The sequence below is a fragment of the uncultured Haliea sp. genome (assembly GCF_963973825.1).
Taxonomy (GTDB): domain Bacteria; phylum Pseudomonadota; class Gammaproteobacteria; order Pseudomonadales; family Halieaceae; genus Haliea.
On record NZ_CAXBAE010000003.1, the window covers coordinates 56,936 to 113,215 of the forward strand.

General features: G+C 64.6%; 57 protein-coding genes and 1 other RNA gene (2 of these 58 only partly in view). 31 read left to right on the forward strand and 27 right to left on the reverse strand.

What is annotated here, in order from left to right:
• Both ptsP and AACZ17_RS04990 read right to left on the reverse strand, forming a co-directional pair.
• Positions 1-285 carry the 5' portion of a phosphoenolpyruvate--protein phosphotransferase gene (gene ptsP / locus AACZ17_RS04985; protein WP_290741471.1) on the reverse strand. It extends 1,986 nt beyond the left edge of the window, so only the first 285 of its 2,271 coding nucleotides appear in the window; it begins with the start codon at positions 283-285; its stop codon lies beyond the left edge, outside the window.
• 11 nt (positions 286-296) lie between these two features.
• Positions 297-791: an RNA pyrophosphohydrolase gene (locus tag AACZ17_RS04990; RefSeq protein ID WP_290740415.1), complete on the reverse strand. Its 495-nt coding sequence runs from the start codon at positions 789-791 to the stop codon at positions 297-299.
• 110 nt (positions 792-901) lie between these two features.
• Between AACZ17_RS04990 and AACZ17_RS04995 the strand changes: the two genes are divergently transcribed.
• A complete protein-coding gene (locus tag AACZ17_RS04995; RefSeq protein ID WP_290740418.1) occupies positions 902-1,558 on the forward strand; it encodes an HAD family hydrolase in 657 nt (218 codons plus the stop codon).
• Here AACZ17_RS04995 and AACZ17_RS05000 read toward each other — a convergent pair.
• From AACZ17_RS05000 to AACZ17_RS05025, 6 genes are all read right to left on the reverse strand, one after another.
• Complete coding sequence (locus tag AACZ17_RS05000) at positions 1,539-2,738, reverse strand: class I SAM-dependent rRNA methyltransferase (protein ID WP_290740421.1); 1,200 nt, start codon at positions 2,736-2,738, stop codon at positions 1,539-1,541. The two genes, AACZ17_RS04995 and AACZ17_RS05000, sit on opposite strands and share 20 nt — an antisense overlap.
• The gene (gene gcvH / locus AACZ17_RS05005) at positions 2,735-3,124 is read right to left on the reverse strand and encodes a glycine cleavage system protein GcvH (protein ID WP_290740425.1); all 390 of its coding nucleotides are present in this window, start codon (positions 3,122-3,124) and stop codon (positions 2,735-2,737) included. The genes AACZ17_RS05000 and gcvH overlap by 4 nt, the downstream gene beginning before the upstream one ends.
• Before the next feature lie 111 nt (positions 3,125-3,235).
• Complete coding sequence (locus AACZ17_RS05010; protein ID WP_290740428.1) at positions 3,236-4,471, reverse strand: UbiH/UbiF/VisC/COQ6 family ubiquinone biosynthesis hydroxylase; 1,236 nt, start codon at positions 4,469-4,471, stop codon at positions 3,236-3,238.
• Complete coding sequence (gene ubiH / locus AACZ17_RS05015; protein ID WP_290740430.1) at positions 4,464-5,705, reverse strand: 2-octaprenyl-6-methoxyphenyl hydroxylase; 1,242 nt, start codon at positions 5,703-5,705, stop codon at positions 4,464-4,466. The genes AACZ17_RS05010 and ubiH overlap by 8 nt, the downstream gene beginning before the upstream one ends.
• Positions 5,702-7,024 carry a Xaa-Pro aminopeptidase gene (gene pepP, locus AACZ17_RS05020; protein ID WP_290740433.1) on the reverse strand — a complete coding sequence of 441 codons (1,323 nt, stop codon included), beginning with the start codon at positions 7,022-7,024 and terminating at the stop codon, positions 5,702-5,704. Before pepP ends, ubiH begins: the two co-directional genes overlap by 4 nt.
• Before the next feature lie 39 nt (positions 7,025-7,063).
• Positions 7,064-7,675: a UPF0149 family protein gene (locus AACZ17_RS05025; protein ID WP_290740435.1), complete on the reverse strand. Its 612-nt coding sequence runs from the start codon at positions 7,673-7,675 to the stop codon at positions 7,064-7,066.
• A gap of 171 nt (positions 7,676-7,846) precedes the next feature.
• On the opposite strand from AACZ17_RS05025, the gene AACZ17_RS05030 reads away from it, so the two are divergent.
• From AACZ17_RS05030 to AACZ17_RS05045, 4 genes are all read left to right on the forward strand, one after another.
• Positions 7,847-8,056 (forward strand): TIGR02449 family protein, encoded by a 210-nt coding sequence (locus tag AACZ17_RS05030; RefSeq protein ID WP_290740438.1) that lies wholly within the window; start codon positions 7,847-7,849, stop codon positions 8,054-8,056.
• Positions 8,053-8,379 carry a cell division protein ZapA gene (locus AACZ17_RS05035; RefSeq protein ID WP_290740441.1) on the forward strand — a complete coding sequence of 109 codons (327 nt, stop codon included), beginning with the start codon at positions 8,053-8,055 and terminating at the stop codon, positions 8,377-8,379. Before AACZ17_RS05030 ends, AACZ17_RS05035 begins: the two co-directional genes overlap by 4 nt.
• A 41-nt stretch (positions 8,380-8,420) precedes the next feature.
• Positions 8,421-8,600: non-coding RNA, 6S RNA (gene ssrS / locus AACZ17_RS05040), on the forward strand.
• An 8-nt stretch (positions 8,601-8,608) separates the two neighbouring features.
• Entirely contained in the window at positions 8,609-9,208 is a 600-nt protein-coding gene (locus AACZ17_RS05045) for a 5-formyltetrahydrofolate cyclo-ligase (RefSeq protein WP_290740443.1), read from the forward strand.
• Here the strand turns inward: AACZ17_RS05045 and AACZ17_RS05050 are convergent.
• Entirely contained in the window at positions 9,198-9,341 is a 144-nt protein-coding gene (locus tag AACZ17_RS05050) for a hypothetical protein (protein WP_290740446.1), read from the reverse strand. The two genes, AACZ17_RS05045 and AACZ17_RS05050, sit on opposite strands and share 11 nt — an antisense overlap.
• 251 nt (positions 9,342-9,592) lie before the next feature.
• A complete protein-coding gene (gene ilvA / locus AACZ17_RS05055) occupies positions 9,593-11,128 on the reverse strand; it encodes a threonine ammonia-lyase, biosynthetic (protein WP_290740449.1) in 1,536 nt (511 codons plus the stop codon).
• A 157-nt stretch (positions 11,129-11,285) separates the two neighbouring features.
• Here ilvA and rpiA point away from each other — a divergent pair, with 157 nt between their 5' ends.
• On the forward strand, positions 11,286-11,960 hold the full coding sequence (rpiA, locus tag AACZ17_RS05060) for a ribose-5-phosphate isomerase RpiA (protein ID WP_290740452.1): 675 nt from the start codon (positions 11,286-11,288) through the stop codon (positions 11,958-11,960).
• 13 nt (positions 11,961-11,973) lie between these two features.
• Here the strand turns inward: rpiA and AACZ17_RS05065 are convergent, their stop codons facing one another.
• Positions 11,974-13,389 carry an FAD-binding oxidoreductase gene (locus tag AACZ17_RS05065; protein WP_339637943.1) on the reverse strand — a complete coding sequence of 472 codons (1,416 nt, stop codon included), beginning with the start codon at positions 13,387-13,389 and terminating at the stop codon, positions 11,974-11,976.
• Between the two features lie 97 nt (positions 13,390-13,486).
• Here AACZ17_RS05065 and serA point away from each other — a divergent pair, with 97 nt between their 5' ends.
• From serA to AACZ17_RS05100, 7 genes are all read left to right on the forward strand, one after another.
• Positions 13,487-14,716, forward strand: coding sequence for a phosphoglycerate dehydrogenase (gene serA / locus AACZ17_RS05070; protein WP_290740458.1), 1,230 nt, complete (start codon positions 13,487-13,489; stop codon positions 14,714-14,716).
• A 132-nt stretch (positions 14,717-14,848) separates the two neighbouring features.
• Positions 14,849-15,316: an RNA polymerase sigma factor gene (locus tag AACZ17_RS05075; protein ID WP_290741473.1), complete on the forward strand. Its 468-nt coding sequence runs from the start codon at positions 14,849-14,851 to the stop codon at positions 15,314-15,316.
• Between the two features lie 140 nt (positions 15,317-15,456).
• Positions 15,457-16,422, forward strand: a complete 966-nt coding sequence (locus AACZ17_RS05080; protein WP_290740461.1) for a FecR family protein — start codon at positions 15,457-15,459, stop codon at positions 16,420-16,422.
• A 94-nt stretch (positions 16,423-16,516) separates the two neighbouring features.
• Positions 16,517-19,489: a TonB-dependent receptor gene (locus tag AACZ17_RS05085; RefSeq protein WP_290740463.1), complete on the forward strand. Its 2,973-nt coding sequence runs from the start codon at positions 16,517-16,519 to the stop codon at positions 19,487-19,489.
• Between the two features lie 14 nt (positions 19,490-19,503).
• Positions 19,504-19,974 carry a hypothetical protein gene (locus AACZ17_RS05090; protein ID WP_290740465.1) on the forward strand — a complete coding sequence of 157 codons (471 nt, stop codon included), beginning with the start codon at positions 19,504-19,506 and terminating at the stop codon, positions 19,972-19,974.
• Between the two features lie 250 nt (positions 19,975-20,224).
• Positions 20,225-23,071: a TonB-dependent receptor gene (locus tag AACZ17_RS05095; RefSeq protein ID WP_290740468.1), complete on the forward strand. Its 2,847-nt coding sequence runs from the start codon at positions 20,225-20,227 to the stop codon at positions 23,069-23,071.
• Between the two features lie 162 nt (positions 23,072-23,233).
• Entirely contained in the window at positions 23,234-23,518 is a 285-nt protein-coding gene (locus AACZ17_RS05100; RefSeq protein WP_290740471.1) for a hypothetical protein, read from the forward strand.
• A gap of 52 nt (positions 23,519-23,570) precedes the next feature.
• On the opposite strand, the gene AACZ17_RS05105 is transcribed toward AACZ17_RS05100, so the two are convergent.
• The 3 genes from AACZ17_RS05105 to AACZ17_RS05115 all read right to left on the reverse strand — a co-directional run bounded on the left by AACZ17_RS05105 (position 23,571) and on the right by AACZ17_RS05115 (position 26,973).
• Positions 23,571-24,536, reverse strand: coding sequence for a class I SAM-dependent methyltransferase (locus AACZ17_RS05105; protein WP_290740474.1), 966 nt, complete (start codon positions 24,534-24,536; stop codon positions 23,571-23,573).
• Positions 24,533-25,687 carry an aspartyl/asparaginyl beta-hydroxylase domain-containing protein gene (locus tag AACZ17_RS05110; protein WP_290740478.1) on the reverse strand — a complete coding sequence of 385 codons (1,155 nt, stop codon included), beginning with the start codon at positions 25,685-25,687 and terminating at the stop codon, positions 24,533-24,535. Before AACZ17_RS05110 ends, AACZ17_RS05105 begins: the two co-directional genes overlap by 4 nt.
• Before the next feature lie 143 nt (positions 25,688-25,830).
• A complete protein-coding gene (locus tag AACZ17_RS05115; RefSeq protein WP_290740481.1) occupies positions 25,831-26,973 on the reverse strand; it encodes a tetratricopeptide repeat protein in 1,143 nt (380 codons plus the stop codon).
• Positions 26,974-27,088: 115 nt separating this feature from the next.
• Here AACZ17_RS05115 and AACZ17_RS05120 point away from each other — a divergent pair, with 115 nt between their 5' ends.
• Complete coding sequence (locus tag AACZ17_RS05120; protein ID WP_290740483.1) at positions 27,089-27,685, forward strand: YhgN family NAAT transporter; 597 nt, start codon at positions 27,089-27,091, stop codon at positions 27,683-27,685.
• A gap of 357 nt (positions 27,686-28,042) precedes the next feature.
• On the opposite strand, the gene AACZ17_RS05125 is transcribed toward AACZ17_RS05120, so the two are convergent.
• From AACZ17_RS05125 to tkt, 5 genes are read right to left on the reverse strand one after another with little or no spacing between them, the layout of a single operon-like run.
• Complete coding sequence (locus tag AACZ17_RS05125; RefSeq protein ID WP_290740487.1) at positions 28,043-28,990, reverse strand: alpha/beta hydrolase; 948 nt, start codon at positions 28,988-28,990, stop codon at positions 28,043-28,045.
• Entirely contained in the window at positions 28,991-30,055 is a 1,065-nt protein-coding gene (fba, locus tag AACZ17_RS05130; protein WP_290740490.1) for a class II fructose-bisphosphate aldolase, read from the reverse strand.
• Positions 30,056-30,092: 37 nt separating this feature from the next.
• Complete coding sequence (locus AACZ17_RS05135) at positions 30,093-31,253, reverse strand: phosphoglycerate kinase (protein ID WP_290740493.1); 1,161 nt, start codon at positions 31,251-31,253, stop codon at positions 30,093-30,095.
• Complete coding sequence (locus tag AACZ17_RS05140) at positions 31,250-32,290, reverse strand: glyceraldehyde 3-phosphate dehydrogenase NAD-binding domain-containing protein (RefSeq protein ID WP_290740496.1); 1,041 nt, start codon at positions 32,288-32,290, stop codon at positions 31,250-31,252. Before AACZ17_RS05140 ends, AACZ17_RS05135 begins: the two co-directional genes overlap by 4 nt.
• Positions 32,291-32,294: 4 nt before the next feature.
• Positions 32,295-34,298 carry a transketolase gene (gene tkt, locus AACZ17_RS05145; RefSeq protein ID WP_290740499.1) on the reverse strand — a complete coding sequence of 668 codons (2,004 nt, stop codon included), beginning with the start codon at positions 34,296-34,298 and terminating at the stop codon, positions 32,295-32,297.
• Between the two features lie 184 nt (positions 34,299-34,482).
• On the opposite strand from tkt, the gene AACZ17_RS05150 reads away from it, so the two are divergent.
• From AACZ17_RS05150 to ruvX, 9 genes are all read left to right on the forward strand, one after another.
• On the forward strand, positions 34,483-35,499 hold the full coding sequence (locus AACZ17_RS05150) for a metalloregulator ArsR/SmtB family transcription factor (protein WP_339637848.1): 1,017 nt from the start codon (positions 34,483-34,485) through the stop codon (positions 35,497-35,499).
• Positions 35,496-36,650 carry a methionine adenosyltransferase gene (gene metK / locus AACZ17_RS05155; RefSeq protein ID WP_290740505.1) on the forward strand — a complete coding sequence of 385 codons (1,155 nt, stop codon included), beginning with the start codon at positions 35,496-35,498 and terminating at the stop codon, positions 36,648-36,650. The genes AACZ17_RS05150 and metK overlap by 4 nt, the downstream gene beginning before the upstream one ends.
• A gap of 517 nt (positions 36,651-37,167) precedes the next feature.
• Positions 37,168-38,559, forward strand: coding sequence for an adenosylhomocysteinase (ahcY, locus tag AACZ17_RS05160; RefSeq protein WP_290740508.1), 1,392 nt, complete (start codon positions 37,168-37,170; stop codon positions 38,557-38,559).
• 7 nt (positions 38,560-38,566) lie between these two features.
• Positions 38,567-39,394: a methylenetetrahydrofolate reductase [NAD(P)H] gene (gene metF, locus AACZ17_RS05165; protein WP_290740510.1), complete on the forward strand. Its 828-nt coding sequence runs from the start codon at positions 38,567-38,569 to the stop codon at positions 39,392-39,394.
• A 9-nt stretch (positions 39,395-39,403) separates the two neighbouring features.
• Positions 39,404-40,141 (forward strand): 16S rRNA (uracil(1498)-N(3))-methyltransferase, encoded by a 738-nt coding sequence (locus tag AACZ17_RS05170; protein ID WP_290740513.1) that lies wholly within the window; start codon positions 39,404-39,406, stop codon positions 40,139-40,141.
• Positions 40,142-40,219: 78 nt separating this feature from the next.
• A complete protein-coding gene (gshB, locus tag AACZ17_RS05175) occupies positions 40,220-41,173 on the forward strand; it encodes a glutathione synthase (protein WP_290740516.1) in 954 nt (317 codons plus the stop codon).
• Positions 41,174-41,185: 12 nt separating this feature from the next.
• Positions 41,186-42,031, forward strand: a complete 846-nt coding sequence (locus AACZ17_RS05180) for an energy transducer TonB (protein WP_290740519.1) — start codon at positions 41,186-41,188, stop codon at positions 42,029-42,031.
• A 52-nt stretch (positions 42,032-42,083) separates the two neighbouring features.
• A complete protein-coding gene (locus tag AACZ17_RS05185) occupies positions 42,084-42,668 on the forward strand; it encodes a YqgE/AlgH family protein (RefSeq protein WP_290740522.1) in 585 nt (194 codons plus the stop codon).
• Entirely contained in the window at positions 42,661-43,110 is a 450-nt protein-coding gene (ruvX, locus tag AACZ17_RS05190) for a Holliday junction resolvase RuvX (RefSeq protein WP_290740525.1), read from the forward strand. Before AACZ17_RS05185 ends, ruvX begins: the two co-directional genes overlap by 8 nt.
• 15 nt (positions 43,111-43,125) lie before the next feature.
• On the opposite strand, the gene AACZ17_RS05195 is transcribed toward ruvX, so the two are convergent.
• Together AACZ17_RS05195 and AACZ17_RS05200 are read right to left on the reverse strand one after the other, a co-directional pair.
• The gene (locus AACZ17_RS05195; protein WP_290740528.1) at positions 43,126-44,265 is read right to left on the reverse strand and encodes a PilT/PilU family type 4a pilus ATPase; all 1,140 of its coding nucleotides are present in this window, start codon (positions 44,263-44,265) and stop codon (positions 43,126-43,128) included.
• A 24-nt stretch (positions 44,266-44,289) separates the two neighbouring features.
• Entirely contained in the window at positions 44,290-45,324 is a 1,035-nt protein-coding gene (locus AACZ17_RS05200; protein ID WP_290740531.1) for a type IV pilus twitching motility protein PilT, read from the reverse strand.
• A 122-nt stretch (positions 45,325-45,446) separates the two neighbouring features.
• Here AACZ17_RS05200 and AACZ17_RS05205 point away from each other — a divergent pair, with 122 nt between their 5' ends.
• Genes AACZ17_RS05205 through hemW form a run of 8 tightly spaced genes read left to right on the forward strand, consistent with a single transcriptional unit; the run spans position 45,447 to position 51,572 of the window.
• A complete protein-coding gene (locus AACZ17_RS05205) occupies positions 45,447-46,151 on the forward strand; it encodes a YggS family pyridoxal phosphate-dependent enzyme (RefSeq protein WP_290740534.1) in 705 nt (234 codons plus the stop codon).
• A 59-nt stretch (positions 46,152-46,210) separates the two neighbouring features.
• A complete protein-coding gene (proC, locus tag AACZ17_RS05210) occupies positions 46,211-47,044 on the forward strand; it encodes a pyrroline-5-carboxylate reductase (RefSeq protein ID WP_290740537.1) in 834 nt (277 codons plus the stop codon).
• A complete protein-coding gene (locus AACZ17_RS05215; protein WP_290740539.1) occupies positions 47,041-47,628 on the forward strand; it encodes a YggT family protein in 588 nt (195 codons plus the stop codon). The genes proC and AACZ17_RS05215 overlap by 4 nt, the downstream gene beginning before the upstream one ends.
• A gap of 10 nt (positions 47,629-47,638) precedes the next feature.
• Complete coding sequence (locus tag AACZ17_RS05220; protein ID WP_290740542.1) at positions 47,639-48,775, forward strand: homoserine O-acetyltransferase; 1,137 nt, start codon at positions 47,639-47,641, stop codon at positions 48,773-48,775.
• Positions 48,775-49,365: a methionine biosynthesis protein MetW gene (gene metW, locus AACZ17_RS05225; RefSeq protein ID WP_290740545.1), complete on the forward strand. Its 591-nt coding sequence runs from the start codon at positions 48,775-48,777 to the stop codon at positions 49,363-49,365. Before AACZ17_RS05220 ends, metW begins: the two co-directional genes overlap by 1 nt.
• A gap of 10 nt (positions 49,366-49,375) precedes the next feature.
• Positions 49,376-49,807, forward strand: coding sequence for a DUF4426 domain-containing protein (locus tag AACZ17_RS05230; RefSeq protein ID WP_290740548.1), 432 nt, complete (start codon positions 49,376-49,378; stop codon positions 49,805-49,807).
• Positions 49,807-50,430: an RdgB/HAM1 family non-canonical purine NTP pyrophosphatase gene (gene rdgB, locus AACZ17_RS05235; RefSeq protein WP_290740550.1), complete on the forward strand. Its 624-nt coding sequence runs from the start codon at positions 49,807-49,809 to the stop codon at positions 50,428-50,430. The genes AACZ17_RS05230 and rdgB overlap by 1 nt, the downstream gene beginning before the upstream one ends.
• Entirely contained in the window at positions 50,430-51,572 is a 1,143-nt protein-coding gene (gene hemW, locus AACZ17_RS05240; protein ID WP_290740553.1) for a radical SAM family heme chaperone HemW, read from the forward strand. The genes rdgB and hemW overlap by 1 nt, the downstream gene beginning before the upstream one ends.
• 22 nt (positions 51,573-51,594) lie before the next feature.
• Here the strand turns inward: hemW and trmB are convergent, their stop codons facing one another.
• The 6 genes from trmB to ftsY form a co-directional block, all read right to left on the reverse strand.
• Positions 51,595-52,284 carry a tRNA (guanosine(46)-N7)-methyltransferase TrmB gene (trmB, locus tag AACZ17_RS05245; protein ID WP_290740556.1) on the reverse strand — a complete coding sequence of 230 codons (690 nt, stop codon included), beginning with the start codon at positions 52,282-52,284 and terminating at the stop codon, positions 51,595-51,597.
• A complete protein-coding gene (locus AACZ17_RS05250; RefSeq protein WP_290740559.1) occupies positions 52,284-52,661 on the reverse strand; it encodes a DUF423 domain-containing protein in 378 nt (125 codons plus the stop codon). The genes trmB and AACZ17_RS05250 overlap by 1 nt, the downstream gene beginning before the upstream one ends.
• A gap of 52 nt (positions 52,662-52,713) precedes the next feature.
• A complete protein-coding gene (gene rpoH, locus AACZ17_RS05255; protein WP_290740562.1) occupies positions 52,714-53,568 on the reverse strand; it encodes an RNA polymerase sigma factor RpoH in 855 nt (284 codons plus the stop codon).
• 93 nt (positions 53,569-53,661) lie between these two features.
• Positions 53,662-54,636: a permease-like cell division protein FtsX gene (gene ftsX, locus AACZ17_RS05260; RefSeq protein ID WP_290740565.1), complete on the reverse strand. Its 975-nt coding sequence runs from the start codon at positions 54,634-54,636 to the stop codon at positions 53,662-53,664.
• On the reverse strand, positions 54,633-55,295 hold the full coding sequence (gene ftsE / locus AACZ17_RS05265) for a cell division ATP-binding protein FtsE (protein WP_290740569.1): 663 nt from the start codon (positions 55,293-55,295) through the stop codon (positions 54,633-54,635). The genes ftsX and ftsE overlap by 4 nt, the downstream gene beginning before the upstream one ends.
• Positions 55,292-56,280: the 3' portion of a signal recognition particle-docking protein FtsY gene (ftsY, locus tag AACZ17_RS05270; RefSeq protein WP_290740572.1), read on the reverse strand. It continues 223 nt past the right edge of the window; the window shows 989 of its 1,212 coding nt (coding positions 224-1,212); its start codon lies off the right edge, out of view; its stop codon occupies positions 55,292-55,294. The genes ftsE and ftsY overlap by 4 nt, the downstream gene beginning before the upstream one ends.

Here is a 56,280-nt window from a genome sequence, read left to right on the forward strand (position 1 = left end):
GCTGGGGTGGCTCTCTGCGTCCTCGAGGTTGACCGGTTCTTCCCGCTGGGCGACGAGGCCGACCAGGCCCTCACCCGGCGCCAGGCTGGCCTCGCCCACCTGCAGTGGGTTCAAGCCTTCCGTGGCGCGAAAGACGAAACGCCCGCTGGCCTCATCGCGCATGTAGACGCTGCAGACCTCGGTCCCCATGGCATCGCGGACCCGCTTGACGATGATCTGCAACGCATCATTGAGCCCCTCGGCGGCGTTCACCTCCTGCACAATGTTGCGGAGCGTCTCAAGCATCATGGCTGCCATCAGCTGTGCGCATCCGTGAGACGTGCGAGCGGCGGCGCCAGTTCCTTCAGTGCGCGGCGATAGACTTCACGCTTGAACGACACCACCTGGTTCAGGGGGTACCAGTAACTCACCCATTGCCAGTGGTCGAACTCGGGTTTCTGGTTCGCCGTGAGGCACACGGCCTCGTCGGCAGCACGCAGGTGCAGCAAAAACCATTTCTGTTTCTGGCCAATGCACACCGGGTTCTGATCCTTGCGCACAAAGCGCCGCGGCAGGCGGTAGCGCAGCCAGCCCCGGGTGGCTGCGACGACATTGACTGCTTCGGGGCCGAGGCCGACTTCTTCGTGCAACTCGCGGTACAGAGCTTCTTCAGGCGTTTCGCCGGGATTGATACCCCCCTGGGGAAACTGCCAGGCATCGCGGCCGCCAATACGGCGCGCCCACAGAAGCTGGCCCGCGTCATTGGCCAGTATGATCCCGACGTTGGGCCTGAATCCCTCTGAATCGATCACCGGATACCATCCTTATTATGCGACCGACTATTGTTCCATACTTTCCGGTGTCTGAGAAATTTACTCTGCCGGCACAGCACGCTATTCTCGCGCCCTGCCTGGAGCGCGCCATGACACTTGCCATTTTCGACCTCGACAACACCCTCATCAAGGGTGACAGCGACCACCTCTGGGGTCAGTTCGTCTGTGAACAGGGCCTGGTGGACAGCAGCCGGTTCGCCGAGGACAACGAGCGCTTCTACCGCGATTACCAGGCCGGCACGCTGGATATCGAGGCCTACCTGCGCTTCGCGCTGGGTCCGCTACGCGGGCGCTCGCCCGAGGAACTGGCGCCGCTGCACCGGCAATTCATGCGCGAAAAGATCGAACCCATCATGCTGCCCCGCGCACGCGCCCTGATCGCCAACCACCGCGAACAGGGGCACCACCTGCTGGTGATTACCGCGACCAACCATTTCATCACGCGCCCCATCGTGGACGCCCTGGGAATCAGCGATCTACTGGCCTGTGAAGCCGAACTGGTAGAGGGCCGCTACACCGGCGAGCCCACGGGTATTCCGTCCTATCACCAGGGCAAGGTGCTGCGGCTGCAGGCCTGGCTGGAAAGCCGGCAGCTGGACCTCGCTGGCAGCTGGTTCTACAGCGACTCGCACAACGACCTGCCGCTGCTGGAGTGCGTCGATTTCGCGGTCGCCGTGGACCCCGACGCAACCCTCAGGGCCCACGCGATAGCCGCCGGCTGGCCGGTTATATCCCTGCGGGACTGAGCCGCCGGCAGAACACCGATTTCAGGTACTCGGTTTCGGGGATCAGCGGGTGCACGGGATGATCCGGCCCCTGACCACCCTGTTCCAGCACGCGCACGTCACACTCACTGCGCCGCGCAGCACCCTGTATGGCCAGCAGCAGGTCTGCCCGTGACAGGTGCATGGAGCAGGAAGCGGACACCAGCACGCCACCGGGGCCGAGCAGGCCCAGGCCGAGCTCGTTGATCCGCTGGTACGCCTTGATACCTTTCTTGAGATCCCTGCGCCGCTGGATAAACGCCGGCGGATCGACAATCACCAGGTCGAACTGCCGACCCTCGTCGCGCAGGGCCTGCAGCACATCCGCAGCCTGACCCTGGCGCACCGCCACCCTGCTTTCCAGGCCGTTGAGCCGGGCATTCGCCTCCACGCCGGCCAGGGCCGCCGCCGAACTGTCGACACAAAGCACGGCGCTGGCGCCGCAGGCCGCTGCCTGAATCCCCCAGCCGCCTATGTAGCTGTAGACGTCCAGCACCCGCTGACCGGGTGCATAGTCCCGCAGCCGGGCCCGGGCCATGCGGTGATCGTAGAACCAGCCGGTCTTCTGCCCCTGCAACACCGGTGCCGCAAACGCCACACCGTTTTCCTGCAGGGGCAGCACCTCGGGCACCTCGCCGAATACCACCTCCACCCGGTCTGCAAGGCCCTGCTCGCGGCGGCTGCGACTGTCTGCCCGCAGCAGGATGCCGGCGGGCTGCAGCACACTGGCCAGCGCCTCGATGACTGCGGCCTCATGCTGCTCTATGCCTGCATTGTGGAACTGCATGACCAGGTACTCGCCGAAGCGGTCGACCACAAGGCCGGGGATACCGTCACTGTCGCCGTAGATCAGGCGGTAGCACTGCCCGGGCAGCAACGCCTCACGGCTGGCCAGTGCCCGCGCAACCAGGGCGGAGAGCCACTGGCTGGACAGCGCCTGCTCCCGGCCGTGGGCGTAGAGCCGGGCGCATATCAGGGATTGCGGCTCCATGTAGGCAGAGCCGAGCAGGGCGCCGTTGGCCCGGCGCACCTGCACCAGGTCACCCGCGGCAAAGGACTGCAACGGGCTGCGCTGTACATCGACTTCGTTGGAAAATACCCAGAGGTGCCCCGCGGCCAGGCGCCGGTCGGCCCCGGCGCGCAGGAACAGGTCGGTGTTCACTCGTCGGCGCAGTGGTTGGCGTAGTCCTCGGCGCTCAGCAGTTTCTCGAGCTCACTGGTGTCATCGGGCTGCAGGCGGAAAAACCAGCCGTCGTTGTACGGGTCGGAGTTGACCGTTTCGGGCTCGTCTTCCAGTGCCTCGTTCACCGCGATGACTTCACCGCTGATGGGCGCGTAGATATCCGATGCCGCCTTGACCGACTCCACGACGCCGGCCTCATCACCGGCCGCCAGTCGATCACCCACACCGGGCACTTCAACAAACACCACATCGCCCAGAGCCTCCTGTGCGTGGTCGGTGATACCGATCGTTACGGTGCCGTCCTCTTCCAGACGCGCCCATTCATGGCTGCTCGCGTACTTCAATTCACTCGGGGTCATGCTCATGGTGCGTCCTCTCGTACGGTGATCGGCGTCGGCCGACAGGGGAAACGCGCATTCTACCGGGAGACCTCTGAAAAACAATCTGTCCCCGCATCGGGTGCCGCCGACAGTGAGCTACTCGAGGGTGCCTGATTCCGTCAGACCCATGGCCTGGCGCATCAGCTGGTGCTTCAGCGGTCCGGCGCGGTCGACACCGCGCATGCCGGCATTGCGCAGCCAGCGCAGGGGCAGCGCCGGCTGCTCGAACAGGCGTTTGAAGCCCTCCATCGCCGCCATCATCGCCAGGTTCTCGCCCTTGCGCCGACGCTGGTAGCGGCGCAATACCGCAATACTGCCCGGCTGCTCGCCGCGCTCCCGTGCACGCAAGACTTCTTCCGCCAGTGCCGCCACATCCTGCAGACCGAGGTTGATACCCTGTCCCGCCAGCGGGTGAATGGTGTGCGCGGCATCGGCCACCAGGGCGGCGCCGGGCTGCACATAGTCCACCGCGTGGCGCTGGCGCAGGGGGAACGCGAAGCGCCGCGAACAGCCCAGCACCCGGCCGAGACGCCCCTCGAAGGCGCGCTCCAGCGCCGCGCAGAACTCCCCCGCCTGCAACGCCTGGATACCGTCCACACGGGAGGAGTCCAGCGACCAGACAATCGAGCAGTACTGTGCGTCGGGAGCAGATGGCAACGGCAGGAACGCCAGCGGACCGCTGGGCAGGAAGCGCTGCCAGGCGGTGGTCTGGTGCGGTCGTTCGACCTGCACCGTCGCGACCACGGCGTGGTGGCCGTAGCCCCACTCCCGCGTACGGAAGGCGAGCAGATCCCGCAGGCGCGACTGCGCCCCATCCGCGGCCACCACGAGCTCAGGGCGCAACTGCGCCCCCGACGCCAGAGTCAGGACCAGGGCGCCATCGGCGGCACGCTCGCAGCCGGCGAGAGATTCGGGGGCCAGGAGACGGACATCGGGGCAGGCCGCCAACCTGCCCAGCAGCGCGCCCACCAGGGCGCGGTTCTCCACGATGTAACCGAGGGCTGCAGCACCGACATCCGCGCTGTCGAAATCGATGGAGCCGGTGCCCTCGGCGTCCCAGACCGTCATGTGGTCGTAGGCACAGAGCCGGTAATCAGCCACCGCCTGCCATGCCCCGAGCTCGTTGAGCAGGCGACGGGAGCGGGGGCTCAGCGCAACCACGCGAGGATCGAAGCTCTCCAGTGCCAGGGCATCCGGCAATACCGCGCGCTCATCGCCCTGGGCCTCAATCACCACGATCTGCAACCCGCGACCAGAGAGCGCCGCAGCCAGCGCCGAACCGGCGATGCCGGCGCCAACAATGGCCACATCGCAGGACGGCAGCTCAGTCATGCGCGGCCTCCAGCGCCTGCAGGCCGGCGGCCTGCGCCACAAAAGCGCGCTTCAGTGGTGCCACCCAGTCCAGTCCGGACAGGGCCAGGTCGCGGGCCAGGGCCAGCATCGGGTCGTTGTGCATGAACAGCGCCGGCAAGCGGTCGCTGAACTCGATCGTGCGTCGCTGATCGGCCTGCTGCCGTGCACGGTACTGCTGCAGCACAGTCAGATCACCGGGGCTCTGGCCGCGCGCCACAGCCGCCGACAGCACATCACAGAGCGCCCAGATATCGCGCAGGGCCAGGTTGAATCCCTGCCCCGCCACCGGATGCAGGGCGTGGGCGGCGTTGCCCATGACCGCGATACCGGCACGCACCTGCTCGTCGCAATGGCGCAGGGTCAGCGGGTAGGCGTGGCGCGCCCCCACCTGCTGCAGGCGCCCCAGCCGGTAGCCAAACCGCTGCTGCAGGGCGGCGAGAAACACATCCTGGGGACACTCCAGCAGCTGGGCCGCGCGCTCCGGTGGCAGGGTCCAGACCAGCGCGCTGCGGTGCCGGGCACCCGCCGCGGGCAGCAGTGGAAGCAGGGCCAGCGGCCCTTCATCGGTAAAGCGCTCGAAGGCGCACCCGGCGTGGGGCTCCGCGGTCGCAACATTGCAGATCAGGGCATGCTGGCGGTAGGGCTTCTCCCATGCCGCGACCCCCAGGCCTTCCCGCAGGCCCGAATCGGCACCGTCCGCAACCACCAGCAGCGCAGTGGTCAGCGTGGGGGGGGCCTCCCCGTCCAGCGACAGCACCACGCCCTCAGGCGTCGGCCTGGCTGCGGTCACACGCGCCGGGTTCAGCAGCTCCACGCGCTGCTCGCTGCGCAGCGCATGCAACAGGGCCTGCCCCAGCCATGCGTTCTCGACCACATGTCCCAGGGCGCCCCAGCCATAATCCGCCCCGCGCAGAATGCTGCTGCCGAAATGGCCCCGGCTGGAAACATGAATGGTGTCTATCGGGCACAGCCAGCGCTGCAACAGGGGCCACAGCCCCAGAGACCGGTAAATGCGTTCGGAACTGTAGCTCAGCGCCGTGGAGCGCGCGTCAAAGGCGGGGTGATAGTCGGGCGCTGCGGCAGCCGGCGGTGGCAGCGTAAAGCCCTCGACCAGCGTGATGCGCACCTGCTCGGGCAGTTTTCGGGCGAGGGCCAACGCCAGGCTGATGCCCACCATGCCACCGCCGGCAATGACGATATCCCGCGCGCTCATCCCCGCCCCGCCGCCATCAGTTCCTCAATCGCGTCCGGCTCTCGTGGCACCAGCGCGGTGAGCAGCTCGCAGCCGTCCTCCGTGACCACGACATCGTCTTCGATGCGCACACCGATCCCGCGCCAGCGCGGTGCCACGTCGGTGTTGTCCGGCGCAATATAGATACCGGGCTCAACCGTCAGCACCATCCCGGGTTCCAGCTGCCGCCAGGTCCCGGCCACGCGATAATCTCCCACATCGTGCACATCCAGCCCGAGCCAGTGACCCGCCCGGTGCATGTAGAAGGGGCGGTAGGCCCCCGCGGCCACCAGGTCGGCGACGTCGCCGGCGAGCAGCCCCAGGTCGCGCAGGCCGCGGGTAATCACCTCCACCGTGGCCTCGTGCGGCGCGTTCCAGTGGTTGCCGGGGCGCACTGCGGCGATGGCGGCCTGCTGCGCTTCCAGCACGATGTTGTAGATCGCCCGCTGCTGCCGCGAAAAACGGCCGTCCACCGGGAATGTGCGCGTGACATCGGCGGCGTAGCCCTGGTACTCACAGCCCGCGTCGATCAGCACCAGCTCCCCTTTGCGCATCGCGCGCGCATTCTGGGTGTAATGCAGAATGCAGCTGTTCGGCCCGCTACCGACAATGGACGGATAGGCCGGAAAGCGGGCGCCGCCCTGGGCGAACTCATGCAGCAATTCGGCCTCCAGCTGGTATTCGTACACGCCGGGTGCCGCACTGCACATGGCGCGGCGGTGGGCCCTGGCGGTGATCTCCCCCGCCTGGGCCATCAGGCGCAGCTCAGCGGCACTCTTTTTCAGGCGCAGGTCGTGCAGCATGTGGTCGAGGTCGGTGAATTCACCCGGTGGCACCGAGCCGCTGGCCTCCTTGCTGCGGATCAGGTTGACCCAGGCCATGATACGGCGGTCGAAATCCGCGCTGCGCCCCATGGAGTAGTACACGCGCTCGCGGCCCTCAATTAACCCGGGCAGGATGTCATCGATATCGCCAATGGGAAAGGCATCGTCGGCGGCGTAGTCACTGCAGGCGCCCTCAGGGCCCGCGCGATAGCCGTGCCAGAGCTCCAGCGTCGGGTCCCGCTCGCGGCAGAACAACACATATTCACCATGTCCGCGGCCCGGAATCAGCACCAGCACCGCCTCCGGTTCCGGGAACCCGCACAGGTAGTGGAAGTCGCTGTCCTGACGGAAGGGATACTCGGTATCGCGGCTGCGCAACTGCTCGCGTGCGGCGGGTATGATCGCGATACTGTTCGGCTCCATCAGGGCCATCAGCCGCTGGCGCCGCCGGGCGAATTCCTGACGACTGATTTTCACACCGTGACCCCCTCACTGCTGCGCTGCGCAGCGCTCCACTCAATGCAGCGCATCGGGCTTGCCCCTGAGCGCGCGCTCGCGATCCTCCTGGCGGGCGCGCGTGTCGAGAAACACGTTCACCGCCGCCACCCGCAGGTATTCGACCAGCGCGAAATAGGCGTTCTCCGCGTCCTCATCGTCTTCATCTTGATCCTCGGCACTGGCCTGGGCCATGGCGGCGAAGTCGCGCAGTATTTCCGTGCTGTCACCGGGCAGTGTTTCACCCCCGGTGCCGCTGGCGGCCACCGTCCGGGCGAAACCGGTAAGAAAGCCCCGGCACCAGTCAGCCAGGGATTCTGTGCGCACCGCCAGATCGTGGCTCTCATCCGCCAACAGCGGCGTAAAATCGAACAGGTCCTCTCCCAGCGCCTCGCTGCACTGGGCATACAGCTGCATGACCTCATCCGCCAGGGCGCCGTGCAAATCGAGGTCCAGGGCCTGGTTCAATGCGTTGAGCCCCGCACCCGGTTCCGCGCTGTGGCCCGCGGCGAGCAGCCCGACCAGACAGCCGTGCACCTCCGCAGGTGACAGGGACACGCCCTGCTCCAGTAGCTGGTCGGCGACGTCGTCGAAGTCAAACAGCCCGGTATCACCGGGTAGCCTGTCGAACATCCAAGTTACTCCCTGTTGCGCCCGTTTTTGGCGTAAACCGCCACCGCAGTTCCACCGGATACTACGAAAAGGTCGGCAGGCCATTGAAATTTAAAAACTTTTGCTGCGTTGACCTGTCACACAGCCGGCTCTATAGTAAGCGCTATATCCAGACAGCCCAAGTAGCACGTCATGGCAGATACCCAGCTCCAGACCCTGGAGACCAGAATCGATGAACTGATCGCCCTGTGCCGGGATCTTAACCGGGAAAACCAGCGCCTGAAACGCGAGAATGACAGCTGGCGCCTGGAGCGTGAGGACCTCATCAGCAAAAACAACCTGGCGCGCAACAAAGTCGAAGCAATGATCGCCCGCCTGCGGTCCATGGAGCAACGCCAGTGAGTACGGTCAACACCGTTTCGGTGCACATTCTGGACAAGGAATACCAGGTCGCCTGCCCAGAAGACCAGCAGGCCGAGCTCATCATCTCAGCCCGCTACCTCGACAAGCAGATGCGCGCGATACGTGACACCGGCAAGGTCATCGGCCTGGAGCGCATCGCGGTCATGGCGGCACTCAACATCAGCCACGAACTGCTCAAGGCCTCGGGGCAGGGCACGGTGCCTGCGGTGGCGGATGAAGCGGTCGACACGACGGCCGTCGCCAGCCTGCAGCGCAAGGTGGATGAAGCACTCTACCAGCTGCGGCAGCTGGAAATCGGCTGATCGCAGCCAGCCCGGCCTCCAGATCGTGTATACTGGCCGCTGGATCCCTGGCATGGGCGCCAGGCAGACAGTCCTCGAGCCGATAAGTCTATACCCGGAGGTTCCTCGTTGCTGTTGGTGTGCATGTCCGGCGCTGTCCGGAAAGCCTGATACAGTACAGGGCCCTCCTCCTTGAACCGTCGGGTTCAGGGCAACTCTGTCAACGTCATGCCGGGAATCCACCTCTCTCATGCCATCTGAACCGGACGCACGCGACGCCCTGCGGCGCCAGCTCCGCGAACGACGCAAGGCGCTTCCGGCCGCACAGCAGGCCGCGGCCGCGCGCGCTGTTGCCGGGCACATCCGCACGCTGCCCGGCTGGGACACGGCCCGACACATCGGCCTGTACTGGCCCAACGATGGCGAACTCGATACGCAGCCCCTGGCGCAGGCCTGCCGGGCACAGGGCAAGCAAACCTACCTCCCGGTCCTGGCGCAAGAGCGCAGGCTGGTCTTTCGCGAGTGGCTGGACGATCAGGCAATGCAGCCCAACCGGTTCGGCATCCCCGAACCCGACAGCAGCGGTCGCAGCTGCACCGCGGGGGAACTGGACCTGCTGATCATGCCGCTGGTGGGCTGGCAGCGCGACGGCTACCGTCTGGGCATGGGTGGCGGCTTTTATGATCGGACCCTGGCGGACGCCCGGGGTGTACTGCGTGTCGGCCTGGCCTATGTGTGCCAGGAGATTAACGGTTTGGACAGCGCGAGCTGGGATATTCCCATGCAGTGGGTCTTGACTGAGTCGGGCCTAACAGCCTGCTTCGCGCAGGAGAGGATGCCTACTCGATGATGACCCCGGCCTGCAGCTCGGAGGCGGGTGCCGCAACGGAGTCGCTCGCGGACAGCGGCAATAACATGGTCACCAACACGCCAATGCCGAAGGCGGCAGCAATCAACAGGAAGAAGTCTGGCTTATTCTTCACAACGACACTCTTTGTACACGGTTCTCGCAATCCACGACGGCCAGGGGCTTCGCACTCTGCAAGCCGCCGCACCGCACCCCCGGATGACGCTGCATTACTGCCGGCGCCCTCCCTTTTCCCAAGGCTCTTTTCGGCCCTGCACTGATTCTTTTTGGCAATTTTTCACACTATTATTCAAGTCTAGCTCAGCGTTTATCGAAAGAAAACCCCGAAACTATTGAAATCTCAACATTTTCCTGATCAATGGCGCCTCACTGCCCCATCTGGGGCTGGCCGAGGTACAACTGATAGGCGCGATTGTCGGATTCATCCCACCACGGGTAGCCCACAGCATCGAGTACGTCGCGAAACGCCCTGCGCTCCGCGCGCGGCACCTGCACACCAAGCAGGATGCGGCCATAGGCGGCGCCGTGGTTGCGGTAGTGGAACAGGGAGATGTTCCAGCGCTGCCCGAGGCCCGACAGGAACTTGAGCAGCGCACCCGGCCGCTCGGGGAATTCCACGCGGAACACCACCTCATCCGTCAGGTCAGCGGGCGCCCTGCCGCCCACCATGTGCCTGATATGCAACTTGGCCATCTCGTTGTTGGTCATGTCCTCTGTGGCGTAACCCTGCTCGCCGAGGTCCTGCAGCAGGTCGCTCAGGTCGCTGCCGCCGGGAATGACAGAGAGGCCCAGGAACACCAGCGCAGACCCGGCATCGGAATAGCGGTAATTGAACTCGGTGATGTTGCGCCGGCCGAGGGCACTGCAGAAGGTGCGGAAACTGCCGGGGCGCTCGGGTATCGTCACGCTGATCACCGCTTCGCGGTGCTCGCCCACCTCGGTGCGCTCGGAAATATAGCGCAGCCGGTCAAAGTTGGTGTTCGCCCCGCTGACAATCGCCAGCAGGTCCTGGTCGCGCACGCCCGTTGTTTCGACATATTTCTTCAGGCCAGCCAGCGCCAGCGCGCCCGCAGGCTCGGCAATGCCGCGGGTATCCTCGAAGATATCCTTGATAGCGGCGCAGATCTCGTCCGTGGCGGCGGTGATCACCTCGTCGACCGTGCTGCGGATAACGCGGAAGGTCTCCTTGCCGATCTGCGCCACGGCACAGCCGTCCGCGAACAGGCCGACTTCCGGCAGTACGGCGCGGCGGCCCTTGCGCAGCGCCAGTTGCAGGCAGGCGGCGTCCTCCGGCTCCACGCCGATCAACCGCGTTTCCGGCCAGACGTACTTGATGTAGGCGGCGACGCCAGCAAGCAGGCCACCGCCACCCACCGGCACGAAGATCGCGTCCAGCGGCCGCTGCAGCTGGCGCACAATTTCCATGCCGACCGTGCCCTGCCCGGCGATCACATCCGGGTCGTCGAAGGGGTGCACGTACACCATGGATTTTTCCGCCACCAGCTTCTGCGCGTACACCGATGCCTCGTCGAAGGTATCTCCGTGCAGGACCACCCTCGCGCCCCGGTTGCGCACCGCATCGACCTTGATCTGCGGCGTGGTGCGCGGCATCACGATAGTGGCCTTGACGCCCATGTGCTGTGCCGCCATGGCCAGGCCCTGGGCATGGTTGCCGGCGGAGGCCGCCACCACGCCGCAGGCGCGCTGCTCGGCGGACAGCTTCTGCATCTTGTTGTAGGCGCCACGCAGCTTGAAGGAAAACACGGGCTGCAAGTCCTCGCGCTTGAACAGCACGCGGTTGCCGAGGCGACGCGACATCAACATGGCTTCATCGACCGGAGTCTCGCGCGCGACGTCGTACACGCGAGCATCGAGAATGCGCTTGATATACGAGGAGGGCATATGCGTGATCCAGTAAAAAGCCAGCCCGCCATGGTAATGGAGCTGACGCGGATTTTCAGCACTGATTGCAGGCGCGGTGCGGGTTTTTTCGATATCCGCCGGACACACCCCGTTATGCTTTATACTTTCCCTTTTCGCATGAAGCGGGCAGGCGAACATGACACAGGACGCGCTCAAGCAGGCGGTCGCACAGGCTGCGCTGGATTACATCAAACCCCGACTGGAGCGCGACACCGTGCTCGGCATCGGCACAGGCTCCACCGCCAACCTGTTCATCGACCTGCTCGCCACCCTGCGGGGCGACTTCAATACCACCGTCGCCAGCTCCGAGGCCTCGGCGGCACGGCTGCGCCAACACGGCATCCAGGTGAGCGACCTGAACAGCGTCAACCAGGTCGACTTCTATATCGACGGTGCAGACGAAGCCAACGCGGCGCTGCAACTGATCAAGGGCGGCGGTGCGGCGCTGACCCGTGAGAAAATTGTCGCGGCCGTGGCGCGCACCTTTATCTGCATCGCGGACGAAAGCAAGCGCGTGCACACCCTGGGTCAGTTCCCGCTGCCCGTGGAGGTTATCCCCATGGCCCGCAGCCACGTCGCGAGGGAGCTGGTGAAGCTGGGCGGCGACCCGGTCTACCGGGAGGGTGTAGTCACGGACAACGGCAACGTCATCCTCGACGTCCACAATTTTTCCATCCCGCAACCGCTGGCCATGGAGGCGAAAATCAACAATATCACCGGCGTGGTCACCAACGGCCTGTTCGCCCTGCGGCCGGCAGATGTTCTGCTGCTGGGCACCGCGAAGGGTGTGGAAACCCTGCGCGCCAGCTGAGCCCCCTGCCTGCCTACAGGTCGAAGATCTTGCCCGGGTTCATAATGCCCCGGGGGTCGAAGACCTGTTTGATCTGTTTCATGATGGCGATTTCCGCCTGCGAACGGCTGTAGTGCAGGTAATCCTTCTTCAACAGGCCAACACCGTGCTCTGCTGACACACTGCCTTCGTGGCGCTGCACAATCTCAAACACCCAGCGGCTCACCTCTCCGCAGCGCTGCTGAAACTCGGCCATGGGCAAGCTATCCGGCTTGAGCACGTTCAGGTGCACGTTGCCATCGCCGATGTGCCCGAACCAGACGATCTCGAAGTCGGGATAGGCCCGGTTGACCACGGCTTCCACCTCTGCAAGGAAGTCGGGGACGCGCACGATCGTGGTGGCGATATCGTTTTTGTAGGGCGTCCAGCGGGAGATGGTTTCCGAGATATCCTCCCGCAGCCGCCACAGAGCCTGCGCCTGGGCCACGCTCTGGCTGACCACACCATCCACCACCCAACCCTTATCCACACAGTGCTCAAACAGCGCCATGGCCTGATCGAGTTCTGCCTCGGTGTGCTGTTCGAACTCCAACAGGGCATAAAACCCGCTGACGGTCTCGAATGGCCGCTGCAGACCCTGGTGCGCGACGACCTTCTGCAGCGCCAGTTCGGAGAAGAATTCGAAGGCCTGCAGATCCATGGCACCCTGCCAGGTTTCCAGTACCTGCATCACGGCGGCCATATCCGGCACCCCGAGCACCATCACCGTCAGGTTCTGCGGGGGCCGCGCCAGCTGCATGGTCGCCTCTACAACGATACCCAGGGTGCCCTCGGCCCCGATGATCAGCTGGCGCAGGTCGTAGCCGGCATTGTTCTTGACCAGGCCGCGATTCAGGTCCAGCAGTTCGCCACGACCGGTCACCACCTTCAGGCCCGCCACCCAGTCCCGCGTCATGCCGTGGCGTATGACCTTGATACCACCGGCATTGGTGGAAATGTTACCGCCGATCTGGCTGGATCCGCTGGAGGCAAAATCCACCGGGTAGAACAGCCCCTGCTCCGCAGCGAAAGCCTGCAGCTGGGCCGTCACCACACCGGCCCCGCAGCGCACCGTGCGGTCAACCGGGTTGAATTCGTCGATCCGGTTCAGGCGGTCGAGCGCGATGACCACCTCCCCCTGGCAGGCCACGGCCCCGGCACTGAGCCCGGTGCGACCACCGGAAGGCACCAGCGCCAGCTGCCGGGCCAGCGCGACCTCGACCAGGGCCTGCACCTCCTCAATGCTGCCGGGCAGCACGACGGCGGACGGCGCGGGGGTGTGCACCCGCGTCCAGTCGCGACCGTAGCGCTCGAGGGAGTCTGCGTCCGTCAGGACACGGGACTCGCCAACACAGGCTTGCAACGCCTGCAACACTTCCGGGCTGATGGTGGACACAGGGATACTCCGCAGTCGAGTTAGTCGAGGGACGCAAACAGGGCGCAGTATGGTAGCATACGCGCCCGCTTATTCCCGCCCACTACACACCGTTCAGGGAGCACCACCGCGTATGGCGCCAAAGTCGCTTGAAAAGAGCAAAATCCGCTTCCTGTTACTGGAGGGCGTCCATCCATCCGCCGTCGACACCCTGCGCAATGCCGGCTATGACAACATAGAACTGCACCAGAAGGCGCTGGCGCCCGCCGACCTGAAGAAAGCCATCGCCGACGCACACTTCGTTGGCATCCGCTCGCGCACGCAACTCACCGAAGACGTGCTGGATGCAGCGCGCAAACTGGTCGCCATCGGCTGCTTCTGCATCGGCACCAACCAGGTCGATCTTCCGGCCGCCACGCGCCGCGGTATCGCCGTGTTCAATGCCCCCTTCAGCAACACCCGCAGCGTGGCAGAGCTGGTGATCGCCGAGGCTATTCTGCTGTTGCGCGGGGTGGCGGCCCGCAATGCGGCTGCACACCGCGGCGAATGGCAGAAAAGCGCCACCAACGCCTATGAAATCCGCGGCAAGCGCCTGGGCATCGTGGGCTACGGCAACATCGGCATGCAGCTCGGCGTGATCGCGGAGGGCCTGGGCATGCAGGTGCAGTTCTGTGACGTTGTGAGCAAGCTGCCCCTGGGAAACGCCCGCCAGTTGCCCTCCCTGGAGCAACTGCTGGCGCAATCGGATGTGGTCAGCCTGCACGTTCCGGAGACCCGCGGCACGCGCAACATGATAGGCGCCGCACAGCTGGCACAGATGCCCAAAGGCAGCATCCTGCTGAACGCATCGCGGGGCACCGTGGTGGATATCGACGCCCTGGCCGCCAGCCTGGAATCCGGTCACCTGGGCGGTGCGGGTATCGATGTGTTCCCGGTTGAGCCACGCGCCAACGACGAGGAGTTCATTTCTCCGCTGCGGGCTTTCGACAACGTCATCCTCACCCCGCACATCGGCGGCAGCACCGTGGAGGCACAGGCCAACATCGGTGTTGAAGTGGCCGAGAAACTCGCCCGCTACAGCGATACGGGAGCGACCACCTCCTCCGTCAACTTCCCTGAAGTATCCCTGCCGGAGCACGAGGGCAGCCACCGCCTGCTGCACATCCACCACAACGTCCCCGGGGTCATGAGCGCCATCAACCGGGTATTCTCCGAGTACGACATCAACGTGTCGGCCCAGTTTCTGCAGACCAACGAGGCGGTGGGCTACGTGGTGATCGATGTCGACGCCGAATACTCGGACGTCGCGCTGGCAAAGCTGGCCAGCATAGACGGTACAATCCGCAGTCGCGTACTATTCTAGGCCACGCCCGCTGGCATACCGCGCTACCACGAGGGATTCGCCATCACTGTCGTAGCAAACCGCAAGAATGCGTTCCTCGCGCGCCTGGTCAATGACCATGGCGGCGCCCTGGAACGCTATCTCGCCCGCAAACTGGACAGCCCGGAGGACGCCGCCGAAGTCGCCCAGGAGGCCTTTCTGCGCCTGCACCGGCTGGAGTCGCCGGAAACCCTGGACAACGCCCGCGCCTTCCTGTTCCAGGTGGCGACCAACCTCGCCGTCGACCAGTTGCGGCGGCGCAAGCTGCATCTGCAGTTCATGCACGGCGAACGGCAGCAGTCCGAGGACGGCGAGGCACCGGACATCAATGGCAGCGCGGCGTCCCCCGAGCACATCCTCGGCGCGCGGGAAAAACTCGGCCTGATCATGGCGGCCGTAGAGGAATTGCCGGTCAATGTGCGGCAGGCCTTTCTGCTGCACCGGCGCAACGGACTCTCCTACGGGGAAATCGCCGATGCCATGCAGGTTTCCGTGTCCAGCGTGGAGAAATACATCCTGCAGGCGCTGCAGCACTGTCGCAAGCGCCTCGCCGCGTTGTATCCGCCGGGCGAAAATGGTTGATTGAGACAAATTTACTTGAGGGAACTTTGTGTTTCCTCGTTACACTAACAGGACATAAGACAGGCAAGCGCCCCTGAGGGGCAGCGCCGCACCCCGGGAAGCAACAACCGGCGGGCGTTGGGGACACGATGAGCCAGACCTTGACACAAGAATTCGAGCGACATTGCGACACCGCACTGGCGTGGATTGCTCGTTTCCGTGGCGAGGCGACCGACCAGGATCACCGTGAATTCGCCCTGTGGCTGGCTGCGGATGCGGGTCACCGCCAGGCCATGGACCTGATGCTGGAGCTCTGGGATGACCTGGGCAGTGTGCAGCACCTGCCGCTCGAGGTGGAGCAGCCGGAGCCCACGGCCCTGCACAGCGGGCCAACCCGCCGCCAGTGGCTGGCCGGCGCCACAGCGCTCGCCGCCAGTCTCGCCCTGGCGGTTGTGTTGCTGCCCCGGGATCGCGGCCCGGACGCCGTTGAGTCCCTGCGCACGGCCCAGGGGGAGCGGACCACCTACACACTCAGCGACACCTCGCGCGTCACCCTGAATACCGACAGCCAGCTGGATGTGGCGTTCAGCCAGGGCAACCGCCAGCTGACCCTGGTGAAAGGGGAGGCCTATTTCGACGTCGCCCACGATCCGCAGCGACCCTTCGCGGTGAGCACTGGTGACGCGACAGTGACCGCCATCGGTACGGCTTTCAACGTCTACCGCCGCGCCGGGTCCACGGAAATCACGGTAACCGAGGGCAGGGTGCGGGTGAGCAATCCGGCCACGGTGGCCAGCGTACTGCTGGATGCCAACGAGCACCTGGAGACCTCACGCAGTGGTGGCCTCGGCACCCGCCAGACCGTGGATACCGCAACGTACACCGCGTGGCAGCGCGGAGAGATCGTCGCCGACGCCCTGACCCTGGCAGAGCTCGCCAGCGAACTGGCCCGCTATTCGGATACCCGCATTCTCATCAGCGAGCGCGAGGTCGCCAACCTCACCGTGTCCGGCGTCTTCAGTCTCGACCACCCGGACACGGTCATCCAGGCCCTTGAACGCAGCCTGGGGCTGCGTGTTGTGCGCCTGAACAACGGCTCCGTGCAGTTGCTGAAAGCCCCGCAGTAGGATATAACGACGTCTTGCCTGGCCAGCTCCCCTGGCCGACAAACTCTCCTGAATTATCAGTGCGTTGCGACCATCAATCTGGCAGGGTGAGAACATGCTTGCCGCGTCCCGGGCGACAGGGTTTTTCGCGCAGGGAATCGTTTCGGCATGGCTGGCGATCTCCATCGTACTCGGCTGGACTGCGGAAACCGCCGCGGCGGAACCCCTCAAGCATTACGACATCCGCGAGAGCTCGCTGTCTGCCGCGCTGATCCAGTTCAGCCGCCAGAGCAATACCCCGATTGTGTTCTCCGACCGGCTTACCGGACACCTCTCGGCACCCGCCCTGGTCGGTGACATGGGCCGGGACGACGCCCTCAGCCGGCTGCTGGCAGAGAGCGGACTGGGCTGGGAGCTCATCGATGACCGCATCGTGGCGATCTACGCCGAAAACTGCCCGCGGGAACGTTGCGATGATCCGCTACAGACCGAGGCTTTACTGCCCGTCTATGAGCCCGGCATGGAGCAAACCTACGTCTATGGCAGCCGGATGACCGGCTCGCGCATACGCCGGGACCCGAATCGCTTCAGCGCCCCGGTGGAGGTGTATGCGCGCTCTGACATTGAGCGCAGTGGTGCCCAAACGCTTGGCGAACTGCTGCGTTTCGTACCGGCGGTCGTCGGCAACTCGACCAGCACTGCCATCTCCAACGGCGGTGATGGCACAGCCACTGTCACCCTGCGCGGACTTCCGGCCAGTAACACGCTCATCCTGATCAACGGGCGCCGCATCGCCAACGACGGGCTGGCCGGCGAGTCCGTAGACCTGAACAGCATTTCCCCGGCCGCCGTGGAGCGGGTGGAGATACTCAAGGACGGCGCATCCGCAATCTACGGCTCGGATGCAATCGCGGGCGTAGTCAATATCATCATGAAGCGCGATTTCCACGGGTTTCTGGCGGAATCCTACGTCGGTGAAAGCAGCCGCGGCGACCTCACCACCACGACACAGACGCTGCAGTACGGCACCAGTTTCCGGGACGGCGGACTGTTCATCAGCGCCTCGCACTACGAACAGGAGCCGCTGTTCAGCCGTGATCGAGCGGTGTCACGCAGCGCGGATACGCGGCCGCTGGGCGGCACCGATCTGCGCTCCAGCGCCACCCCCGACGCACGCGTAGTGCTTCCGGATGGTCGCTCGCTGATCGCCGACGGCGCCGGCTACCGGGCCGCGGGCAGTGAGGATCTGTTCGACTACCAGGCATTTACCTCCGCCGTTGTTCCGCTGCGCCGCAGCAGCGTTTATGCGAGCGTAACCCGGGACCTCAGCGAACAGGTGACCGCCCTCCTCGAAGCGACCTACCTGCAGACCAACGCCCGTGCCACCCTGGCACCCACCCCCTTGTTCACCGGCTTTGAGCAGGAGCCGATCAGCGTTGCCGCCGATAACATCTACAACGACTTTGGCCAGGAAATCACCGATGTTAGGCGCAGACTGTTGGAATTTCCCGGACGATTGCAGCTGAATGAGTCACGCGTCGGCCGCCTGAGCGCCATCGTGGAAGGCCTTTATGCCGATTGGCACTGGGATATCGGGGTGAACTGGAGCCGCAGCCAGGCCCGGGAAACCGCCACCAACCTGGTCGATGCCAACCGCCTGCGGCGGGCACTGGGGCCGGCCGCCGGCTGCCAGGGGGCCGATGTCGACGGCTGTGTCCCCGTGGACATCATGGGGCCGGCGGGCAGCATCAGTGCCGAGCAGGTGGATTACCTGCGCCTCGACGGGCGCACCCGGGGCGATACCACCCTCTCCAGCGCGGCGCTCAACCTCAGCAACGCGCTGCTGAACCTGCCGGCGGGGCGGGGTGACCTTGCGCTGGGCCTGGAATTCCGCCACGAATCGACGGCCAAAGTGCCCGACGAGCGGCTGGCCTCGATCGGCACCATCGGCGCCACCAATTTCCAGCCCACCCGCGGGGAGCGCAAGATTCTGGAACTGTATGCCGAGAGCCGCGTGCCGCTGTGGAGTAACGCCAGCGGTGGCCGCAATCTGCAACTGGAAGCTGCCATCCGCCACTCCGCCTACAGCGACTTCGGCAGCAGCACCAACCCCAAGGTCGGGCTGAAATGGCAGCTCGGCCCGTCGCTGACGCTGCGCGGCGGCTACGCCTTCGGCTTCCGTGCACCCAGCCTGAGCGAGCTCTACGAGGGCAGCAGCGAGCAACAGGCCTTTATCGCCGACCCCTGCACCATCGCCGCCAATGTCGGCCAGCTGCCGGGCTGTACGCAACTGGCTGACGCCACCCGCAACCAGTTTCTCACCGTGAAGGGCGGCAACCCGGACCTGGACCCGGAAACCTCCGAATCCGTCAGTGCCGGTGCCATCTGGACCCCGGTCGTGATACCCGGCCTGCGGGTGTCACTCGACTACTTCGAAATCCGCCAGGAAGACGTGGTCAGCTCCAGCGCACAGTCCCTTGTCGACCGCAACGCGGCCACCGGTGCCTTTGCCGACCAGGTCACCCGCGACGCGCTGGGCAATCTCGTCCGGGTCACCGCGAACAATATCAATTTCGGCAAGCGCCGGGTGCGCGGTGCCGACCTCAGCCTCGCCTATTACTTCCCGGATCAGCCCTGGGGCCAGGTCTCCGTCACCGGCAGCGGGGCCTGGATTCACGAGTACCTCTCCCAGCCCGGCGACGGCGGGCCGCAGATAGACCTGGCCGGCACCTTCCGCGACGAGGCCTCCGAGGGCCTCGGCGGCATTCCCGAGTGGAAGGGCCAGCTCGGTTTGCACTGGAAACGCGACCGCTGGCTCGCCAGCTACGAGATGCACCACGTGAGCGCGATGGACGAAGTCCTCCCCGGAACCACGCAGACCCGGGAAATTGACAGCTGGACCGTGCACGACATGCAGGTCAGCTACGTGTTCGATGTGCTGTCGGGGCTGCGGTTGACCCTCGGTATCGACAACCTGTTCGATGCCGCGGCGCCTTTGGCGGCGTCCGCATTTAACGATAACATCGACGCCCGTACCCACGAACTGAGGGGGCGCTTCTGGTACACCCGTATCAGCCAGCGCTTCTGAACCCGGAGTAGACCATGCGCAGTACCCTGCTTTCCCTGCTGTTCCTCACCGTTGCCGGCAGCATGCCTGCCCTGGCTGCCGGGCCGGTAGGCGAGTTTCCCGGCGTCGAGAAACTGATGTCCAGCGAGGAGTACCGGGCCGCCGGCCTCGACAAACTCAGTGACGTCGAGCGCGCAGCGCTGAACCGCTGGCTGGTCACCTACACCGCCGCGGAAGCCCCCACCCTGCTGCGCAGCAACCCGGAAGTGATCGCGGCCGACGAGTCCATCCGTATCGAGGCCAACATCAAGTCGCCCTTCGAAGGCTGGTCGGGAGAGACCCTCTTTTACCTGGACAACGGGCAGGTCTGGCGGCAGCGGCTGCCCGGGCGCTACCTGCACCGCGGAGACGACACCGCGGTGGTCATCGACAAGAACTTCCTCGGCTTCTACCGGATGACGGTAAAGGCCACCGACAAGACCGTGGGGGTGAGCCGCGTACGCTAGCACATCGCTCCGCCACTGCCGCTGAAAGTACTTGGATTTCAGCTACCTGCTCGCGTTAGGTCAGGTAATTTCTGGTAATTTGCCGAGTTCCCCGCGTTTTTTGTAAATAAGTCACAAAAGTGACAGGGAACTCTGAGGAACCTGACGCTGAATTCGTTTAATGTTCGTCTCCAGTGGCATTGGCCACCGGATTAGCATGCTTACAGTCAAGTACAGGGGTATTGATATGTTAAGGAAAAATCGTCTGACCATGGCAGTTTCAGCTGCCCTGGGCATGAGCGCAGCGGCGGTAATGCCGACTGTTGCCAACGCCCAGGACGACCAGCTGATGCTGGAAGAAGTGGTTGTTACCGGTTCGCGTATCCAGCGGGCAAACCTGGTTTCCGCCAGCCCGGTCACGCAGGTCGATGCCGAGGAATTCAAGTTCCAGGGCACCACCCGCGTTGAAGACCTGATGAAGAACCTGCCACAGGTTTACTCCAACCAGAACTCATCCACCTCCAACGGCGCCACGGGTACGGCTACCCTGAACCTGCGCAACCTGGGTGACGAGCGTACCCTGGTACTGGTCAACGGCCGTCGCCTGCCCGCGGGCTCTCCGCTGCAGGGCGGTACCGGCGCCGACATCAACCAGATTCCGGCAGCCCTGATCCAGCGCGTTGAAGTACTGACCGGTGGCGCCTCCGCGACCTACGGTTCCGACGCGGTTGCGGGTGTTGTCAACTTCGTGATGGTTGACGACTTCGAAGGCGTGCAGTTTGACTACCAGTTCAGCCAGTACCAGCACGACAACGACAACAGCGGCATCCAGCAGATCGTTGGCGATGCGGGCTTCCCCTTCCCTGACGGCAGCAACACCGACGGCGAAATCCAGAACTGGTCGCTGGTCATGGGTGGCAACTTCGACAACGGCCGCGGCAACGTGACCGCCTACGCCACTTACCGTGAAATCGACGCCGTACTGCAGAGCCAGCGTGACTACAGCGCCTGCGCCCTGAACAACGATGCCACTGGCTGTTTCGGCTCCGGCACCAGTGCAGCGGGTACTTTCATTGTTGGCACAGCGGATCCCTACCGTGTTGTCGGCAACCAGCTTGTACAGCCCAGCGAAGTGTACAACTACGGCCCGCTGAACTACTACCAGCGTCCCGACGAGCGTTACACCGCCGGTGCCTTTGGTCGTTACCAGATCAACGAGCACGTCGAAACCTACACCGAATTGATGTTCATGGACAACCAGAGCAATGCGCAGATCGCGCCCTCTGGTGCTTTCGGCCTGAACGTGCCGATCTCCTGTGACAACCCCTTCCTCTCCGACCAGCAGGTCGGCGTGATTTGTGGTGCCAACGGCCTCGGCCCAGGTGACACGCAGGATGTGGTTGTTCTGCGTCGTAACGTTGAAGGCGGCCCGCGTAACCAGGACCTGCGTCACACCTCCTTCCGCGGTGTGCTGGGCTTCCGTGGTGACATCAACGACACCTGGCGTTACGACGTGTCTGGCCTGTACTCAGAAGTCAGCATGGAAAACACCTACAACAACGACCTGTCCAACGCCAAGATCCGCAATGCGCTGGATGCGGTACTGGACGACGATGGCAACATCACCTGTCGTTCTGTTGTTGACGGCAGCGACCCGAACTGTGTGCCCTGGAATATCTGGGAAACCGGTGGGGTTGACCCGGCTGCTGCTGAATATCTGACCCTGCCCCTGTTCGCTCGCGGCACCACCACGCAGAAAGTGTTCAACGCCTTCGTTGCGGGTAGCCTCGGCGACTACGGCTTCAAGCTGCCTTCCGCCAACAACGGCGTGGAAGTGGTGATCGGTACTGAATACCGCAAGGAAACGCTGGACTTCAACCCGGACGAGGGCTTCCGCCTCGGTCTGGGCGCTGGCCAGGGTGGCGCAACCAACGCAGTTAACGGTGAGTACGACGTCACTGAATACTTCATGGAAGCCAGCATTCCGCTGGTGGAAGGCGCTGCCTTTGCTGAAGAAATCACGCTGGACCTGGGTTATCGCTACTCTGATTACTCCACTGATGTGACCACCGATACCTACGGTGTGCGCGGCGGCTGGGCCATCAACCAGGACGTGAAGCTGCGCGCCAGCTTCCAGCGCGCTGTCCGCGCTGCCAACATCCGCGAACTGTTCCTGCCCCAGGGCCTGAACCTGTTCGACATGGACGTGGACCCCTGTGGCGGCCCTACCCCCGAGCGTAGCCTGGAAGATTGCGCCCGCACCGGAGTCACTGCTGCCCAGTACGGCAACATCCTGAACTCCTTCGCAGGCCAGTACAACTTCCTGCAGGGTGGTAACACCCAGCTGGATCCGGAAGAGTCCGATACCTACTCGGTAGGCTTCATCTGGTCGCCTGAATTCATCGACGGCCTGGTACTGAGCGTTGACTACTACACTATCGAGATCGAAAAGGGTATTAACAACCTGGGCCCCGAGTTCATCCTGAACCAGTGTCTGGATGGCAACGACGCACTCTGCGAAAACGTGAAGCGTAACTCCACGCGCGGTGACCTCTGGATTGGCTCCGAAGTGGCATCCAGTGGCCAGATCGTGGCCCTGCTTGACAACCTCGCAATCGAGGAAGTCAAGGGATGGGACGTGATCGCTGATTACGACCTGACCATCGGTGATATGGGCAGCCTGTCGTTCAACAACACCATGTCCATCATCGACACCTGGGACCAGCAGGAACTCGAAGGTGCGCCGGTTGTTGACTGCAAAGGTAACTGGGGCGGTGAGTGTGGTTACCCCACACCTGACTTCCGCAACAACCTGCGTGCTACCTGGATGACTCCCTGGGACGTGGCGGTAAGTGCCTACTGGCGCCACATCAGCTCAGTGACCGACCTGAACGGTAACCTGGACCTGCCTTCCGTCAACTACCTTGACCTGGCCGGTACCTGGGATGTCACCGAAAACGCCTCTGTGCGCCTTGGTGTGAACAACATCACTGACAAAGAGCCGCCGATCGCGGGCAACGCAGCCGGTCCGTCTATCAACGGTAACGGTAACGTGTTCCCCGGCATGTACGACGCACTGGGTCGCTACATGTTCGTCGGCGTCAGCGTCAGCTTCTAAGCTACCCCCTGCAAGCGGCCGGCAACGGCCGCCTGACGGTGCAAGACCCAGCCCGGCCTCGTGCCGGGCTTTTTGTTTCATCGATTTCAGGCAAGTCCGCCGCTGGCGGATTGACCTGCGGAACGACACAGTAGAGACTGAACAGTCACTCAGGAGACAGCTATGAAACGTTACCTTACCGTTTGCGCGGCAGGCGCCGCATTGGTCATGCTCGCGGCCTGCTCAAGCACCAGCCCCTCAGCGACCGCCGATGCCAGCGCGCCGGCCCAGGCCGTTGCCAGCACCGACAACCTGACCTGCCGCACCATCATCAAGACCGGAACGCGGCTGGGCACGCGGGTGTGCAAGACCGACGCGCAGTGGAAACAGGAGTCCATGGACAGCCGCGACGCGACCAACGCCATTCAGAACAACAGTGCGCAGAGCGCCAGCCCCAGCGGCGGTTGAGAGGCCCCTGCGGCGTATTTGAAAACGCCGGTAAGCGCGCGGGCGCCTGCGCTCAGCGGCGTTGCGCCACCAGCACCCAGGCGGCCGCCTGCGCCTGCTCCGACACCCGCAGCTGCGATAACTCGCGCAGGCTGAAACCTGCTGCGCCCAGACGCTCCGCCAGGGCATCCATGCCGGCACGGCTAAAGCCGGCGTCCAGCATCGATTGCATCCTGCCGATATAGGCGGTGAGCTCCCCGTCCATCCCGCCGAGCCAGTAGCGCACATCTTCGGGCGCATAGGCCGACATGCGCCGGTACATGTGCGCAATATCGGTGTACAGCTGCTGCAAAAGGCCCCCGGCCGCCTGCGGGCCGCGTGTCTGCAACAGCTGTTCCAGCCCCCTCACGGCGGGGGTAAACGCCCGTTCCGCCGCCTTGAAGGCCTCGGGCGTGCCGATACCCGCATTCAGTGCAAAGCCTGCGTCAAACGCCGCCTGCGCCAGGCCGAGAACGTTCAGTGCCCGCAGGGCCATTACCGTATCGCGGTTATCCGCGCACTCGCGGTAAATCGCCCCGCCCTCCACATGCACCAGCAGGGCCAGCGTGCCGCCGGTAGCGACCAGCCGCGCCGCCTCGTACGGCGCTTCCGGCCCGGCGTACTCGACGCCAAACTGGCTGACCACCAGATCGAAGCTGGCGTCCGCAAAGGGTGTATGACCGGCATCGGCCACCACACAGCGCGCACTGGGGTAGCGCTGTTGCAGCCCCTGCAGGGCACTGAGCGAGTAGTCACTGCAACAGGGTGCCAGGGACGGTGACACCTGCAGCGCATGGCCGGTCACCGCGCCGTGGCCGCAGGCGAGGTCGAGCAGGGCCGGCGGATTGCCGGTGGCCAATGCCGTCTGGAAAAAACTGGCCCAGAAAGCCGCAAGCACCGGTTCCTGGGGGCCGCCTTCGCGATGGGCTGCATTCTCCCGGGTGCCGCGCCAGTAGGTATCCCAGGCACCGGCGTGGCTGGCAGGGCCCCGCGCCGTCACAGGGCTTCGTAGGCCTTCACGGCCTGCAGCATGGCCGACACCCAGTGCCGCTCGGCTTCGCTGAGCTCGGGTCGCCAGATGTCGAACAACAGGACCACCCGCTCATCGCGACTCTCATTCCAGGCCTCGTGCTCCATGCTGTCATCAAACACCAGCAGTTCGCCCTCCCGCCAGCTGCGCCGGTCGTTGCCCACCCGCAGTTCGCCGCACTGTGGCGGCACCACCAGCGGCAAGTGACAGATCAGCCGTGTGTTGACGGCGCCGTGGTGGGGCTCAATACGCGCACCCGGCGCCAGACGCGAAAACAGCGCCGAGGGCATCTGCCCCGGCACACGGCACAGGGGCACGGCCTCCAGTGCGGCAAAGGTCGCCGGGCAGCGCTCTGCCAGTGCCTCGACACGCACGCCGTCGCGCCACAGGTAGCAGGCACTCCAGTCCATCCTGTCCAGGTTGCGGCTGGTATTCAGTTGCGGCTGGTCGGGGCTGGACTCCAGGTAGGGCTGAAAGTGACCGTCGTCGCGCATGACGGCCAGCAGCTCGTCGCGGATCTGCGCCGTCTGCGCTTCCAGCGCCGCCGCCCAGGGGAACATCTCGCGAGGGTAGAAGGTGCGCTGCGGCAGGCCGGGGAAATAGTAGCGGGTGGGCTGCTGCAGCTGCACAGGCGCTTTGCCACAGGCAATGTCCAGGGATTCCGCAAAGCGCGGAAACTCGGCGCGGGTAAACCCCGCCTGCTCCAGATTCTCCAGCAGGTAGTTCTCGTAGTGCGCAGCCCAGCGATCGCAGACCTCTTCCGCGCGCGCCAGCCCGCGCCGCACATCCTCGGGTATCTGCGCCATGCTGGCGGCAACGCGCAGGGCACCCTGGTAGAAGCCCAGCGCCGTGCGTTCACGCCCCAGCCGGTCGAGGTGATCGGCCTTGAACAACAGGGCGCGAATATTGCGCGGCTCCAGCTGCAGCGCGCGGTCCACGGCCAGCAGTGCGTCCTCTGCCCGATCCAGATTGACGCGGGCAAAGGCCAGTGCCAGCCAGGTCGAGGCCGCCGCGTTGCCGCCACGGGTCAGCTCATCAAGCAGCGCTTCCGCCTCAGCGGCACGCCCGGCTCGCAGTGCTTCCAGTGCCGCCTGCAGGCGTTGTTGGGGTGCACCGCTCATGCGCAGGCACCGGCGCGTGGAGGCACCGCGCTGCAGCAGACCCCCGATTGCAATAACTTCATTGACTCCCCCAGGACGGACCCGACTCCAGAAGCGTCCAGTTTACCAGAGGGTCCTGTGCAATTCTGCGCAACCGGCGCAGATCACTGCCCTGCCAGCAGTTCCAGCTTGTGCCGGTAACGCGCCCCGGCCTCGGCATCGGCGTGCGCGAGTGCTGCAGTGAAATGATCCGCAGCGGCACGCAAATCGCCCTGCTGCAGGTCAGTGAGACCCAGCAGGCGATAGAACTCATGCTCGTCGGGCTGTTTGCGAATGGCCCGCTGCAACAGACGCTGTGCCGCGGGATAGTCCGCTGACGCATAGGCCTCCCGCGCAAGGTGCAGCAGATAATAGGGGTTCTGCTGACGGAACAGCTGCACGCGGTTCCGATACCAGTCACTCAATGCCTGCTCACCGAGCTGGGCGTAAAGGCGCGCAAGGTTGCTGTTGGCGGCGGCATCATCGGCAAGGTCGACAGCGCGCAGATAGCTCGACTCCGCCGCGGCCAGATCGCCTGCACGCCGGTAGAGGGTGCCTAGATTGGTCCACACGTGAGCAGTGCGAGGGCGCAGTGAGAGCGCCTCCCGAAAGTGCAGGAAGGCGCGCTGCCCCTCGTCCTCGGTCATCCAGTGCACACCCATGTTGTTGTGATAGCGCACCAGCGCCTCTTCGTCACTCAGGACGCGCCGGTGCAGACCGGGATCGTAATCCCCGAGGTTGAAGTCCACCACCTGCTCGGCCCCCGGCAGTTTGACCAGCGCGTTGATGTGCAGGTTATAGCGCCAGGTGTCGCCCTCCGCAGTCCATGAGGGCGGGATCTCCACCTCCTGGTAATGCACCTTGACGCCCGCCTCCCGTGCCAGGGCGACAAACAGGTTGGTGAAGGACATGCAATTCCCCTCGCGGCTATAGAATGCCTCCTGCGCCGTGAGGGTCCGGAAATTGTCGTAGCGCAGCTGCAGTCCGTCATCCAGAATCGCCTGCAGTATCAACTCAATGGTCCGGGTGGGTCCGAGCCCGGAGGGGACATGCTGGCGCAGAAACTCGCGCATATCGTCGTTTACCGCCGTGAGCGCGGCGGTCGATGGGCGGGCGTTCGCCGCCACGCCCAGCCGCGCGCCGGACAGCAGTTCGGCCTGCGTTACCGCCACGGCACGCTCCACCGGTGGCTGCGCCGCACAGGCGCTGAGCAGCGCAGCAGCGGCAAGCACGGTGCCGCGCAAAAACGCGTTTATCGACTGTGTCACGTCACGTCCCTCCCACAGGGCATGCCCTCAGCATAGCACCGGGACCCGCGTGATGCGCCCCTACTGCCGGACGCCCCCCACGGGTTACACTGGGCGCTGCTGCTTCGGAGTTCACATGGATACCATTTCCGCTTTTGTCACCCTCGCCTTCGTGATGGATCCGCTGGGCAACGTGCCCATCTTCCTCTCGGTACTGAAGGATGTAGAGCCGCGACGTCGTCAGTGGGTGATCTTCCGCGAACTGGTCATCGCCCTGATCGTGCTGCTGCTCTTCCTCTATGCCGGCTCCGCCATGCTCGACGTGCTGAACCTGCGACAGGAGTCGATCAGCATCGCCGGCGCCATCATCCTGTTCCTGATAGCACTGCGCATGATTTTCCCCTCGCCCTATGGCCTGATGGGGGACACGCCGGATGGCGAACCCTTTATCGTGCCGCTGGCCATTCCCATGGTTGCCGGGCCGTCGGCGCTGGCCATTACCATGCTGTTGGTGCACAAGGATCCGGACCGGATGATGGACTGGACCATTGCAGTTGTCGGGGCCTGGGGCGTGTGCGCGGCGCTGCTGATGATGGCGCCGCTACTGCTCAAGGCCCTGGGCGCCCGCGGCCTGCTCGCCATGGAGCGCTTGATGGGAATGATCCTGGTGATCATTTCGGTGCAGATGTTCTTTGACGGTGTGCAGAAGTTTCTCAACCTGGCGGGGAGTTGATTGGAGTATCGCGTAGCGGTGGGGTGCTTCGTAGCGCGGGGCGCGAGGCGGGGGCGGCAGGGCCGGACATGCCGTGAACCCCTCCATGGGGGCTTGAATGAAACATCCCTGTTTCATACAGTCCGGCCCTGCCGCCCCCGCCTCGCGCCCCTCACTTCTTTAGAAAACTCCTGGTTGCCAAACACCGAGCTCTGCGAAGCACCCAAGCCAGGCTCTGGGGGTGTTGGCGCTCTCGAGGGCTGTTGAAAACACGGATGTTTTCATCAAGCCCCCATGGAGGGGTTTACGGCGTGCCCTCGAGAGCGCCAACACCCCCAGAGCCGACTTCAAGGCACTCATAATGACAGGCCACAGAACTCAACCCCACCCCAGATACCGATCCACCTGCCGCAGATAGCGCGCACGCAACGTCTCGGACTCGTTCGCCAGCTGGTGCCCGGCACCGTGCAGCAGCTCGATACGCAGCCCGGGAAACAGCTGGCCGTAACGCGGCAGGTTGAAGCGCCAGTCCACCGTACCGTCCGCATCGCCCTGTACCAGCAGCGCCGGCCCCACGCCGAGATCGGCAATGGGCAGCTCCGCCAGCCAGCGGCGCAGGGCACCGACCCAGCTCACATGGATGCGCCGCGACTGCAGTGGATCGGCGCGCACAAAGGCAAGAAAATCCGCGTCAGAGGAATTCTGTGCAAAGCCGCGCGGCACGCAGTCAACAAAGCGGTGGAGGAGCGCGTGGGCCGCGCGCACGCGCTGCCAGCCGGCAGGACGCAACAGCGGTGCCAGCAGTACCGTGCCGGTGAAGGGCCAGGCAGTGCACTGCCGGGCATAGGCGACCAGCGCCGCGCCCCCCGTGCTCTGGCCCACCACCTGCAACGGCAGGCGCGGCAGGTCGACGGCATGGAGTACAGCCTGGATGGCATCGGCGTATTCGCTGAAATCATTGATTGCCGTCGGCGTTCCCGTCGACAGACCATGCCCGGGCAGGTCAAAGGCGATGACATTGCACTGGCGCGCCAGGGCATGCCCGATGATATGACGGTACAGGCCAACGTGGTCGAGAAAGCCGTGCACGAGCAACAGGGTGTGGCGTGCACCGGGCAGCTCCCAGCACTGGGTGGCGAGTGCGTAGCGGCCGGAGGCAACACGCCCTATCCGGTGTCGGCAGGCGGCATATTCCCGGCTGAATGCCAGCCCGTAGAACGTCAGGTAGCGGTCCAGCCCGGGTACCCGGGCTTCTTCCCCGAAGCGCGGCAAGGCAGCGCGCAGGGCCTGCAAGCTTGCGGCATCCAGGGCCACGTCGCGGGGCATCTACCGAGGCTGCGGCCCCAGCTCGCCGGCGTCGTACGCCTCCTGCATGGCGATGAGTGAACGCACCTTGATCTTGTCGGCGTGGCCGGCGGTACCGAAGGCTTCGTAGCGCGCCACGCAGATCTCTTTCATGGCCGTCGTGGTCACCGCGAGGAATTTGCGCGGGTCGAATTCAGCGGGATTCTGGGCCAGGAAACGGCGCACGGCGCCGGTCGATGCCAGCCGCAGGTCGGTGTCGATGTTGATCTTGCGCACGCCGTGGCGGATGCCTTCCTGAATCTGCTCCACGGGAACGCCATAGGTTTCCGGGATATTGCCGCCGAACTCATTGATGATTGCCAACCATTCCTGCGGTACCGAAGACGACCCGTGCATCACCAGGTGAGTGTTGGGGATACGTGCATTGATTTCCTTGATCCGGTCGATGGCCAGGATATCGCCGGTGGGGGGCCGGCTGAACTTGTAGGCACCGTGGCTGGTGCCGCAGGCGATTGCCAGTGCATCGACGCTGGTGGCGGCAACAAAGGCCGCCGCTTCTTCGGGATCGGTGAGCATCTGCTCATGGCTCAGGGTGCCCTCTGCGCCGACACCGTCTTCCTCGCCGGCCTGCCCCGTTTCCAGCGAACCGAGGCAGCCCAGCTCACCCTCGACCGATACGCCGCAGGCGTGGGCCATTTCGACCACGCGACGGGTTACGTCGACGTTGTAGTCGTAATCCATGGGTGTCTTGCCGTCCGTACCCAGCGAGCCGTCCATCATCACCGAACTGAAACCCAGCTGGATGGAGCGCTGGCAAACGGCGGGAGACACCCCGTGATCCTGGTGCATCACCACGGGAATGTGGGGAAACTCCTCGATGGCCGCCTGGATCAGGTGACGCAGGAACGGCGCGCCGGCATATTTGCGCGCGCCCGCACTGGCCTGCATGATCACCGGCGAGTTGGTGGCGTCAGCGGCCTCCATGATGGCGCGGGTCTGCTCCAGGTTGTTGACGTTGAACGCGGGCACGCCATAGCCATACTCTGCGGCGTGGTCCAGCAGTTGACGCATACTGATAAGTGCCATAGCTCTATCCTCGATGGGTTCTGGTGCAGGTGCGCCCTCAGGCCTCGTCCCCGCGCTGTTGTAAAATGGCCACCGCGGGCAGCGTTTTGCCCTCGACATACTCAAGGAACGCGCCGCCACCGGTGGAGATGTAGGAGACCTGGTCGGCGATGCCGTATTTGTCGATTGCCGCCAGCGTATCGCCGCCACCGGCCAGGGAAAATGCCGGGCTCGCGGCGATGGCGCGGGCCAGCGCTTCTGTGCCTCCGCCGAACTGGTCGAATTCGAATACGCCCACCGGACCATTCCACAGGATGGTACCCGCCTGGGCCAGAATGTCACTGATGGCTGCCGCAGCCAGCGGGCCGATATCGAAAATCATGTCATCGTCGGCCACGGCACTGGCCGGCTTGGTTTCCGCGACGGCGGATTCGGAGAAGGCTTTGCCGGTGACGACGTCTGCAGGCAGGGGAATATGCGTCTTGCGCATCAGCGCCTGTGCCGCAGGGATCAGGTCGTGTTCGCACAGCGACTTGCCCACCGGTAGACCGCTTGCGGCGAGGAAGGTGTTGGCAATACCGCCGCCGACCACCAGTTGATCCACCTTGTCGGCCAGGGTTTCCAGAACCGTCAGCTTCGTAGACACCTTGGAGCCCCCGACAATCGCCACCAGGGGACGGGCCGGGTTGGCCAGCGCCCTGTCCAGCGCTTCCAGTTCCGCGGCGAGCAGGGGGCCAGCACAGGCAATGGGGGCAAAGCGGGCCACGCCGTGTGTCGAAGCCTGGGCGCGGTGGGCCGTGCCAAATGCATCCATGACGAACACATCACACAGCGCCGCGTAGGCACGCGACAGCGCTTCGTCGTCTTTTTTCTCGCCGGCATTGAAGCGTACGTTTTCCAACAGTGCGATCTCGCCATCAGCGAGGGTCACGCCCTGCTGCCAGTCCTGCAGCAGAGACACCGGCTGACCCAGCAGTTGCGACAGACGCCGCACGACCGGAGCCAGGGAGAATTCCTCGGCAAATACGCCTTCCTCCGGACGCCCCAGATGCGACATCACCAGCACTTTCGCCCCCGCCGCCTGTGCCTGCTGCAGCGTCGGCAACGCCGCGCGTATGCGCGCATCGCTGCTCACTTCGCCGGCTTTCAGCGGCACGTTGAGGTCCTCGCGAATCAGCACGCGCTTGCCGGCGAGGTCGATATCGGTCATCCGCTTCATGTCTGCTCTCCTGCGCAATCAGTCAATTCGCAGCCGCCCCAGCAGGCAGCCACATCCAGCATGCGGTTGGCATAGGCCCATTCATTGTCGAACCAGGTGAGCACCTTCACCAGGCGCCGACCGCTGACCCGGGTCTGGCTGGCGTCTACGATACTTGAGCGCGGGTCGTGGTTGAAGTCGCAGGACGCCAGCGGCTCCATGGTGAAACCCAGCACCCCGTGGTAGGCACTCGCCGCAGCATCGCGCAGGATCCGGTTCACCTCCTGCTCGGTGGTATCGCGCATGACCTGCACGGTCAGGTCCATCGCCGACACGTTCTGTGTGGGCACGCGCAGGGCCTGCGCCGTGAAGCGCCCGGCCAGCTCCGGCAGTATCCGTTCGATGCCCCGCGCCAGTGCGGTATCCACGGGAATAATCGACTGTGACGCGGCGCGGGTTTTACGCAGGTCGGTATGGTGGTAGGCATCCAGTACCGGCTGATCGTTCATCGCCGAGTGGATGGTGGTAATGGTGCCGCTTTCCACCCCAAGGGCCCGGTGCAACGCGTCGATCACCGGCACAATGCCGTTGGTGGTACAGGATGCCGCCGAGGCGATGCGATGCTCCGGCAGCAGGGTCTCGTGGTTGACACCGAAGACCACGGTGGCGTCCACGTCCATTTGCGCGGGCTGCGAGAACAACACCCGACCGGCGCCGCCCCGCAGGTGCAGCTCCGCCGTTGCCCGGTCGCTGAAAGCGCCAGTGCATTCAAGCACCAGGTCTACGCCCTGTTGCGCCCAGGGCAGGCGAGCGACATCCGGTTGGCTGAGCAGGGCGATGCGATCGCCGTCGATATTCATTTCGCCCACAGCGCCGGTCAGCGGCAGGGTGAAGCGACCGTGTGTACTGTCGTAGCGCGTCAGGTGCAGCACCGTGCGCGCGTCGGCCAGCTCATTGATGGCGACGATCTGCATGTGCTGCCGCTGCCGCCCCTCATACAGCGCGCGCAGGATACTGCGCCCGATGCGGCCATAGCCATTGATGGCGAGACGCAGCACAGCCTCAGTCTCCCGACAGGACCTCGTCTGCGGCAGCAACCACGGCATCCACCGTGAAACCGAAATACGCCATGAGATCCGCGGCCGGCGCAGACTCACCAAAGCTGGTCATGCCGACGATGCGCCCATCGAGGCCGACGAACTTGTACCAGTAGTCGGCGTGGGCGGCCTCTACGGCGACCCGTGCCAGCACATCGCTGGGCAGTACTGCCTCGCGGTAGGCGGCATCCTGCTCCATGAACAGCTCTGCACAGGGCAGCGACACCACGCGCACACGACGTCCTGCCGCCGCGAGACGCTCGGCGGCCTCCACGGCGAGCTGCAGCTCCGAACCGGTGCCGATGAGGATCAGCTCGGGGTGCCCCTCACAGTCCACCAGGGTATAACCACCGCGGGCGATAGCCGCCACCTGGGCCGGGGTGCGCGCCTGGTGGGCCAGGTTCTGGCGCGAGAAGACCAGGGCGGTGGGGCCCGCCGTGCGCTGCAGGGCAGCGCTCCAGGACACCGCGGACTCAACGGTATCGCAGGGCCGCCAGGTGTGCAGGTTGGGTGTCGCGCGCAGGGCGGTAAGCTGCTCTACCGGCTGGTGCGTCGGGCCATCTTCGCCGAGGCCGATGGAATCGTGTGTGTAGACGAAGATGCTGCGCAGCTTCATCAGGGCCGCCATGCGCACGGCGTTGCGCGCATATTCCATGAACATGAGGAAGGTCGCGCCGTAGGGCACGAACCCGCCGTGCAGGGCAACGCCGTTCATGATGGCGGACATGCCAAACTCGCGCACGCCGTAGTACACGTAATTGCCGGAGGCGTCCTCCCGGGTGATGCCCTGCGCGCCTTGCCACAGGGTCAGATTGGAGCCGGCGAGATCCGCCGAACCGCCGAGCAGCTCCGGCAGTAGCGGGCCGAAGGCGCTCAGGCAGTTCTGTGATGCCTTGCGCGAGGCGATGCTCTGGCCCTCGGCCTGGCACTGGTCTATCCACGCCTGGGCGCGGGCCGGGAACTCCGCCGGCAGCTCTCCCGCCAGTCGGCGGCGGAGTTCCGCCGCCTCTTCGGGGAACGCCGCTGCGTAGGCGGCCATGCTCGCCTCCCAGGCCTGCTCCCGCGTTGCACCCGCGGCCCGCGCGTCCCAGCCGCCGTAGATCGCCTCGGGGATCTCGAAGGGGGCATGCGTCCAAGCCAGGGCCTCGCGGGCCGCGGCAATTTCGTCCGCGCCGAGGGGAGCGCCGTGGCAGGATTCCTTGCCCTGTTTGTTCGGCGCACCCTTGCCGATGATGGTCTTGCAGCAGATCAGCGTGGGCATACCCTGTTCGGCCCGCGCGGTTTCGATCGCCTGGCGCACCTCCTCCGGGTCGTGGCCGTCCACACGGGGGATCACCTGCCAGCCATAGGCACGGAACCGTGCCGGTGTGTCATCGGTGAACCAGCCCTCCACCTCGCCGTCAATGGAGATGCCATTGTCGTCATAAAACGCAATCAGCTTGCCCAGGCCCAGCGTGCCGGCGAGGGAGCAGGCCTCATGGGAAATACCCTCCATCAGGCAGCCGTCACCGAGGAAGGCATAGGTGTAGTGATCGACCACGGTGTGTCCGGGGCGGTTGAACTGCGCCGCCAGCACTTTCTCGGCAAGCGCCATGCCGACCGCGTTGCTGATGCCCTGGCCCAGCGGCCCGGTGGTCGTCTCCACCCCCGGGGCATAACCGTACTCGGGATGCCCCGGCGTGCGGCTGTGCAGCTGGCGGAAATTCTGTAACTCCTCCATGGGCAGCTCGTACCCGCTGAGGTGCAACAGCGAGTAGATCAGCATCGAGCCGTGGCCGTTGGACAACACAAAGCGGTCGCGGTTGGGCCACTGTGGGTTCGCCGGATTGTGCTGCAGGAAGTCGTTCCAGAGGACCTCGGCGATATCTGCCATGCCCATCGGCGCACCGGGGTGACCACTGTTGGCGCGCTGGACAGCATCCATACTGAGGGCACGAATGGCGTTGGCGAGTTCAAGGCGGGATGGCATTGGCATGCTCCGTGGGCTGGGCGCTGGGGCCGGTGAACAAAGGGGCGCTATTTTCGCGTAAGCAGCGGCCTACGGCAAACAAATCACCAACATATTGCGCGCCAGTGCGCCCGGCCGGAACGGATTGGCAATCTATATCAATTATTTTTGATATAGATTGCAGGGCCTGCTACACTCCGCCGCCATGCTACTTGCAAGCACACAATCCCCTGCGCGCGATACCAGCCCTGACGCGCGCATCGAGTCCCTGGCCAACCTGTGCAAGGCCAGCGCAGATCCCCTGCGCCTGCAGATCCTCCGAGTGCTGCGCAACGACTCCTTCGCCGTATCCGAACTCTGTGCCCTGTTTGCGACCCGGCAGCCCGCGCTGAGCCACCATCTCAAGGTGCTCTCCGGCATGGGGCTGGTGGCGTCACGGCGGGAGGGCAATTCCATTTTCTACCGGCGCAGCGAGCTCGGCCAGCAACCCGGCCTGGAGGCCCTGCAGCAGCAGCTCTTCGACGCCCTGGACGCCGTGCCCCTGCCGCCCGTGCTGGAACAGCGGCTGCAGCAGGTGCAGCGCCAGCGGGAGACCAATTCACGCCACTTCTTCCGCGACAACGCACACAAATTCCGCCAGCAGCAGGACCTCATCGCCAGCTACGAGCAATATGCCGACACCGTCGCCCAGGTATTGCGGGATGCGCCGTTGCGCCGCTTCGACACGGCACTGGAAGTGGGCCCCGGGGACGGCGGTTTCCTGCTCACCCTGGCCCCCCGGTTCTACCATGTGGTCGCGCTGGACAATGCCGCCGCCATGCTCGAGCGAGCCCGCGCCACCACGAAAGGCTTGAACAACATTGAATTTGTGCACGGCGACACCGGCCACGAGCGGCTGGCGAGCCTGCAGGCGGACTGCGTCGTGATCAATATGGTGCTGCACCACACCCCGCAGCCCCGGCAGATCCTGCGTGACATCGCCACCTGCCTGGCGCCGGGTGGCGTGGTGCTGGTCACGGATCTCTGCCGCCACGACCAGGCCTGGGCGCGGGAAAACTGCGGTGATCTCTGGCTGGGCTTCGCCCCCGAAGACCTCGCGGCATGGGCCAGCGATGCCGGCCTCAGCGACATTGCCAGCGTTTACCTGGCGCAGCGCAACGGATTTCAGATACAGGTGCGCCTCTTCGGCCACCCACACACAGCAACAGGAACCACGGTATGAGCGAGTACGCGATTTTTACTTCCGAATCAGTGTCCGAAGGGCACCCCGACAAGATGGCCGACCAGATCTCCGACGCCATTCTGGACAAAATACTCGCCGACGATGCCGACGCGCGTGTCGCCGTGGAGACCCTGGTCAAGACCGGCATGGTCGTGATTGCCGGCGAAGTGACCACCAAGACCTACGTTGACCTGGAAGATGTCGTGCGCAACGTGGTGCTGGATATTGGCTACAACAGCTCAAAGGTGGGCTTCGACGGTGCCTCCTGCGCGGTGCTCAACGCCATCGGCAAACAGAGCCCGGACATCGCCCAGGGCGTAGATGCCAGCGATGAAAAGGAGCAGGGCGCAGGTGACCAGGGCCTGATGTTCGGCTACGCCACCAATGAAACCGACACGCTGATGCCCGCTCCGATCTACTACGCACACCGCCTCGTCGAGCGCCAGGCCGAGTTGCGCAAGCACGGCACGCTGCCCTGGCTGCGCCCGGATGCCAAGAGCCAGGTGACCCTGCGCTACGAGAACGGCAAGCCCGTCGGCATCGACGCCGTGGTGCTCTCCACCCAGCACGATGAAAGCATCGGCCAGGCCGACATTCACCAGGCGGTCATGGACCTCATCATCAAGGAAGTGCTGCCCGCAGAGTGGCTCAGCGCCGACACCCGCTACCACATCAACCCCACCGGGGTGTTTATCATCGGCGGGCCCGTGGGCGACTGCGGACTGACCGGACGCAAGATCATTGTCGATACCTACGGCGGCATGGCGCGCCACGGTGGCGGCGCCTTCTCTGGCAAGGACCCGTCAAAAGTCGACCGCTCCGCCGCCTACGCCGGTCGCTACGTGGCCAAGAATATCGTCGCCGCCGGTCTGGCGGACCGCTGCGAGATCCAGGTGTCCTACGCGATCGGGGTGGCTGAGCCGACGTCGATCTCGATCAACACCTTCGGCACCGGCAAGTTGTCTGATGCCAGCATTGTGAAGCTGGTGCGCGAGCATTTCGACCTGCGCCCGAGGGGCATTATCGACATGCTGGATCTGAAGCGGCCGATTTACCGTAAAACTGCTGCATATGGCCATTTTGGCCGCGAAGACGCGGATTTCACCTGGGAGAGAACCGACAAGGCGGAGGTGTTGCGCAGGGCGATGTGACTCGGGCGGGTCAGACGGTCCCGCAGGCGTGAGTCGATAGGACGCTGTTAGGCCGGCGCGGCAGTCGGGCAGGGTTTGCGGGACACGCCGTGAATACGTCCCTGTAGGCTTGGCTGAAACATCCCTGTTTCAGACAGTCCCGCAAACCCTGCCCGACCGCCGCGCCTCACTTGGGTGCCACATCGGGCCCGATGGTGACGTACTGGCGAGGACGTCGATTTAGCAGTTACCCGAGCGGCCCCGCCTGCCCTCCGCCGCGGGGAAGGACCGTAGAGGGCGCCGAACGAAGGCCCCTGCGCAGGGCCTGTAGGCACAGGGATGTGCCGGAAAGCCCCGTCGCGCAGGAAGCGCGTCGGGGCGGGGCCCGGAGCAGGGGCCGCAGTGAGGGCAGCCAACGGCCGCCCGACCGGGCCGCCCGCGGCGGAGGGCAGGTGGGGCCGCACGACAGCGCGCCCAAGCCAGAAACACGAAACACAAACAAGTAGCAATCGAATCAACCAGCAAGAAGGACATGACCATGAGCACAGTGACCAAACTCGACAACAAGCCCGACTACAAAGTCGCCGATATTTCCCTCGCCGACTGGGGCCGCCGCGAGCTCGAGATCGCCGAGACCGAAATGCCGGCCCTCATGGCCATGCGCGAAAAATACCGCGCCAGCCAGCCGCTGGCCGGTGCCAAGATCCTCGGCTGCATCCACATGACCATCCAGACCGGAGTGCTTATCGAAACCCTGATCGAACTGGGCGCCGAAGTGCGCTGGTCGTCCTGCAACATCTTCTCCACCCAGGACCACGCCGCTGCCGCGATCGCCGCGGCTGGCATACCGGTGTTCGCCTGGAAAGGCGAAACCGAGGAAGAGTATGAATGGTGCCTCGAACAGACGATCCTCAAGGACGGCAAGCCCTGGGACGCCAACATGGTGCTGGACGATGGCGGCGACCTGACCGCCATGCTGCACCAGAAATACCCCGCGATGCTGGACCACATCCACGGAGTCACCGAGGAAACCACGACCGGCGTGCACCGCCTGCAGGAGATGCTGGCGCGCGGCGAGCTGAAGATTCCCGCGGTCAACGTCAATGACTCCATCACCAAGTCCAAGAACGACAACAAGTACGGCTGTCGCCACAGCCTGAACGATGCTGTGAAGCGCGGCACCGACCACCTGCTGGCCGGCAAGAAGGCACTGGTCATTGGTTACGGCGACGTGGGCAAGGGTTCTGCGCAGTCGCTGCGCCAGGAGGGCATGATCGTGCGTGTCACGGAGATCGATCCGATCTGTGCCATGCAGGCCTGCATGGATGGCTACGAAGTGGTGTCGCCTTTCATCGACGGCGTCAACACCGGCGCCGCTGACTGCATAGACACGAATGTGCTGGGCAATGTGGATCTGCTGGTCACCACCACCGGCAACTACAACGTCTGCGACGAGAACATGCTGCGCGCCCTGAAAAGCGGCACGGTGGTCTGCAACATCGGCCACTTCGACAACGAAATCGACACCGCTTTCATGCGCCGCAACTGGCAGTGGGAAGAAGTGAAGCCGCAGGTGCACAAGGTCTATCGGGACGACACCCGCAGTGACTACCTGATTCTGCTGTCCGAGGGCCGCCTGGTGAACCTGGGTAATGCGACCGGCCACCCCTCGCGCATCATGGATGGCTCCTTCGCCAACCAGGTACTGGCGCAGATTTACCTCTACGAACGCCGCTTTGCCAACCTGGAGCCGGAAATGAAAGCCGCGGCGCTGCGTGTGGAAGTCCTGCCGAAAAAACTCGACGAAGAAGTGGCTGCACACATGGTGGCGGGCTTTGGTGGCGTCATTACCAGGCTGACCAAGGCGCAGGCCGAGTACATCAACGTCAAGCAGGAAGGCCCCTTCAAGCCTGACAGCTACAAGTACTAGGCGCGCCATGCCCACCATCAGCTTCGAGTACTTCCCGCCCAAGACGGCGGACGGAAAAACAGCCCTGCTGGAGCGGACTACCCCCGCCCTGCAGGCGCTGGACCCCGGTTTCTTTTCGGTCACCTACGGCGCCGGCGGGTCGACACGCGACAGCACCTTCGGCGTGGTAGCGGCATTGCGCGAGCGCGACATTGACGTCGCGCCGCACCTGAGCTTCGGTGGCGACGGTGAAGACACCATCCGCGACCTGCTGCAGCGCTATCGGGAGATGGGCGTGCGTCGTCTGGTGGCCCTGCGCGGCGACATGCCCTCCGGCATGGGGGGCGCCAGCCAGCTGGTGTACGCCAGCCAGCTGGTGTCGTTTATCCGGGAACACACGGGGGACCATTTCCATATCGAGGTGGCTGCGTATCCGGAAATCCACCCGCAGGCTGAAAGTTACGACAGCGACCTGCGCTTTCTCAAGGAGAAGCTGGATGCCGGTGCCAACAGCGCCATCACCCAGTACTTCTACAATGTCGAGTCCTACTTCTACTTCCTCGACCAGTGCGCCGCCATCGGTATCGACAAGCCCATCGTCGCGGGCATCATGCCCATCACCAACTTTGCCAACCTGGCGCGTTTTTCACGCAACTGCGGCGCCGAAATCCCGCGCTGGATATGCCAGCGCATAGAGGGCTTCGGCAACGACCAGGAGAGCATTCGGCAGTTCGGTATCGACGTGGTGACCCAGCTGTGCCAGACCCTGCTCGAAAGCGGTGCGCCGGGCCTGCACTTCTACACCATGAACCAGATAGAGCCGACGCGGCAGATTCGCAACAACCTGGGGCTGTAGGGCGCAGCGATGCGGATACCACGCATTTTCACGGCGCAGGCACTTGCCGGCGGCAGCAGTGTGACCCTGGAGGCCGGCCCCAGCCAACACCTGGCCAAGGTGTTGCGTATGGGCCCCGGCGCGGCGGTCTGCCTGTTCGACGGCAGCGGCAGCGATTTTCCAGCGACCATCCTGGCAGCGGACAAACGCGCCGTGACGGTGATGCTGGAACCCGCGCAGCCCGGTCTGCCGGAGTCCCCGCTGCGTATTCACCTGGGCATCGGTGTCTCGCGCGGGGAGCGCATGGACTGGGTGGTACAGAAAGCCACTGAACTGGGCGTGGCCGCCATCACTCCCCTGTATACCGAGCGCACCGAGGTGCGCCTGCGCGGGGAGCGGGAGGCACGCAAGTTGCAACACTGGCAGCAGATAGCCATCAGTGCCTGTGAACAGTCCGGCCGCAGTTGCCTGCCGCAGGTGTTCGCGCCAGAGACGCTGCCCACCTGGCTGGGCAACTGCACGGACGACCAGCGACTGGTGCTGCACCACCGCGCCGTCGCACTGCCCGCCGCCGCAGCCCCTCCCGCGTCACTGAGCCTGCTGGTCGGGCCCGAGGGCGGGCTCAGTGCAGGCGAAATCGAGGCCGCGGAAGCCGCCGGCTTCCTGCCCCTGGCGCTGGGGCCGCGAGTGCTGCGCACGGAGACGGCGCCGCTGGCAGCACTGGCCATGCTGCAGGCCCGCTGGGGCGATATGCCACTGCCCGGCTAACAGCGCGGGCCGCTGCTGCGCTTGCGCAGGACACACCCATTGCGTACTTTACGGCAACACTATTTGCGGACAGCAGTGATGACCACCAAGATCGGCGTTGTAATGGATCCCATCTCCCGGGTGCAGTTCAAGAAGGACAGCACCCTGGCCATGCTCTGGGCCGCACAGGCCCGTGACTGGCAGCTCTACTACATGGAGCCCGGCGATCTGTTCCTGGAACAGGGCAAGGCCCGCGCCAGCGTCTCGCACCTGACCGTATTCCGTGATCCGGACAGCTGGTACACACTGGGCGACGCACATGTCCAGGACCTTGCCGAACTCGATGCCATTCTCATGCGCAAGGATCCGCCCTTCGACAACGAGTACGTGTACGCCACGTACATTCTCGAGGCCGCAGAGCGGCAAGGTACGCTCATCGTCAACCGCTGCCACAGTCTGCGCGACTGCAACGAGAAGGTGTTCGCCACCCAGTTCCCCCAGTGCTGTCCGCCCGTGCTGGTGAGCAGCAATACCCGACGTCTGAAGGCCTTCCAGACCGAGCACGGCGATGTGATCTTCAAGCCGCTGGACGGCATGGGCGGATCGTCCATTTTCCGGGTAAAACCCGGCGACCCCAATCTGAATGTGATTCTGGAAACCCTGACGGATTTCGGCAGGCGCACGATCATGGCCCAGCGCTTCATTCCCGAGATCTCGGAAGGGGACAAGCGCATCCTGATGATCAACGGTGAACCCATACCCTACTGCCTGGCGCGCGTCCCCTCGGTCGGTGAAACCCGCGGCAATCTTGCGGCGGGGGGCACCGGGCGTCCGCAACCGCTGTCCGCGCGGGATCGCTGGATTGCCGAGCAGGTGGGTCCCAGCCTGCGCGAGCGCGGCCTGTATTTTGTCGGCCTGGACGTCATTGGCGACTACCTGACCGAAATCAACGTGACCAGCCCCACCGGGATCCAGGAAATCGAGCGCGCCTACGATGTCGACATCGGCGGCCAGCTCATGGACTGCATTGCCGCGGAGCTGGCCTCCCGCTAGGGTACGCTGCAGATGTCCGCAACAACCGCTCCGCCGGTGGACAACCGTTTCAGCATCGCGCTGTTCCTGGCGGGGGCCCTGCATCTCATTCTCCTGCTCGGTCTCGGCTTCGACTTCGAGCCACCGACGCCACCGGCGCCCCAACTGGCGATCACCCTCGCCCAGCAGCGCAGTGCACTGACCCCGGAGGACATCACCCACCTCGCCCAGTTCAGCCAGATGGGCAGTGGCGATGCGGCCAACGAGGACCGCATGGGGGGGCGTACCTCCGGTGCACCGGAACAGGCGCAGGCGCGGGAAGCGAGCGATGCGTCGGAGGCGACCCGCGCCGATACCGCGCTGAGCGCGCGCCACAGTCGTGAACAGACCGCTGCAGCGCGCGAGCGGCAACGCGACGCCGTGTCGATGGCGGCCCCCCAACCCGTTGGCCTGACCGCCCGCCTGCAGGACGAGCGCGCCGAACTGGATATCGATGAAGACCGGGACACCCGGTCCAGCGCGCCCCGGGTGCGTCGCCTCAGTGCTGTTTCAGCCAAGGAGGCCATTGATGCGGCCTACCTGCACGACTGGCGCCGGCGTGTGGAGGCGGTGGGCAACCAGTACTACCCGGAGGCCTCCATCCGCTACGGCCTGTATGGCAGCCTGCAGTTGCTGGTCGTGATCAACTACGAGGGGCAGCTGGAGGACATTCGTATCCTCAGCTCCTCGGGTTACGCGGTGCTCGATGAAGCGGCGATGAAAATCGTCCGTATGGCGGCGCCGTTCGCGCCGTTTCCCGCCGCGTTAAGGGCCACTACCGACAAGCTGGAGATCGTCCGGACGTGGCAATTTGAAGAAAACCGGCTAAGCTCAGGGTGAGCGCATCGCCACAAGGGCGATGCGGGTTGCCATGAGGTCAACACCCACTCACATGCCGGTTTCCAGCAACGTCAGCAACAGCGGCGCCTGCCTTCGTGATCACTTCCTGCTGGCCATGCCCAGCCTCAACGAGGGCCTGTTCTCGCACAGCGTCACCTACCTCTGCGAGCACGGTGAGAGTGGCGCCATGGGTCTGGTCATCAACCAGCCCCTCGACCTGAGCGTCGCCGAAATTTTCGAGCACCTGAAAATCCGGCCCAGCCGCGACTTCAGTGACGAACCGGTCATGGCCGGCGGGCCGGTGCAGCTGGATCACGGTTTTGTGCTGCACCGTGGCGCCGGCAAGCACTGGGACGCCAGTCTCACAGTCACTGACGACATCACCCTCACCACATCGCGCGATATTCTCGTGGCGATCGCGGACGGCAGTGGCCCGCAGGAGTACCTGATCGCACTGGGCTACGCGGGCTGGTCTGCAGGGCAGCTGGAAGAGGAGCTGTCCCGCAACAGCTGGCTCACCGTCCCCGCCGACAGCGATATCCTGTTCGCGACGCCCTGGCAGCGCCGCATGTCGGCGGCGGCCGGGGCGCTGGGCATCGACATGAACCTGATCAGTGCGCAGGCGGGGCATGCCTGAACTGCCGCCCGGTGCGCGGGCGGGCAGCAGCACCCTGCTGGCCTTCGACTATGGCCTGCGCCAGATCGGCGTGGCGGTGGGCAACTCCCTGCTCGGCACCTGTCAGCCGCTCTGCGTGCTGCGGGCCCGGGATGGCATACCGGACTGGGAGCAGATCAACACCCTGGTGGTCGAGTGGCAGCCCGGACTGATCGTGGTGGGTGATCCGCTGAACATGGACGGTAGCGTGAGCCCGCTGGCGCTGCGGGCGCGCAAGTTCGCCCGGCGCCTGCACGGGCGCCTGGGAATACCTGTGGAAATGAGTGACGAGCGCCTGACGAGCTACGCGGTGAAGTCCGAACAGCGCGAGCGGGGGCACCGTGGCGACTACCGCGCCGTGCCCGTTGACAGTCACGCCGCAGAATTGATCCTGCAGGCCTGGCTCAACCGGCAGAGCGCCTGAGCTGCGCTGCAGGCGCTACTTGCGACCCATGTGCTTGCCGCGATCCGATTCGTCGAAACTCAGGTCGAGGTCGTCACCACCCGTCGCCTGCCCTTTGTCGAACATCTTGATCATCAGACGCACATCGTTGGCCGAGTCGGCATAGCGGATCGCGTCCTCCCGGCTGATCAGGTTGCTCTTGTAGGCCTGAATCAAGGACTGGTCCATGGTCTGCATGCCCTGCTCCGTGGACTTCGCCATCACGTCCTTGATCAGGTGCACGTCGCCCTTGCGGATATAGTCCTGGATCAGCGGTGAGTTCAGCAGCACTTCCACCACCGGCGTGCGCCCCTTGCCCTCCTTATGCGGCAGCAGTTGCTGGGCCACCATGGCTTTCAGGTTCAGTGACAGGTCCATCCACACCTGGGAGTGCAGGTCGGCGGGGAAAAAGCTCTGGATGCGATCCAGCGCCTGGTTGGCGTTGTTGGCGTGCAGGGTGCAGAGGCACAGGTGGCCGGTTTCAGCGAAGGTCAGCGCCTGGGCCATGGTGTCGGCGGAGCGCACCTCGCCGATCATGATGACGTCCGGCGCCTGGCGCAGGGTATTCTTCAGCGCCACGTCGAAGGACTCGGTGTCGATACCCACCTCGCGCTGGGTGACCAGGCAGTTGCCGTGGTCGTGCATAAACTCGATCGGGTCTTCAATGCTGATGATATGCCCGCGGCTGTTCTGGTTGCGGTAGCCCACCATTGCGGCGAGTGAGGTGGACTTACCGGTGCCGGTGGCGCCGACAAAGATCACCAGGCCACGCTTGGTCATGGCCAGTTCCTTGATGATCGGTGGCAGACCCAGTGCCTCGATCTCGGGGATTTCCGTATGGATGCGGCGAACGACCAGCCCCATGCTGCCGCGCTGCACCAGGGCATTGACCCGGAAGCGGCCGAGCTCCGGCACGGCCAGCGCAAAGTTGCACTCGTGGGTACGCAGGAACTCTTCCTGCTGCCGCTCGCTCATGGTCGACAGCACGATCTCGCGGGTCTGCTCATCGGTATAGCGGGTCTTGCTGATCGGGTAGATCTGGCCGTCAATCTTGATGCTCGGCGGTGCACCCGCCGTGATGAAGCCGTCGGAAGCCTGTTCCTTGACGACCCGTTGCAACAACTCATCAATCAACATGATCCGCTCTCCAATCCCTGAGTTCTAGAAGTTTTCCGGCATACGCGCCTTTTCCCGGGCCACGTCGCGGGTAATGACACGGCGTTCCACCAGGTCCTTGAGGCACTGGTCCATGGTCTGCATGCCCAGCGCGTGCCCGGTCTGGATCGCCGAATACATCTGGGCCACTTTGTCCTCACGGATCAGGTTGCGGATGGCCGAGGTGCCACGCATGATTTCGTGCGCCGCTACGCGACCCCCCGTGGCGCGCTTGAGCAGGGTCTGCGACACAACCGCCTGCAGCGATTCGGAGAGCATTGAACGCACCATGGACTTCTCCGCTGCGGGAAACACGTCGACAATACGGTCGATGGTTTTCGCAGCAGAGGTCGTGTGCAGCGTGCCGAACACCAGGTGGCCGGTTTCCGCCGCGGTCAGCGCCAGGCGGATGGTTTCCAGGTCGCGCATCTCACCCACCAGGATAATATCCGGGTCTTCCCGCAACGCCGAGCGCAACGCCTCGGAGAAGCCGAGTGTATCGCGGTGCACCTCGCGCTGGTTGACCAGGCACTTTTTGCTCTCGTGCACGAATTCGATCGGGTCCTCGATGGTGAGGATGTGCTCGTACTTGTTGTCGTTGATATGGTCGACCATGGCCGCCAGTGTGGTTGACTTGCCGGAACCGGTGGGCCCGGTCACCAGCACCAGCCCCCGCGGCATCATGGAGATATCGCGGAATACCGGGCCCATGCCGAGATCTTCCATGGTCAGCACTTTCGAGGGAATGGTACGGAATACTGCCCCTGCGCCGCGGTTCTGGTTGAAGGCGTTGACCCGGAAACGCGCAACACCCGGTACCTCGAACGAGAAGTCAGTCTCCAGGAACTCCTCGTAGTCCTTGCGCTGCTTGTCGTTCATGATGTCGTAGATGAGATCGTGTACCTGCTTGTGATCCATCGGCGGCAGGTTGATGCGACGCACATCACCGTCAACACGGATCATGGGCGGCAGGCCGGCAGACAGGTGCAAATCCGATGCACCCTGTTTGGCACTGAACGCGAGAAGTTCTGTAATATCCACCGTTCCACTCCCTCTGGGCCGGTCCGGCGCACGCGCCGGAGTCTGCTGCGCACCGCACGCCGGGCGGCAACACAAGATTCTCAACTCGCCTGGGGGTAGCTTAATCCGCTACCATCTACGGCATGCAGACTGAACATCTCGCTCAACGCATTGCCAGGCTCCTCGAAAGAGTACGACTCAGCGCGGAAAAAAGCCAGCGCGCGCCGGAGGGGATACGCGTGCTCGCTGTCAGCAAAACCCGCGATGCAGAGGAGGTGCGAGCCGCTGCGGCCCTCGGGCTGCGGGATTTCGGTGAAAACTATGTGCAGGAGGGCCTGGCGAAGATCGAGGCACTGGCCGGGCTCGACCTCTGCTGGCACTTCATCGGCCCCATACAGTCCAACAAGACCCGCGCCCTCGCCGAGCATTTTGCCTGGGTGCACAGTGTCGACCGGCTCAAGATCGCCCAGCGCCTGAGTGCGCAGCGTCCGGCGCAGTTGCCCGACCTGCAGGTCTGCCTGCAGGTCAACATTTCCGGGGAAGACAGCAAGTCGGGCGTCGACCCCAGTGAGCTGCTGGCGCTGGCCACAGCCGTGGCGCAACTGCCCCGGCTGCAGCTGCGCGGCCTGATGGCGATTCCGGCACCCGCTGACACCCTGGCCCGGCAACGCGAGCCCTTCGCCCGCCTGCGCGACGCCCTGGTAGCGCTACAGGCAACGCTGCCCACGCTGGACACGCTTTCCATGGGCATGTCTGGCGACCTCGAAGCGGCCATTGCCGAAGGCGCCACCATTGTGCGTGTGGGCACCGACCTGTTCGGGCCCCGCGCAACGCCGCGGGGCGGATGATTTCGGCCAGCCGCGGCGTGTATACTGCGGCCTTTCCCTGAGCAACCGACACACAGACTATGACCAACGCGGTTATCGCATTTATCGGCGCCGGCAACATGGCTTCCAGCATTATCGGGGGCCTGCTCGAGAGCGGTCATCCCGCCACCCGCCTGCACGCTGCCGATCCCTCCGCGGAGAGCCTGTCCAACCTGCGCAAGCTGGGCCCGGTGCACACCTACCAGGACAATGCCGAGGCCTGCGCCCACGCTGATGTGGTGATTGTCGCAGTGAAGCCGCAGGTCATGCGCGCAGCGCTGGAGAGCATTGCAGCGCCGGTACGCGAGCGCGGGGCGCTGGTCATTTCCATTGCAGCGGGCACCACCATTGCCAGCATGGAGCAGTCGCTGGGCACAGGCGCCGCCATTGTGCGCTGCATGCCGAATACGCCGGCCCTGCTCGGTGTCGGCGCCAGCGGGGTATACGCCAACGCACAGGTGGCGCCAGGCCAGCGTGAGCTCGCCGGCCACATCCTCGGCGCCGTCGGCCTGGTGGAGTGGGTCGACGCTGAGCCCCTGCTGGATGCAATCACCGCCCTCTCCGGGAGTGGCCCGGCCTATTTTTTCCTGTTCATGGAGGCGATGATCAACGCCGGCTGCAGCATGGGGCTGTCCCGCGAATGTGCAACAACGCTCACCCGGCAGACCGCCCTGGGCGCTGCGCGCATGGCGCTGGAGAGCGACGTCGATCTGGTGGAGCTGCGGCGGCGGGTGACCAGCCCGGGCGGTACAACGGAGCGCGCCGTCGAGTGTTTTGAGCACGAGGGGCTGCGGGACCTGGTGGCCCATGCGATGACGGCTGCGCAACAGCGCGCCGCAGATATGGCCGCGGACTCGGAACAGGAGACGCCATGAACGCGCTCAGCGACATCCTTGCCTACCTGCTGCAGACCGTACTCAATCTGGCGCTGCTGGCCATGCTGCTGCGCTTCCTGCTGCAGCTGGTCAGGGCCGACTACTACAATCCGGTCAGCCAGTTCCTGGCCAGGGTGACCAACCCGCTGGTCCTGCCCCTGCGCCGTGTGATTCCCAGTGTGCGAGGCCTGGACCTGTCCACGCTGCTGCTCGCGCTGTTGCTGCAAATGGCAGCCATCGTGGCGTTGCTGGCCCTGAACGGCTTCGGCCCGCCCGGGGTGCTGACCCTGCTCGTCTGGTCGGTATTGGGGCTTGTGGGCCTGCTGGTAAATGTCTACTTCTTCGCCCTGCTGGCGATGATCATTCTCAGCTGGGTGGCCCCCGGCAGCCGGCACCCGGCACTGCTGCTGCTGTTTCAGCTGACGGAGCCGGTGATGGCGCCCTTCCGGCGCATGCTGCCGGACATGGGTGGAATCGACTTCTCACCCATACTGGTCTTTATCCTGATCAACGTCATCCAGATTGCGCTGGGGCACATGGCAGCGGCCGTGGGCCTGCCGGCAGCACTGGTTATCGGGCTCTGAACGCGGCCACGTGAAAACTTCGAGCGTCGGCATCGTCACCCCGCAGCGCGCCCGCTTCGACGAACCGCTGGCGCTGGCCTGCGGCCGCGTGCTCACCGCGTATGAGCTGGTGTACGAGACCTATGGAACGCTGAACAGCACACGCTCGAATGCCGTGCTGGTGTGCCACGCGCTCTCCGGCCATCACCACGCCGCCGGCTACCACAGTGCCGAGGATCGCAAGCCCGGCTGGTGGGACGAGTGCATCGGCCCGGGCAAGCCGATCGATACCAACCACTTTTTCGTGGTCAGCCTGAACAATCTCGGCGGCTGCCACGGCTCTACCGGCCCGACCAGCATCAACCCCGAAACCGGCGCGCCCTGGGGGCCGGACTTCCCCTCCCTGCGGGTGCGCGACTGGGTGCACAGCCAGGCCCGTCTCGCAGACCGGCTGGGTATCGACTGCTGGGCGGCCGTGGTGGGGGGCAGCCTGGGCGGTATGCAGGCCATGCGCTGGGCGCTGCTCTACCCGCAGCGCCTGCGGCACTGCGTGGTGATCGCCTCGGCCATGCGCCTGAGCGCGCAGAACATCGCTTTCAATGAGATAGCCCGCCAGGCCATCCAGGCAGACCCGGGGTTTGCCGACGGCCATTACCTCGCACGCAACACCGTGCCCGCGAAGGGACTGGCGCTGGCGCGCATGGTGGGACACATCACCTACCTGTCAGACGATGCCATGGCCGACAAGTTCGGCCGTGACCTGCGCTCCGGCAGCCTTGAGCTGGGCGGTGAAGAACCCGCCGAATTCCAGGTGCAGAGCTACCTGCGCTACCAGGGGAGCCAGTTCTCCGGCAGCTTTGATGCCAACACGTACATCCTGATGACCCAGGCCCTGGACTTTTTCGACCTCGCCCGTGAATACGGCGACGATCCGGTGGCGGCATTCCGCGAGGCACACTGTGCCTTCCTGGTGCTGTCCTTTTCCACCGACTGGCGCTTTTCACCCAGCCGGTCCCGGGAGATTGTCGACGCGCTGATCGCTGCCGACCGGCCGGTCACCTATGCGGAAATCGAGGCCAACGAGGGGCACGACGCATTCCTCATGCCGATTCCCCGCTACCTCGCCCTGTTCGGGGCCTACATGCAGCGCGTGCGGGGAGCCTGCTGATGCGCCTGGACCTGACCCACATCCAGCGCTGGATAGCACCGGGCTCCAAGGTCCTCGATCTGGGCTGCGGCAACGGCGAATTCCTGCAGCGGCTGGCGCTGGAGCGCCAGGTGCGCGGCCTGGGACTGGAAATCGACCCGGATAAAATCACCAGCGCCGTGGCCCGCGGGCTGAACATTGTTGAACAGGACATGGACGCGGGCCTGAGTAATTTCCCGGACCAGAGCTTTGACACGGTGGTCATGGCGCACGCCCTGCAGGCCGTACACTATCCCGACCGCGTGCTGGAGGACATGCTGCGCATCGGGCGCCAGGGCATCGTCACGTTCCCCAACTTTGCCCATTGGCGCTGCCGACTGTACCTTGGATCCCGCGGGCGTATGCCCGTTTCCCGGTTTATGCCGTATAACTGGTATGACACACCCAATATCCATTTCTGTACGGTGAAGGATTTCGAGGCCCTGTGCGAAGAACGCGGCATTCGCATACTCGCCCGGGACATGGTGGGCAACACGCAGCGTCGCCCCCTGCTGGCGAGCGCCTGGCCCAACCTGTTCGCCGTCACCGCGATCTATCTCATCAGCCGCTGAGGAGAGAACAATGACCAGGACACTCTGCCTTGCGCTGGCGGCGCTGCTGTTCGCCGCTTCCGCCCTGGCCCAGCAGTCGGAAATGTTCGGCCGCTACGAGCTGCATTACAGCGTGGTCAACACGACCTTCCTGGAGCCACGTGTCGCCGCCAGCTACGGCATCACCCGCGGCAAGAACCGGGGGATTCTCAACCTCGCCGTGCGCGAACACGTCGATGGCGGCACCGAGGCTCGTCCCATGCTGCTGCAGGGCTATACCCGCGACCTGATTACCGGCCAGCCGCTGGAGTTCCTGGAGGTGCGGGAAAGCGGCGCCATCTACTACATTGCCGAATTTGATTTCATCAACGAGGAGTGGCGGTTTTTCGATATCGATTTCCGGCCGGAGGGCTCCGACACCACCTTCCGGTTTGAACATCGCCACCAGCTGTATATCAACTGATGACTGACGCGCGCCTGCCGCAATCAGTGGTGCTCGCCAGCGGCAACGCCGGCAAGCTCGCGGAGCTGTCACGGATTCTCGCGCCGCTGGGCTTCACCCTGCGGGCACAGTCCGAGTTCGGCGTGCCGGAGGTTGCCGAAACCGGGCTCACCTTTGTCGAGAACGCGATTCTCAAGGCGCGCGCCGCCGCCCAGCACACGGGGCTGCCGGCCATCGCCGACGACTCCGGACTGGAAGTGGACTGGCTGCAGGGCGCGCCGGGCATTCACTCAGCGCGCTATTCCGGGGCAGGCGATGAGGGCAACAATCGCAAGCTGCTGGAGGCTCTGCAGGGGGTACCCCGGGAGCAGCGCAGTGCGCGCTACCAGTGCGTCATTGTCTACCTGCGCCACGCGACAGATCCCACGCCGGTTATCTGCCAGGGCAGCTGGGAGGGGCATATTCTCGAAGCGCCGCAGGGCGACGGTGGCTTTGGCTATGACCCGTTGTTCCATGTAGCGGCGTTCAACTGCAGTGCCGCGCAGCTGGCGCCCCGCACCAAAAACCGGGTAAGCCACCGCGCAGTGGCCTGCGCGCAGCTGGTTGCGGCACTGGAACGCAGCCTGCCACCGCCCCCGGGCTGATGGGCGCACTGCAACTCCCCCCGCTGAGCCTGTACGTGCACCTGCCCTGGTGCGAGCGCAAATGCCCCTATTGCGATTTCAATTCCCACGAAACGCGCACGCTGCCGGAAGCCGAGTACATTTCCTCACTGCTGGCAGACCTCGAGGCCGACCTGCCCTTCGTGCAGGGTCGTGTGGTGCAGACCCTGTTCATCGGGGGCGGCACACCCAGCCTGTTCAGTGCCGCGGGGATTCAGCGCCTGATGCGCGGCATCGCCGATCGGGTGGCGCTGGCGGACGACCTCGAGGCGACCCTGGAGGCCAACCCCGGCAGTGCAGAGGCCGCGAAGTTTGCCGGTTTTCGCGCCGCCGGCATCAACCGCCTGTCGCTGGGGATACAGTCATTTCAGGATGCACAGCTGGCTGCGCTGGGCCGGGTACACGACAGCGACCAGGCCCACGCCGCCGTGGCTGCGGCGCGTGACGCGGGCTTTTCCCGGATCAATCTCGACCTGATGCATGGACTGCCGGGACAGAGTACCGCCGCGGCCATGGCTGACCTGGACGTCGCCAGCGCCTACCGCACAGGGCACCTGTCCTGGTACCAGCTCACCATCGAGCAGAACACGGTGTTCTACAAGCAACCCCCCGTCCTGCCCGTGGAAGACGTACTGGCGGATATCCAGGACGCCGGCGAACACCGGCTGCAGGCAGCGGGCCTGCACCCGTATGAGGTCTCTGCCTGGGCCGCGACCGGTGAGCAGTGCCGGCACAACCTGAATTACTGGGAGTTCGGTGACTATCTCGGCATAGGCGCCGGCGCGCACGGCAAAGTGAGCTTTCCCGACGGGCGCATCCTGCGCTACGCCAAACGCCGCCAGCCAGACGCCTACCTGGCCGCCGCCGGTGACTGGCGCGTGCAGCCGCAGTGGCTGGGCGATGAGGAAAAGCCGGGGGAGTTCATGCTCAATGCACTGCGCCTGAATGCCGGCTTTGCGCTGGCGGATTACACGGCGCGCACCGGCCTCCCCCTGTCCACGTTGCAACCGGCGCTGGACACGCTGCTGGCGCGGGGCCTGTTAGTGCAGGAGGGAAATCGGTTGCGCGCCAGCGCCCTCGGGCGGCGCTTTCTCGATTCTGTGGTGACGGAATTTCTCTGCTGAAAGGCGCAGCATCAGCAGCGCCTCAGTCGCCCAGCCGGCTGAACATGAGGTCCCAGACGCCGTGCCCAAGGCGCTCACCGCGCTGCTCGAACTTGGTCAAAGGCCGCTGTGGGGGCCTGGGTACATAGCTGCCATCTGGCGCCAGATTGCGCAAGCCCGGCGTGGCGCCCAGTACTTCCAGCATCTGCTCTGCATAGTTTTCCCAGTCGGTCGCCAGGTGCAGCACGCCGCCGGGTTTCAGGTACCTGACCAACTCCGCGGTGAAGGCGGGCTGAATCAGCCGGCGCTTGTGATGGCGCTTCTTGTGCCACGGGTCGGGGAAGAAGATCTGGATGGTGTCCAGGGACGCAGGCGCAATGCAGTCGCGCAACACTTCCACCGCATCGTGGCAGTACACCCGGATATTCTCCACGCCGCGCTCTGCCATGCTGTGCAGCATTTTTCCCACCCCGGGACGGTGCACCTCGATGCCGATAAAGTCGGTGTCCGGTGCAGCTGCGGCCATTGCAACGAATGATTGCCCCATGCCGAAGCCGATTTCCAGCACACGCGGCGCCTCGCGGCCGAAGGCTTCGCGGTAATCGAGCGGGCCATCGCTGTGCAGCAGCCCGTAGCGCGGCCAGTACTGATCCCAGGCCCGCTGCTGGCCACTCGTGAGTCGGCCCATTCGCAGTACGTAGCTGCGAATGGGGCGGTGCGCGGTATCGCTCATCAGGCAGCCAGTTTCCAGCTCGCCGCCGCCAGACAACCCCAGGCCGCGATGAATGACAGGCCACCGAGGGGCGCGATGGCACCCAGCCAGCGCAGGCCGGACAGGCTGAGCACATACAGGCTGCCGGAAAACAACAGCATGCCGAGCAGGAACAGCCAGCCACTGCTGCGCAGCAACCCCAGCTCGCTGTTCTGCAACAGCAGGATGCCGACGCCCAGCAGGGCCAGCGAATGAATGAAGTGATACTGTACGGCGGTCTGGAACACATCCAGGGAGTAGCTGTCCAGCCGGGCCTTCAGCGCGTGGGCGCCGAAGGCACCGAAACTGACCGCGAGGGCACCACTGATCGCCGCACTGGCAATAAAAAACTGTGCCATGGGGAAAACTCCGGAAAACACGGGAGTGCAGTGTAGCACTCCCGGGGATGCGTCAGGCGGCGATTGCGCTACGCAGCTTCTTCATGGCGTTCTGCTCAAGCTGGCGAATACGCTCCGCCGATACCTCGTACTTGGCGGCCAATTCGTGCAGGGTAGCCTTTTTTTCCGCCAGCCAGCGCTGGGCGAGAATATCCCGACTGCGTTCGTCCAGTTCACCCAGTGCCTGGTATAGCTGGTCCTCGCTGTTCTCCTGCCAGTTATCGGACTCGACGGACAGGGCAGGATCGCTGCGTTGATCCTCGAGGTAGTATTGCGGGGCCTGCCAGGCCTCGTCATCGTCCTGACCCACGGGTGCATCAAAGGCGACGTCGCGGCTGCTGAGGCGGCCTTCCATACGCTGGACTTCGGCGATATCAACACCGAGGTCGTCCGCAACCGCCTGCGCCTCCTCCCGGCTCAGCCAGGAGAGGTCCTTTTTTGCCCCGCGCAGGTTGAAGAACAGCTTGCGTTGCGCCTTGGTTGTCGCAACCTTGACGATACGCCAGTTGCGCAGGATAAATTCGTGCATCTCGGCTTTGATCCAGTGCACGGCAAAGGATACCAGTCGCACGCCTTTCTCGGGATTGAAGCGCTTCACCGCCTTCATCAGGCCAACGTTGCCTTCCTGGATAAGGTCCGCCTCGGGGAGGCCGTAGCCGGAGTAGCTGCGGGCAATGTGCACGACGAAGCGCAGGTGTGACATCACCAGCTCACGTGCCGCTTCCAGGTTGCTGTTGAAATAGAGATCCTCCGCCAGCGCTTTTTCGCGCTCCGGCGTCAGTAGCGGAATGCTGCTTACGGCCTGTACATAAGCCGCGAGATTGGCGCCTGGCACCATCTGGTCTACTGGCAGCAACGCTTTGCTCATGCGGATATCCCCCTCTGTCATGTGCCCGATTTTAGCACTCTTTTCCTTAGAGTGCTAACAGCAGAAAAGTTCCCTGGAAGGCCCGCAAAACCGCTACCGCGGAGCGATCAGGCGCAGGTGCCTGGCGACTGCCAGCCAGGCGCCGGCGAGCCCCAGCAAGCCGCCGATGAGCACCAGATTGAGGCTGCCCATGATGCCCAACCCGCCGAGCCGGAAGTTGCTCTGGTAGAGTTCGGCGAGGCGGGTCACCGGGCCGCCGAGAAACCACAGCGCCGCGGCCACCAGCAAGGCGGCAAAGGCGCCGCCGCCCACGCCGTACCAGAGCCCCGTGTACAGGAACGGACGTCGCACGAAGGCATTGCTCCCACCCACCAGCTTGATCACCACAATCTCCTCGCGCCGGCTTTCGATCGCCAGGCGAATGGTGTTGCCCAGAATCAGCACGACACCAGCCACCAGTACACTGCCCAGCGCCAGCACCACCCGTCGACTGAGCTGCATGAGGGTGTTCAGGCGTTCCAGCCAGGCCATGTCCAACACCACTTCGGCAATACGGGGGTCGTCCTTCAGCTCGGCGTACAATGCCGCCACCGCATCCGATCCCGGCAGTGGGGTGACCAGCAACACATCCGGCAGCGGGTTGCGCTCCAGCGTATCGAGCACGTCGGCGAAACCTGAAAGGGCGCTGAATTCGGCCAGCGCGGCGTCGCGGGAGACAAACACAACCTGCTCGATATCCTCGCGCTGTCGCAGTGCGGCCTGCAGTGCCTGTGCCTCATCGGCGCTCACTGACCCGCTGAGGAACAGCGACAGCTGCGCCGGACTGTCCCAACGGTCACTCAGGGCACGCGCATTGTCCAGGGCCACGGTCAGGGCTGCCGGCAACGCCAGTGCGATGCCCAACACCAGCCAGGTCAGGGCGCTGGAAAACGGGTGGTCCAGCACGCGGGCCAGGCTGTCCGCGGCAGACAGGCGATGGTGCGCCAGCCAGCCCTGCAGCAGATGGCGCAGGCGGGTGCGGCGCGCGCTGGCGCCATCCCGCCGCGGTTTGTTCTCTGCAGGGCTCATGACCCGGCCCCCACAAGGCGGCCGTTGCGCAGGGTAAGAATGCGGTGCCGCAGCCGTGAAATCAGCGCCAGATCGTGGCTGGCGATCAGTACCGTGACGCCCACCTGGCTGAAGGCTTCGAAAAGCTGCATGATTTCTGCCGAGAGCAGGGGATCGAGATTGCCCGTGGGCTCGTCGGCCAGGAGAATGCGCGGACGCGCCACCACCGCTCGCGCAATACCCACGCGCTGCTGCTCGCCACCTGACAGGGTCACCGGCAGTGCACGCTCCTTTGACAGCAGACCCACCTTGTCCAGCGCGGCGCGCACACGACGGCCGATTTCCCGGTGCTCGTAGCCGGCGATCACCAGCGGCAGGGCCACATTATCGAAGACGTTGCGGTCGAACAGCAGTTGGTGATTCTGAAACACAACACCGATATTCCGCCGATGGCGCGGGATACCGCGCTCACCCACCTTGGCCAGATTGACACCGTCGACAATCACCTGGCCGCGCGTGGGCCGCTCAATGAGCATGATCAAACGCAGCAGCGTACTCTTGCCGGCGCCGGAATGGCCGGTGAGGAACACCATTTCATCCTGGCGGATATCGACACTAATTTCACTCAGTGCCTCATGACCTTCGGCGTAGCGCTTGCTGACCCGGTCAAAGGTGATCATGGCTCGGCGTCGGCACCCGCAAACAGGGCGTCAATGAAAGGCTCGGCCGCGAAGGGGCGCAGATCCTCTGCGGTTTCCCCCACGCCGATGAACCTGATGGGCAGGCCGAGCTTGCGGGCAATGGCAAAAATGACGCCGCCCTTGGCGGTGCCGTCGAGCTTGGTCAGGGTGAGGCCGGTCACGCCGACAACCTGCTGGAACTGGCTGGCCTGGGCGAGGGCGTTCTGCCCGGTGCCCGCATCCAGCACCAGCATCACCTCGTGTGGCGCGGCAGCATCCAGCTTGCCCATCACGCGCACCACCTTGCGCAACTCTTCCATCAGGTTGTCCTTGTTGTGCAGACGGCCGGCGGTGTCGGCGATCAGCACATCGACCTTGCGCGCCTGAGCCGCCTGCAGCGCGTCGTAAATCACCGAGGCGCTGTCGGCGCCGGTATGCTGGGCAATGACGGGCACATTGTGGCGCTGACCCCACACCTGCAGTTGCTCGACAGCCGCGGCGCGGAAGGTATCCCCTGCCGCCAGCATGACGGAGCGCCCCTCCGCCTGGAAGCGGCGCGCAAGCTTGCCGATGGTCGTGGTTTTGCCCACGCCGTTTACGCCCACCATCAGAATCACATAGGGTTTGTGGCCGCTCACATCCAGCGGCACCTCGCAGGGCTGCAACAGGCTCAGCAGCTCTTCCTGCAGGGCGCGCTGCAGGGCCTCCGGCCGGGTCAGCTCCTTGCGCGACACGCGCTGCGTCAGGCGCCCGATGATATCGAGGGTTGCGTCGACACCGGCATCCGCCAGCAGCAACCGCGACTCCAGTTCCTCCATCAGCTCCGCGTCGATTTCCTTGCGCCCCAGGAACAGGGTTCCCAGCCCCTCTACCAGCGTGCTGCTGGTCTTGCCCAGGCCGCGCCTCAGGCGAGCAAAGAATCCGGCCTCCGACGCGGCCACTGGCCGCTCCACCGGTTGCTGCACCGGCGCCGCCACGGGCTGCT

Bases quoted from the DNA above. Each gene is read 5' to 3' on its own strand.
- ruvX (WP_290740525.1), top strand. From the start codon at position 42,661: ATGCCTGAACTGCCGCCCGGTGCGCGGGCGGGCAGCAGCACCCTGCTG.
- AACZ17_RS05090 (WP_290740465.1), top strand. From the start codon at position 19,504: ATGCGCAGTACCCTGCTTTCCCTGCTGTTCCTCACCGTTGCCGGCAGC.
- fba (WP_290740490.1), bottom strand. From the start codon at position 30,055: ATGGCACTTATCAGTATGCGTCAACTGCTGGACCACGCCGCAGAGTAT.
- metK (WP_290740505.1), top strand. From the start codon at position 35,496: ATGAGCGAGTACGCGATTTTTACTTCCGAATCAGTGTCCGAAGGGCAC.
- tkt (WP_290740499.1), bottom strand. From the start codon at position 34,298: ATGCCATCCCGCCTTGAACTCGCCAACGCCATTCGTGCCCTCAGTATG.
- AACZ17_RS05135 (WP_290740493.1), bottom strand. From the start codon at position 31,253: ATGAAGCGGATGACCGATATCGACCTCGCCGGCAAGCGCGTGCTGATT.
- AACZ17_RS05010 (WP_290740428.1), bottom strand. From the start codon at position 4,471: ATGACTGAGCTGCCGTCCTGCGATGTGGCCATTGTTGGCGCCGGCATC.
- AACZ17_RS04995 (WP_290740418.1), top strand. From the start codon at position 902: ATGACACTTGCCATTTTCGACCTCGACAACACCCTCATCAAGGGTGAC.
- gshB (WP_290740516.1), top strand. From the start codon at position 40,220: ATGACCACCAAGATCGGCGTTGTAATGGATCCCATCTCCCGGGTGCAG.
- AACZ17_RS05185 (WP_290740522.1), top strand. From the start codon at position 42,084: ATGCCGGTTTCCAGCAACGTCAGCAACAGCGGCGCCTGCCTTCGTGAT.
- proC (WP_290740537.1), top strand. From the start codon at position 46,211: ATGACCAACGCGGTTATCGCATTTATCGGCGCCGGCAACATGGCTTCC.
- AACZ17_RS05030 (WP_290740438.1), top strand. From the start codon at position 7,847: ATGGCAGATACCCAGCTCCAGACCCTGGAGACCAGAATCGATGAACTG.
- AACZ17_RS05125 (WP_290740487.1), bottom strand. From the start codon at position 28,990: ATGCCCCGCGACGTGGCCCTGGATGCCGCAAGCTTGCAGGCCCTGCGC.
- ftsX (WP_290740565.1), bottom strand. From the start codon at position 54,636: ATGAGCCCTGCAGAGAACAAACCGCGGCGGGATGGCGCCAGCGCGCGC.
- AACZ17_RS05250 (WP_290740559.1), bottom strand. From the start codon at position 52,661: ATGGCACAGTTTTTTATTGCCAGTGCGGCGATCAGTGGTGCCCTCGCG.
- metW (WP_290740545.1), top strand. From the start codon at position 48,775: ATGCGCCTGGACCTGACCCACATCCAGCGCTGGATAGCACCGGGCTCC.
- rdgB (WP_290740550.1), top strand. From the start codon at position 49,807: ATGACTGACGCGCGCCTGCCGCAATCAGTGGTGCTCGCCAGCGGCAAC.
- gcvH (WP_290740425.1), bottom strand. From the start codon at position 3,124: ATGAGCATGACCCCGAGTGAATTGAAGTACGCGAGCAGCCATGAATGG.
- AACZ17_RS05085 (WP_290740463.1), top strand. From the start codon at position 16,517: ATGCTTGCCGCGTCCCGGGCGACAGGGTTTTTCGCGCAGGGAATCGTT.
- AACZ17_RS05095 (WP_290740468.1), top strand. From the start codon at position 20,225: ATGGCAGTTTCAGCTGCCCTGGGCATGAGCGCAGCGGCGGTAATGCCG.
- serA (WP_290740458.1), top strand. From the start codon at position 13,487: ATGGCGCCAAAGTCGCTTGAAAAGAGCAAAATCCGCTTCCTGTTACTG.
- AACZ17_RS05120 (WP_290740483.1), top strand. From the start codon at position 27,089: ATGGATACCATTTCCGCTTTTGTCACCCTCGCCTTCGTGATGGATCCG.
- ahcY (WP_290740508.1), top strand. From the start codon at position 37,168: ATGAGCACAGTGACCAAACTCGACAACAAGCCCGACTACAAAGTCGCC.
- AACZ17_RS05230 (WP_290740548.1), top strand. From the start codon at position 49,376: ATGACCAGGACACTCTGCCTTGCGCTGGCGGCGCTGCTGTTCGCCGCT.
- AACZ17_RS05215 (WP_290740539.1), top strand. From the start codon at position 47,041: ATGAACGCGCTCAGCGACATCCTTGCCTACCTGCTGCAGACCGTACTC.
- metF (WP_290740510.1), top strand. From the start codon at position 38,567: ATGCCCACCATCAGCTTCGAGTACTTCCCGCCCAAGACGGCGGACGGA.
- ubiH (WP_290740430.1), bottom strand. From the start codon at position 5,705: ATGAGCGCGCGGGATATCGTCATTGCCGGCGGTGGCATGGTGGGCATC.
- trmB (WP_290740556.1), bottom strand. From the start codon at position 52,284: ATGAGCGATACCGCGCACCGCCCCATTCGCAGCTACGTACTGCGAATG.
- hemW (WP_290740553.1), top strand. From the start codon at position 50,430: ATGGGCGCACTGCAACTCCCCCCGCTGAGCCTGTACGTGCACCTGCCC.
- AACZ17_RS05170 (WP_290740513.1), top strand. From the start codon at position 39,404: ATGCGGATACCACGCATTTTCACGGCGCAGGCACTTGCCGGCGGCAGC.
- AACZ17_RS05205 (WP_290740534.1), top strand. From the start codon at position 45,447: ATGCAGACTGAACATCTCGCTCAACGCATTGCCAGGCTCCTCGAAAGA.
- ilvA (WP_290740449.1), bottom strand. From the start codon at position 11,128: ATGCCCTCCTCGTATATCAAGCGCATTCTCGATGCTCGCGTGTACGAC.
- AACZ17_RS05195 (WP_290740528.1), bottom strand. From the start codon at position 44,265: ATGTTGATTGATGAGTTGTTGCAACGGGTCGTCAAGGAACAGGCTTCC.
- AACZ17_RS05110 (WP_290740478.1), bottom strand. From the start codon at position 25,687: ATGAGCGGTGCACCCCAACAACGCCTGCAGGCGGCACTGGAAGCACTG.
- rpoH (WP_290740562.1), bottom strand. From the start codon at position 53,568: ATGAGCAAAGCGTTGCTGCCAGTAGACCAGATGGTGCCAGGCGCCAAT.
- AACZ17_RS05045 (WP_290740443.1), top strand. From the start codon at position 8,609: ATGCCATCTGAACCGGACGCACGCGACGCCCTGCGGCGCCAGCTCCGC.
- AACZ17_RS05025 (WP_290740435.1), bottom strand. From the start codon at position 7,675: ATGTTCGACAGGCTACCCGGTGATACCGGGCTGTTTGACTTCGACGAC.
- AACZ17_RS05150 (WP_339637848.1), top strand. From the start codon at position 34,483: ATGCTACTTGCAAGCACACAATCCCCTGCGCGCGATACCAGCCCTGAC.
- AACZ17_RS05180 (WP_290740519.1), top strand. From the start codon at position 41,186: ATGTCCGCAACAACCGCTCCGCCGGTGGACAACCGTTTCAGCATCGCG.
- rpiA (WP_290740452.1), top strand. From the start codon at position 11,286: ATGACACAGGACGCGCTCAAGCAGGCGGTCGCACAGGCTGCGCTGGAT.
- AACZ17_RS05100 (WP_290740471.1), top strand. From the start codon at position 23,234: ATGAAACGTTACCTTACCGTTTGCGCGGCAGGCGCCGCATTGGTCATG.
- ftsE (WP_290740569.1), bottom strand. From the start codon at position 55,295: ATGATCACCTTTGACCGGGTCAGCAAGCGCTACGCCGAAGGTCATGAG.